Raw genomic sequence first — 54799 nt, forward strand, 5'->3', positions numbered from 1 at the left:
AAAGGACCCCCCCCCCCCCCCCCCCCGGCCGACGCTGGGTTGGTGCGGGTCCGGGTGCGCGCGGGGCCGTGCGATGCGCCTGCGGCGGGCTTTCCCCTGTCCGCCCCTTTCCGAACTGGGGGCAAGCCCCCAGCCTCCAGTCAACACAGACGCCCTACGGGCGTGTCCTCAAACGCCGGACGGGCTGGATTTTGGTTCCTGCGCGGGCGCCTTCCCCGAGGCGACCACGCGGGAGCGGGACGACGCCGGGGCCCGGTCCAGCAGCCCCGCCGTGACCGCGATGCCGAGGCCCGCCGCCGCCAGTACCGCCCCCACCAGCGTCGGGGACATCCAGCCCCAGCCCGCCGTGATCGCCATGCCGCCGAGCCACGCGCCACCCGCGTTGGCGAGGTTGAACGCCGAGTGGTTGGAGGCCGACGCCAGCGTGGGCGCGTCCTTTGCCTTGTTCATGACCAGCATCTGGAGCGGGGTCGTCGTCATGAAGCCCACCGCGCCCAGCACCACCACACTCACCAGCGCCGCCCACTGAACGTGCACCGTGTAGTTGAAGGACAGCAGGACCACCGCCAGCGCGCCCAGTGAGCCGTAGAGGGTGGGACGAAGCGCGCGGTCGGTCAGCGGGCCCGCCGCCAGTGCGCCCAGCGTCATTCCGATGCCGAAGAGGGCCAGGACCACCGTCACCGAGGACTCGCCGAACCCCATGACCTCGGTCGTCATCGAGGCGAGGTAGGAGTACACCGCGAAGACTCCGGCGAAGCCGAAGACCGCGGTGAGCAGGCCGAGCAGGACCTGGCGGTTGCCGAGAGTGCGCAGTTCGCGGCGTACGCTCTGCCGCGAGTCGAGCGGGACGTACGGAACCAGCCGGGCCAGCGCCGCCATCGCGACCAGCCCGATCGCCGCCACCACCAGGAACGTCGCGCGCCAGCCCAGGTGCTGGCCGAGGAGAGTCGCTGCCGGTACGCCGACGATGTTCGCGACCGTAAGGCCCAGGAACATCGTCGCGACCGCCCGCGCCTGCCGCCCGTCCGCCACCAGCCGCGCCGCGACCACCGCGCCGACGCCGAAGAACGCCCCGTGCGGCAGCCCGGCGAGCACCCGGCCCGCCACCAGCCAGCCGAAACCGGGAGCCAGCGCCGAGGCCAGATTGCCGACCGTGAAGAGGGCCATCAGGAGCAGGAGCATGCGCTTGCGCGGGATGCGCGAGCCGAGTGCGGTGAGCAGCGGAGCGCCGATCACCACACCGATGGCGTACGCCGAGACCAGGTGCCCGGCGGTCGGTACCGAGGTGCTCAGATCGTCCGCGACATTGGGCAGCAGGCCCATCATCACGAACTCGGTGGTGCCGATGCCGAAGGCGCTGACGGCGAGGGCGAACAGGGCTACGGGCCGGGGCGGCCGGGGCATGGGAGACCTTTTCCGTGGGCGGGGGGACTACGTGCGAGTGCGCGTGAGTACGTTCCCGTACTGAACAAAGTCTCTCAGGGGAAATGTTCCGCGACGTGAACGCGGGGTTGCCAGAGGGCGTGCGCGCGCTAGAACGCGCGTCAGATTTCCACTCGCGCCGCGATCGGCAGGTGATCGCTGCCCGTCTCCGGCAGTGCCCACGACGACACCGGCTTGATCCCCTTCACCATGATCTGGTCGATCCGCGCCATCGGGAACGACGCCGGCCAGCTGAAGCCGAAGCCGTCGCCCGCCGCGCCCTGCGTGGACCGCATCTGTGAGGTGACGGCGTTCAGGGCGCGGTCGTTCATGGTGCCGTTCAGGTCGCCCAGCAGGGCCACCTTACCGAGCGGCTCACGGGCGATCGCCTCGCCGAGCGCGTCCGCGCTGTCGTCGCGCTGCCCGGCCGTGAAACCGGCGTTGACCTTCACCCGTACCGAGGGGAGGTGGGCGACGTACACCGCGACGTCGCCCGCCGGGGTCGCCACGGTCGAGCGCATCGCGCGCGTCCAGCCCATCTTGATGTCCACGGGGCGGGTGTCGGTCATGGGGTACTTGCTCCACAGTCCGACCGTGCCCTGCACCGAGTGGTACTTGTACGTACCGGACAGGGCGCTCTCGTACGTCGGCACCTCGCTCGCCTTGAGCTCCTGCAGCGCCACCACGTCCGCGCCCGAATCGGCCAGCTCGCGGCCGGTACCCGCGGGGTCGGCGTTGTCGGCCTTGACGTTGTGGGTGGCGACCGTGAGGTTGCCGCCGGGGCCCGTCTTGTCGGTGAGCAGGCCGCCGAAAAGATTCAGCCAGACGACCGCGGGCAGCAGAAGGGCGACCAGCGCGGTCGCCGAGCGGCGCAGCAGGCCGGCGATCAGGAGAAGCGGAATGCCCACGCCGAGCCAGGGGAGGAAGGTCTCGGTGAGGCTGCCGAGGTTGCCGATCGTGTTGGGGATCTCCGCGTGGAAGACCATCAGGAGTGTGAGCAGCACCGCACAGAGCGCCAGGAGGATGCCGCGCCGCCAGATGCCGCGGTCGTGACGCAGGTTTCCGAGGCGGCGCCGGAGCCGGGATCCGGAAGCCTCAGGCCCTGAGCTGCCGTTCCCTGTGTCCGTCATGTACGCCTGCGCCATTCCGCTGCCCTCACTGACTGCCGTGCCGTGCACACCGCCCCGCCGTCTGACCCTAGGGGATGGCCGGTGTCTTTCCCCGCCGCCGAAACACGGCGGCCGTACTGCCACGAGGACGAAGGCGCGGCGAGCGGGGTTCCGGTTCGGGCGCGTCGGACGGTCCCTGTGACGAAACGCGCACAAACCAGCCAGTGTGTGCGGACCGCTGCGAGCCCCCACTTCCCGTGAGCACCGCCGGGATGCCACCATGGACGTGGTCCGGGGACGCCGTCAGGGCGCCTCGAGATTTCGAAGGAGCCGTTGGTCATGACGCTTCAGGCTGCCCACCCGACTTCCGCCGACAGCAGCAAGGCGCTGTACGGCGGCAAGGGCACTCGCCGCATCACCGTCCACGACATCGCCGCCGCCAAGGAGCGGGGCGAGAAGTGGCCCATGCTCACCGCGTACGACGCGATGACCGCGTCCGTTTTCGACGAGGCCGGGATTCCGGTCATGCTCGTCGGTGACTCCATGGGGAACTGCCACCTTGGCTACGAGACCACCGTGCCCGTCACGATGGACGAGATGACCCTGCTGTCCGCCGCTGTCGTACGGGGCACCAAGCGCGCCCTCATCGTCGGCGACCTGCCCTTCGGCTCGTACCAGGAAGGCCCGGTGCAGGCCCTGCGCAACGCGACCCGGCTGATCAAGGACGCGGGCGTGGGAGCGGTGAAGCTGGAGGGCGGCGAGCGCTCGCACGCCCAGACGGAGCTGCTGGTGAAGGCCGGCATCCCGGTCATGTCGCACCTCGGCCTGACGCCGCAGTCCGTCAACACCATGGGTTACCGGGTTCAGGGGCGCAGCGACGAGTCCGCGCACCAGCTGCTCCGGGACGCGAAGGCGGCGCAGGACGCGGGTGCCTTCGCGGTCGTGCTGGAGCTCGTACCGGCCGAGCTGGCCGCCGAGGTGACACGCTCGCTGCACATTCCGACGATTGGCATCGGCGCGGGTCCGGACACGGACGCGCAGGTGCTGGTGTGGACCGACATGGCGGGTCTGACGGGCGGCAAGGTGCCGCGCTTCACGAAGCAGTACGCGAACCTGCGGCAGACGCTCGGGGACGCGGCCAAGGCGTTCGCCGGTGATGTCGTCGGAGGAACGTTCCCGCAGGAGGAGCACACCTTCCACTAGTCGTCACAAGCCACTGCCGCACCACAAGACAGCCCGCCGACATCCCCCATCGGCGGGCTGTCGGCATTCTGTAGGTGCGTTGTCAGTGGCGGCTGCTCTCATGGTCGGCATGACGCGATTCGACAAGAACCCCACAGGCGGCGCGGCCAACGCCGTCGAGGTAAGGGGACTGGTCAAGCACTACGGCGAGACCAAGGCACTGGACGGCGTGGACCTGGACGTACGGGAAGGCACCGTGCTCGGTGTCCTCGGGCCCAACGGCGCCGGCAAGACCACTCTCGTACGCTGCCTGTCCACCCTGGTCCAGCCGGATGCCGGCACGGCCGTCGTGGCCGGGTACGACGTGGTGAAGCAGCCCCGGCAGCTTCGCCGCACCATAGGCCTGACCGGGCAGTACGCCTCGGTCGACGAGAAGCTCGCGGGCTGGGAGAACCTCTACATGATCGGGCGGCTGCTCGATCTGTCCCGCAAGGACGCGCGCCGGCGCGCCGACGAGCTGCTGGAGCGGTTCTCGCTCACCGAGGCCGCGAAGAAGCCGGTGATGCAGTACTCCGGCGGCATGCGCCGGCGCCTGGACCTCGCTGCTTCGATGATCGGGCAGCCCGCGGTGCTCTACCTGGACGAGCCGACGACCGGACTCGACCCGCGTACCCGCAACGAAGTGTGGGACGAGGTGAAGCGGATGGTGGGCGAGGGGGTCACCGTCCTGCTCACCACCCAGTACATGGAGGAGGCCGAGCAGCTGGCGAGCGAGCTGACGGTCATCGACCGCGGCCGTGTCATCGCGGGCGGCAAGGTCGACGAGCTGAAGGCCAAGGTCGGCGGCCGCACCCTCGAGGTCCGTCCGGCCGACCCGGCTCTGCTGCCTGCCATGGCGCAGGCGCTGGGTGAGGCGGGGCTCGACGGCATCGCGGGGTCGAAGGTCGATGCCGGTGAAGGTCTGCTGTACGTACCGATCCTGAGCGACGAGCAACTGACCGCGGTCGTGGGGCTGCTGGGCGCGCGCGGCTTCGGGATCGCGCACATAGGGACCCATCTGCCCAGCCTGGACGAGGTGTTCCTGGCCATCACGGGCGAGAAGACGAGCGATGCGGCGGCCGAGGCCGTCGAATCCCCCGCGGACAACCAGCACGCGGACAACAAGCATGAGGAGGTCGCGGCATGAGCGCGGCTACGACAGTGACTTCGACGCCGGCGCCGGCGCCCGTGCCGCCGCCCGTGAAGGCGCACGACGGCGAAGGGCGGATCGGTCTGCGGGCCAATCTGCGGCACATCGGCGCGCTCGCCCGCCGCAACACCCTGCAGATCAAGCAGGACCCGCAGTCGATGTTCGACGTCCTGCTGATGCCGATCGTCTTCACGCTGCTGTTCACCTTCGTCTTCGGCGGCGCGGTCGCGGGCAATGGCAACCAGGACGAGTACGTCAGCTATCTGGTCCCCGGTCTCATGGCGATGATGGGCCTGAACGTCTCCATGGCGGTCGGCACAGGCATCAACGAGGACTTCCAGAAGGGGGTCATGGACCGGTTCCGTACGATGCCGATCGCCCGGTCCTCCGTCCTCATAGCGAAGATCGTCGTCGAGGTCGGCCGGATGATGGTCGCGTTCGCGATCCTGCTGGCCGTGGGCTTCATGCTGGGTCTGTCGGTCTCGACGTCACCACTGCACATACTGGGCGCGACCGGGCTCTCGCTCCTCTTCGGCGCCTCGCTGATGTGGATCTTCATCCTGATCGGGCTGTCCGTGAAGACGGCGCAGGCCGTGCAGGGGATGGCGATGCTCGTGCTGATGCCGCTGCAGTTCGGCTCCTCGATCTTCACCCCGCCGTCGACGATGCCGGGCTGGCTCCAGACCTTCACCGACTACAACCCGCTGTCGAGCCTCGCCGACGCGGCGCGTGGGCTGTTCATCGGCGGGCCTGTCGCCCGCGATGTGTGGATGGTGGTGGGGTGGGCCGTGGCCATCACGCTGGTGACGGCGCCGCTGGCGATATCGAAGTTCCGCACGAAGAGCTGACGTCGCGACGCTCAGCTCGTGGCCCCTTCAGAGGCCGACGAGGGCGGCGGCCTCCTCCAGAGTGAGGCCGCCGCCTTCAGCGTACGCCGCCTCGTACGCGGTGTCGCCCAGCGCGGCGCGGGCCGCCGCCTCGGCGTCCGCCACGGCTTCGCGCTCCTGGGCCGTGGCGAAGTGGCCGGCCGGCAGCAGCGCCTGAGACCCGCCGATCAGCCGCGCGGCGTCGCGGGCCCGGTCCGGGCTGCCCAGTCCCGCGAGGGCGCGGGCCGCCGTAATCATGTGGACCACGGGCATGTGCGGGGCGACCATCCGGGACAGCGGCTCGCGTGAACGCTCCAGCGCCTGGCGGGCCTGGCCGAGCGCCTCCTCGTAACGGCCGTCCAGGTTGTCCATCCAGGCGAGGAGGCCGACCACGTAGCCTTCGAAGATGGCGAGGTTGGACCGGTTGAAGGAGCGGCGCATCAGCTCCAGTTCCCAGCGCCCCTCGTCGGTACGGCCCGTGCGGGCCAGCCACATCGCCAGATACAGGCGGGCGGCGGGCTCCGACTCGTGCCCCTGCTGTTCGACCTTGGAAAGGATGTCGCGCAGCATCACCTCGGCCTTCTCGCCGTCGCCCGTCTCCACGAGTACGCCCGCGAGCCTGGCCCGCAGCAGCAGCACCTGTGTCTGGGCGCCGAGCAGGTCCGCGTGGCCGATCGCGGCGCGGTAGTCCTCGGCGGCGAGAGCGAATTCGCCCTTGCGCTCACGTGCCTCCGCGCGTGCGGCCAGGGCCTCGGCCGCGCCCCATGCGTCGCCGAGCCGGGTGAAGATCTCCAGGCTCTCGTCGGCGTCACGGCTCGCGTCGCCCGCCCAGTCGCTCCGGTTGGCGAAGATGCTGGCCCGCAGCTGGAGGGCGGAGGCGAGCTCCCAGGTGTAGCCGTACTCCCGGCAGGCGTCGACGGTCTGGTTGACGACCTCGTGCAGTTGCCCGGGGTTACCGGTCAGGATGATCGCGTAGAACCAGAGTGTGCCCGGGGTGCGGCAGGTCTGCGGCAGGCCTGGACTGTAGACGTCGACGACGCGGCGCAGCCATGCCGTCGCCTCGTCCGTGGTCCATTCGTCGAGCTCGTGGTTCATGCTCGCCAGATGGATCAGCCAGGCTCCGCGTCTGGCCTCCAGCAGCTGTTCGGGTGCCATGGGCGGCGGCGCGTCCGTACACCGCTCGTGCAGAGGGGGCGCGGGGACGGCCGGCGGGGCGAAGGGGTCGGGGCCGAGCTCGGCCGCGGCGAGGGACCAGTGGCGTGCTTCGGTGCGCAGGCCGCGGATCGTCCAGTACCAGCCGAGTGAGTGGACGAGGCACAGTGCCTCGTGTTCGTCGCGGGCGGCGACGGCACGGCGCAGGGCGGTGCGCAGGTTCTCGTACTCGACCTCCAGGCGGCCGAACCAGGCGAGCTGTTCGCGGCCGCGCAGCAGGGGTTCGGCGTGGCGGGCCAGTTCGCGGAAGTGGACGAGGTGGCGGCGCTCGGCGGTGGGCCGGCTCCCTGCTTCGTCGAGGCGTTCGGCGGCGTACTCGCCTACGGTCTCGAGGAGTCGGTAGCGCATACCGCCGTTGTTGTCGCCGTCGGCCGAAGGGGCCGCCACTACCAGCGACTTGTCGACCAGTGAGCCGAGCAGTTCCAGCGCGTCGGGGCCGATCACCGCTTCCGCTGCGGCCAGGTCGCAGCCGCCCGCGAAAACGGACAGGGCGCTCAGGGCCGCCCTCTCGTTCTCGTCCAGCAGGTCCCACGACCAGTCGACTACCGCGCGGAGGGTCTGCTGTCTCGGCAGTACGGTGCGGCTGCCGCCGGTCAGGAGCCGGAAGCGGTCGTCGAGGCGGTCCGCGATCTGGCGCGGGGTCAGCATCCGGAGGCGGGCGGCGGCCAGTTCGATGGCGAGGGGCAGTCCGTCGAGGCGTCGGCAGATCTCGGTGGCGGCGGCCGGGTCGTCGTCGACACGGAAGCCGGGTTTCGCGGCCGCGCCGCGTTCTGCGAGCAGGCGCAGGGCCATGGGGTCGGGCAGGGGTTCTACCGGGCGGACTGTCTCGCCGGGTACGCCGAGGGGTTCGCGGCTGGTGGCGAGTACGGTCACGCCGGGGCAGCGGGCCAGCAGTTCCTCGGCGAGGCGGGCGGCGGCGTCGACGACGTGCTCGCAGTTGTCCAGCAGGAGCAGCATCTGGCGGCGGGCGCAGTGCTCGACCAGGCGTATGAGCGGGTCGTCGCCGTGCCGGTCCGCGGCGCGCAACTCCTCGGCGCCGGCGCCGCGCAGGACGGTTTCGCGTGCGCCCAGCGCGACGAGCACGGCTTCGGGGACGGTGCCGGGGTCGTCGACGGGGGCGAGCTCGGCGAGCCAGACGCCGTCCCGCCAGCCGTCGTTGGCGGCCTCGGCCGCCTCTTGCGACAGTCGCGTCTTGCCGGCGCCGCCGGGGCCGAGCAGGGTGACGAGGCGGGCTTGCCCCAGGTCGGCGGTGATGGCAGCGATGTCGCTCTCGCGGCCGACGAAGGACGTCAGACGAGCGCGCAAGTTGCCTTGCGTGGAGACCTTTTCGGGTGCGGGGGTTTTCGGCGCGGGGGTTTTCGGGGCGGCGTTGGGGTCGGTGCCGCGCCGGGGCGTCTCCTCGGGCGTCGAACGTTCGGGTACTGGTATTTGTTCGGAGTGGTTGCGTTCAACGCCCTGCGGGGAGCGCCCCGGCACGTCCCCTCCCGGCACCGTGTCCTGCGAGGCGGCGGGCGGCTCGTCCCGTGCGGCGGTGGGCTTCGTTCGGGGCGGGGTTCGGGGCGGGGTGAGCAGTTCCGTGTGGAGGGCTTGGAGTTCCGGGGACGGGTCCGCGCCCAGGCGGGATGCCAGGTCGCGGCGGAGTTCGTCGTACGCCGCCAGCGCCTGTGCCGTACGGCCCGTGTCGCGCAGGGCGCGCAGGCGGAGCGACTGGAGGTGTTCGTCTATCGGGTGGTCGGCGCAGAGCTCCGCGAGCTCCGGCAGGGTCTCCTGCGCGCGCCCCAGCGTGAGCAGGGCGGTCAGGCGGGCGCGGCGGGCCGTGAGGCGGCGGGTTTCCCAGCGGGCCGCTTCCGCCGTACGGTCCGGGAGGCCGGCCAGCACCGGGCCGCGCCACAGGCCCAGCGCCTCGCCGAGCAGTTCCGCCGACTTGCCCGGGTCGCCGTCGTCCAGGGCCCGCGCGCCCTCCCCCGCGAGCCGCTCGAAGCGGTACAGGTCCACGTCCTCCGGGTCGGCGCGGAGGCAGTAGCCGCCGTCGGTCGAGTCGATCGCGGCGCGGCCCAGGGCCCGGCGCAGACGGGCGACCAGGGCCTGGAGGGCGCCCGTGGCGTCGGCGGGCGGCTCGCCGTTCCACACTTCGTCGGTGAGGGCGCCGGTCGTGACCGTACGCCCGGGCCGCAGCGCCAGCACGGTGAGGAGCGCACGCAGGCGTGCTCCGCCGACGGTTACGGGCGTGCCGTCGTCGCGGAGTGCTTGCGTGGGGCCGAGGATGCGGTAGCGCACCGCTCTATTCTCCGGGACGCGCGGGCGACGCCGGGCCGCCGGGCGTCTCCAACTCGACCAGGACCCCGGTCTCGTCGCGCCGGTAGCCGCGACCCCGGCGGTCTGGCCGCGCCTCGTCGCTGAACCATTTGGGGCAGGTGCCGACCGCCCGCAGCCACCGCTCCCCCGCCACCGGCTCGTACGTGCGCGATCCGGGGCGCGTCTCGGCGTACCCCTCGGTGACGACCTGGATGGAGCGGACCGTACCGACGGTCTCCGGGACGTCGCCCGGTCCCGGTCCGTGCGTCTCCACGGCGAGGAGTCCGACCGGGCGGGTGACCGGCTTCCCGGCGTACAGGGCCGTGACACCGGGGCCACGCAGCAGCCTGCCGTCACCGGCCGCGCGCTCCAGCTCGCTGTAGCTGTCCTCCCACGTCTCGGGCTCCGCCCCGGCGTCCGGGCCGCGCAGCGCCAGCCGCCACCGCACTTCGTCGCCTACGGAGAACGGTTCGCCGCAGCATTCCATCTGCCAGTCGTCGTACTTGATTCTCCAGAGCGCCATGGATCCAGCTTTGCCGGAACTACCGTTGCCGCGCGAGACGTTTTCGTAGTCCTGCTGTCCTCCATCCCTGGAGCCCCGCCCATGACCACCGCCCTCACCCGCCGCGACCGGCGGATCAGTCCCGTCTTCCTGGGGATCGTCGCCGTCATGGCGGTCTCCGGCTGGGCGGTGTGGACGGAGTTCTCGGCGAGCACCGGATTCGCAGTCTTCCTCTTCGTCACGTCCGCGTGGATCGTGTCGCTCTGTCTGCACGAGTACGCGCACGCCCGCACCGCACTGCATAGCGGGGACATTTCAGTCAGCGCGAAGGGGTATTTGACTCTTAATCCGCTCAAATACACGCATGCGCTGCTCAGTATCGTGCTGCCGGTGCTTTTTGTGATCATGGGGGGCATCGGTCTGCCGGGCGGCGCGGTCTTCATCGAGCGGGGCCGCATCCAGGGCCGCTGGAAGCACAGCCTCATCTCGGCGGCGGGGCCGCTGACGAATGTCCTGTTCGCGATCGTGTGCACCGCGCCGTTCTGGCTGGACGCGCTGGCCGGCGTCCCGGACGTGTTCCGTTACGCGCTCGGGTTCCTCGCCCTGCTCCAGGTCACAGCCGCGATCCTGAACTTCCTGCCGGTACCGGGGCTCGACGGTTACGGCGTGATCGAGCCCTGGCTCTCGCACAAGATCCGCCGCCAGGTCGAGCCGCTCGCACCGTTCGGGCTGCTGCTGATCTTCGCCGTGCTGTGGATTCCCGAGGTCGGCGGGCTCTTCTTCGACGCGGTCGACGCCGTGCTGCGCGGCCTGGGGGTCGACGACTGGAGGACGGGCCGGGAGTTCTACCAGTTCTGGGAGGGCGAACCGGAGATCGCGTCGACGGTCAGCCCGTGACGGGCCGGGTCTCGCGGCCGGTCTTCGCCTTGCGCATGTAGTACCAGGCCATGTTGGAGGCGACGCCGGCCAGCAGGATCCAGACGACCCCGAGCCAGTTGCCCTGGACGAAGGACACCACCGCGGCGGCCACGGCGAGGACGCAGACGAGGAGGGCGTACAGAGCGAGGCGGGGCATGGGGGTCGGCTCCTGTCCGGGTGCGAATGCTTGCGGTCCAGTGTCCACCATGCCCCGATCGTGCTTATACGTCGGTCACGCGTAGGCCGGCATGCGCCTTGTAGCGGCGGTTCACCGAGATCAGGTTGGCGACCAGGGACTCCACCTGGTGGGCATTGCGCAGCCGGCCCGCGAAGACGCCGCGCATGCCGGGGATGCGGGCCGCCAGAGCCTGCACGATGTCGGTGTCGGCGCGGACCTCGCCCAGCACCATCACATCCGTGTCGATCTCCTCGACCGACTCGTCCTGGAGGAGGACGGCCGACAGGTGGTGAAAGGCGGCGGTCACCCGCGAGTCCGGCAGCAGGGCGGCGGCCTGTTCGGCGGCGCTGCCCTCCTCCGGCTTCAGGGCGTACGCGCCCTTCTTGTCGAAGCCGAGAGGGTTCACGCAGTCGACGACGAGCTTGCCGCTCAGCTCCTCGCGCAGCGCTTCCAGCGTCTTGGCGTGGCCTTCCCACGGCACGGCGACGATCACGATGTCGCTGCGCCGCGCGCACTCCGCGTTGTCCGCGCCCTCGACGCCGTGGCCCAGCTCGTCGGCGGCGCTCCGCGCGCGGTCGGCGGCGCGCGAGCCGATGATCACCTTCTGCCCGGCCCTGGCCAGGCGGTACGCGAGCCCGCGCCCCTGGTCGCCGGTCCCGCCGAGCACGCCGACGACCAGGCCGGATACGTCGGGGAGGTCCCAGGGATCCTTGGCGGCCGGCTTCGGTGCGCGTGCGCTGCCGGGGCTGTTGTCAGTGGAAGTCATGCGCCGACCCTACTTGCAGGTAGCACGCTCGTACGGGTGAGGCGGGAGCATTCGCCTGCCGGCGGCGCGGGCGTACGGCAGGATGCCGCCGCATGGATGCCGTGCGTGTCGCCCTGCTGCGTGAAGTCCTCGACGGGACCGAGTGGTTGCCGGCCACGCGGCGGTTCGCCGGGGCGCTGCGGTCCTCCGTCGTGCCGCAGGGCGGTGGGCTGCTGCTGGTGGGGACCGAGGTGTACGAGCCGTGGCATCTGGCCGCGCATCTCATCGACGAGGCGGCCTGGTCCGGGCTCGCGGCACTGAACCCCACGCTCGTACGCCACCGGGTGCGGCCAGGGGAGCCGGCGCACCTGTCGGTGGGGCTCGGCAGGATCGAGGCGGCGGGCCGGGGCGAGACGCTGCTCGTGGTGGCTCCGGAGCGGCCGGGCACCGGATTGCTGGAGCGGGTGCATGACGCGCGGCGGGCCGGGGCGACTGTGCTCTCGCTGGACGGCGGGGACCGGGAGATCCGGGGGCTGGCGCACGAGGCGCTGTCCGTGCCGGCGGGTGGGGACGTGGACCTGGATACGGTCCAGCACCTGGTGAGTGCGGCGGCGGGCGAGAACAGCCTGCCGGCGCCGCGCGGGCCCCGCCGGTTCCGTGACCGGCTCTCCCGCCTGGCCGACCAGCTGACGGCGCCGCCGCCGGGGCGGTGGTAGTGCGAGGGGTACGGGCGCACCCGCACCCCCCGCACCGCCGCCGCCGGGCGTAAATCGGTTGTCCGGGGGTGCAGGGGCGCGGACCATGGCCGGTCGTGACCTCCAAGCTCGCCGCCGTACTGCCGGATCTCGCCCCCTGGCACTCCTCGCGCGACTTCCGCCTGCTCTTCGTCCAGGGGCTCGTCACCTACTTCGGCAGCTTCATGGCCATGGTGGCGATGCCGCTCCAGATCAAGGACCTCACCGACTCACCGCTCGCCGTCGGCGCGATGGGCGCCGTCGAGCTGGTGCCGCTGGTCGTGTTCGGGCTGTACGGCGGGGCGCTGGCCGACTCCGCGGACCGGCGCAAGGTCATCCTGCTCAGCGAGGCCGGGCTCGGCGTGCTGGCCGTCCTGCTGCTCGTCAATTCGCTGCTGCCGGAGCCGCTGCTCTGGCCGCTGTACGTCGTCGCCGCCGGAGTCTCCGCCCTCGCCGGGCTGCAGCGCCCCGCGCTGGACTCCCTCATGGCGCGCATCGTGCCGCACGACCAGCTCACCGCCGCCGCCGCGCTCAACTCCCTGAGGTGGCAGACCGGCGCGGTCGTCGGACCGGCCCTGGCGGGCCTGGTCGTCGCGTACGCCGGTCACCCCAGTGCGTACGCCGTCACAGTCGTCGGCTTCGCCGCCTCCGTGATCATGTGTACGCGGCTCGCGGCCGCACCGCCCTCCCCCGGCGCGCCCAAGCCCTCCCTGCGCGGCATCGCGGAAGGCGCGCGCTACGCGTGGAGCAGGCCCGTACTGCTCGGGACGTACGCCATCGACATGGCCGCGATGTTCTTCGCGTTCCCCAACGCGCTCTTCCCGTTCCTCGCGGACGACCTCGACGCCGAGTGGGCGCTCGGGCTGATGTACGCCGCCGGGTCCGTCGGGTCGGTCCTCGTGAGCCTGACCAGCGGCTGGGCCTCGCGCGTCAAGCGGCACGGGCAGCTGGTCGTGTACGGCGCGGCGGGCTGGGGGCTCGCGATCGCCGCCGCCGGGTGGTTCAGCAGTGTGTGGGCGGTGCTGGTGTGCCTGGTGTTCGCGGGCGCGGGCGACATGCTCAGCGGGCTCGGGCGGTCGACCATCTGGAACCAGACCGTCCCGGAGGAGCTGCGCGGCCGTCTCGCGGGCATCGAGGTGCTGTCGTACAGCGTCGGCCCGCAGCTCGGTCAGGTGCGGGCCGGCGCCATGGCGGGCTGGTCCGGGACCCGGCCCGCCATCTGGAGCGGCGGCCTGGCCTGCCTCGCCTCCGTCGGTCTGCTCGCCGCGGCCCTGCCCAAGCTCATGACGTACGACGCCGATACGGACGCGGACGCCCAGCGTCGCCGGGCTCAGAAGGGCGAGAAGAACGCCGAAGCGGTGGGGTGAGGCGGGGATGCCTGCTCAGGCGTCTTCCTCCCCCGACCGCGCGCCGTTCTTGTCGTGCCACTTCGGGTCCGTCTCCCACTGAAGGTTGCGCTCGGCCGCGGTCTCCATCGCGCGCTGCGCCTCCTGACGCGTCGGGTAGGGACCGAAACGGTCCTTCGCCGGGCACTCCGGGCCCTCCTCGACCTTCTTGTGCTCCAGGCAGTAGAACCATTCGCCCGGTTTTCCGACCGTGCGCTTCTTGAACAGGGCCATCGTCGGCTCCTTCCTCTGCCGCCATGTTGCCCGATCCCGCTGGATACACTCGCTTGCATGTCTGGCCAGTCGCTGCTCGTACCAGGGGAGCTCTCTCCCGCCCGTTCCGTTCCCGGCAATATCCGGCGTCCCGAGTACGTCGGGAAGCCGGCGCCCACGCCGTACACCGGCCCGGAGATCCAGGATTCCGACACCATCGAGCGGATGCGCATCGCGGGCCGCATCGCCGCGCAGGCGATGGAGGAGGCCGCCAAGCACATCTCGCCCGGTGTGACCACGGACGAGCTGGACCGGGTCGCCCACGACTTCATGATCGACCACGGTGCGTACCCGTCGACGCTCGGATACCGCGGTTATCCGAAGTCGCTGTGCAGTTCCGTCAACGAGGTCATCTGTCACGGCATCCCGGACTCCACGGTCCTGCGGGACGGCGACATCGTGAACCTCGACGTCACGGCGTACATCAACGGTGTCCACGGCGACAACAACGCGACGTACCTGTGCGGTGACGTCGACGAGGAGTCGCGGCTGCTCGTCGAGCGCACCCGCGAGTCGCTCGCCCGCGCCATCAAGGCGGTCAGGCCGGGGCGCCAGATCAACGTCATCGGGCGGGTCATCGAGTCGTACGCCAAGCGCTTCGGTTATGGAGTGGTGCGGGACTTCACCGGGCACGGCATCAACTCGTCGTTCCACTCCGGGCTGATCATTCCGCACTACGACAGCCCGCACGCGACGACCGTGATGCGGCCCGGCATGACCTTCACCATCGAGCCGATGCTCACGCTCGGTACGCACGAGTACGACATGTGGGACGACGGCTGGACGGTCGTGACCAAGGACCGCAGGCGTACGGCGCAGTTCGAGCACACGCTCGTGGTGACGGAGACGGGCGCGGAAATTCTCACGCTGCCGTAACGGGATGGTCGGCGTAGCGTTTTACCGACAGGTCGTCGGGAACTGATTGACTTAGGCCTAAGTAGGAAGATCGGCGGTGGCGGCTGCGCGTCTGCCGTCACCGCAGGCTCTTCCCTTTCCCGCACCCTCGGTCCCCGGAGGCCCGCCTTGGACGCAACCGCCACAGCCGCCGATACGCCGTTCTCGACACTCATCCGTGTCGCCTCGCACGAACAGCACACCGAGGCGGAGACCTCCACCTTCATGAGCGACCTGCTCGGCGGGAAGCTGTCGGTGGACGCGTACGCGCGCTACACGGAGCAGCTGTGGTTCGTGTACCGGGCGCTGGAGGACGCGGCCGATTCACTCGCGGACGACCCGGTCGCCGGCCCGTTCATCCAGCCCGAGCTGATGCGCACGGCCGAACTGGAGCGCGACCTGGCGCACCTGCGGGGTGAGAGCTGGCGCGATGGCGTACGGCCGCTGCCCGCCACGGCGGCGTACGCCGATCGCGTCGCCGAATGCGCGCGCGACTGGCCGGCCGGGTACGTGGCGCACCACTACACGCGCTATCTCGGTGACCTGTCGGGCGGCCAGATCATCCGCGACAAGGCGGAGAAGACGTGGGGCTTCGCGCGCAAGGGCGACGGTGTGCGCTTCTACGTCTTCGAGGCCATCTCGAACCCGGCCGCTTTCAAGCGGGGGTACCGGGAGCTGCTGGACCAGGTGAACGCGGACGACCTGGAGAAGCAGCGCATCATCGACGAGTGCAAGCGCGCCTTCGACTTCAACGGGGCGGTCTTCCGCGAGCTGGGCGGCGAGTTCCCGCTCAGCGCCTAGCGCCTAGCGCTGGGGCGCGTGCGGGGCGAAGCGGACGCGGCCGCCGATCTCGATCGTGTCGTCGTCCGGCCCCGGCGCCGTCAGGATCTGCGAGCCGCGGCCCTGCGTGATGTTCAGGGCGCGGCCCAGTTCGGCCGTGAGCAGCAGCGCGGCGGCGCCGGTCGCCTCGTCCTCCGTAATGCCGTCGTCGCGGCGCGGGAACGCGCGGGCGCGGACCCGGCCCGCGGCCTCGTCCTCCCAGGCCCAGGCGTACAGCCACCCCTCGCCCGGCGGGGGCGCGGGCAGTGCGTCGACCTCGGCGGCGGACGCGTACCGCTGGAGGCGGCGCGGCGGGGCCCACTCGGCGCGCGCCGTGATCCAGGTGAACTCGCCGTCGTGGCGGGCCCACACCTCCCCCGCGGGCGGGTTGAGGACTTCCAGGTCGAGCAGCCAGGCGGTGCCGACGAGGGGATGCCCGGCGAAGGGCAGGCGCAGACCGGGCGTGTAGATGTCGACGATGCCGCGCTCGGGGTCGTCGACGAACACGGTCTCGCTGAAGCCGAGTTCGGCGGCGAGTGCCTGCCGCGACGCCTCGTCGGGGTACGCGCGTCCGTCGCGTACGACGCCGAGGGCGTTGCCGTGGTGGCCGTCGGGGCCACTGAAGACGCGGAGTACGTCGAGTTCGTTCATCCCGGAATTGAAGCACTGGCTCAGGTCACGGTGTGGCCGCTGTACCTGATCCCCGCGCTCGCGCTTTTCCTGTCCCCGGTAGGGTTCCGGAAGTCGGTGGGGACGAAGACACAGAAGGCAGCGCATGAGCAGGCTGGGCAGGCGGAGCACGCTGAGGCGGCTGGGAACGAGTCTCGCGACAGCGACGGCGATGTCGATGACGGCGAGTGGCTGCGTGACCGTGCACGGCGAGCTGGAAGTCGTACGGTCGGCGACGAAGTCCGAGGCCGCACAGGCCCTGAAGGACTTCACGGCGGCGTACAACAAGGCGGACAAGGCGTACGATCCGGCCCTCGACGCGGGCCGGGTCACCGGCCCGCTCGGCGCGATCAACCAGGCCGGGCTCAGGGCGCGCCAGGTGCAGAGCCCGGAGGGGAATCCGCGCCACGTGCCGCTGGAGCTGACGGACGCGAAGTACGCCATCCCCAAGAAGCAGGGCTGGCCCCGGTGGTTCGTCGCGGACACCGACAGCAACCGCGACCAGGACAGCGGCCGGCTCGACACGCGCTGGCTGCTGGTGTTCGTACGCGGCAGCGCCGACCAGCTGTGGGAGGTCTCGCACCTGGCGGTGCTGACGCCCAATCAGGTCCCGGACTTCAAGAAGGACAAGGACGGCTGGGCCGAGCCGGTCAGGCCGGACGCGCCCGACCTCGCGGTGCCGCCGAAGGATCTGAGCGAGCAGTACGCGTCGTACATGCAAAACGGTGAGCCCGAGAACTTCGCGCCGGGGCCGCACACTTCCGCCGTACGCCAGGCGCGCCAGAAGTCGGCGCGGCAGGTCGGGCGCACGGTCCAGTACCTCGATCAGCGGCTGGACACGGGGGCGTTCGCGCCGCTGGGGCTGGTCACGGCGGACGGCGGGGCGACGGTGTTCTTCGCGACCCGCCAGTTCGAGCAGCAGACCGTGGCGCAGGGGGTCCGGCTGGATGTCAACGCCGACGTACGGGCGCTGATGACCGGCACCGCGAAGACCAGGCTCACCAAGGAGCGGGTCTCCAGCCAGGTCGTGCAGGTGCCGGTGAAGGGCAAGCAGGTGACGGTGCTGGCCCGGATTCAGGGGCTTACGGCCGCCAAGGGGTCGTAAGCCGGTCTTCTGGTACGTCGGCTCAGCGGCCCAGGGGCCAGGCCACCGCGTGGTGGTCGTCCGGGTCGTCCTCGCCGACGTACCGCGCGCAGGCGTCGGTCAGCGTCTCCAGGAGGGTCAGCGGGTCGGGCAGTGGGTATTCGAGGCCGCGGACCCAGCTGACCTCGTGCTCACCGGGGAGTTTCGCCGGCGGTACGAGGACGTAGCTGCCCCGGCAGTGCCAGCGCAGCCCCGGATGCTCGTCCATGGTCTCGGGGTGGCAGTCCAGCTCGCAGGGCCACCACTCGTCCTCGTCGTCCGGGGTGCCGCGGGTGGCGGTGAAGAACAGCAGGCGCGCGTCGTCGCCGTTGCTGGCACCGAACTCGGCCACCGGGCCGACGTCGACTCCGGCTTCGAGCAGCCGCTCAAGGGCACTGCGGCCCACTTCGAGCGGTACGTCGAGTACGTCGTGGACCATGCCGGTGGCGGTGATGAAGTTGGCCTTCGGCTGACCCTGGGCCCAGCGTTTGATCTGCGCCGGGTCGGTGGTCGACTGGGTCTGCCAGGCGAACGAGACGGGGTGCCTGGCGGGGGTGGGACAGCCGACCCGTTCGCACGAACATCGGTATCCCGCGGGGTACGCGGCGGGGGCGAGCGGCAGCCCCGCGGCGGCGGCGGCCAGGAGGAGAGCCTCGCGGCCCTCGGCCAGTTCGTCCGCGTCGGAGGCCTTCGGGCGGCGGCGCAACCACTGGGGCAGTCGGCTTTCCACTGTCTGCCTGCTCTCTGTGCCGCGATAGCGGCCGAAATCGGCGCCCATTCAACCCCTCACCTCAGCGTTGTGCTGTCCATGCTGCCACCATCCTGCGCCCGGGGTGGCCGCAGTCCCCATCCGGGGTACGTGGGCCGATACCACAGAGGTGGCGTGATTGGCGCCTTTGCCCCGATAAGTGGCGTCGGGGTGAACGTACGGCGAACTCCGTGAGCGAACTCACCTCAGCCACCTCAGCGCGGCGTGAGGCCGCCCAGTGCGTAGTCGACGACGGCGTCCGCGTACTCGTGCGTGAGGGGGAGCGTGCGCAGCAGCCAGCGGTGGGCGAGCGGGGCGACGAGGAGTTCGAGGGCGATGCGCGGGTCGATTCCGGCTCGTACGTCGCCGGCTTCCTGCGCGGCGCGCAGTCGCTTCACGTACAGCTGGAGCTGCGGTTCGAGCAGCTTCTCGACAAACTCGGCGCCCACCTTCGGGTCGACGACGCCTGCGGCGGCGAGGGCGCGGGAGGGGACTTCGTATTTCGGATCGACGAGTTCGTCGACGGTGGCCCGCAGGACGGTCCTGAGGTCGGCCGCGAGGTCGCCGGTGTCCGGGATCTCGTACTCGCTCCCGTCGGCTCCCGCCGCTTCCGCCGCCTGTTCGCCGAGGTCGACGAAGGCTTCGAGCAGGACGGCGGCCTTCGACGGCCACCAGCGGTAGATGGTCTGCTTGCCCACGCCGGCGCGGGCGGCGATGCCCTCGATCGTCGTCTTGGTGTAGCCCACCTCGCCGACGAGGGAGAGGGCCGCGTCGTAGATGGCGCGGCGGGAGCGCTCGCTGCGGCGCGTGGAGTCGGGGGTTTTGGGGGTCTCAGCCATGAGGTCAAACTACCAGTGAGGCGAGACGCGACGTCTCGCCGGGTAGTGGGTGAACGCGGGTTGACCACTCGGGAACCACCCGATCGGTTCACTGCGCGACGGCTCCGTACGGCGGACCATGGCTGCACACGTACACACACACTTACACGCACACACCCGTGCCCCATGCCGCCGCTCGTGAGGAGCCCTCATTGCCTCGTGACGCCTCACCCCGCCGCTACCTGATGTGCCCCCCGGAGCACTTCAGGGTGACGTACTCCATCAATCCCTGGATGGACCCCGGAAAGCCGGTCGACCTGCCGCTCGCCCTCACTCAGTGGGAGGACCTGCGCGACCGCTACCGGAGCCTCGGCCACACCGTCGAACTCCTCACGCCCAGGCCGGGGCTGCCCGACATGGTGTACGCCGCCAACGGCGCCACCGTCATCGACGGGCGGGTGCTCGGCGCCCGGTTCGCGTACGCGGAGCGGGCGCGGGAGGCCGAGGCGCACCTGGAGTGGTTCCGCGCCCACGGCTTCACCGAGATCGGGGAGCCCGCGCACATCAACGAGGGCGAGGGCGACTTCGCCGTCACCTCGTCGTGGATCCTCGCCGGGCGCGGCTTCCGCTCCAGCCCCCTCGCGCACGACGAGGCGCAGGAGTTCTTCGGCCGGCCGGTCATCGGCCTGGACCTCGTCGACCCGCGCTACTACCACCTGGACACGGCGCTGGCCGTCCTGGACGACCGTACGGACGAGGTCATGTACTACCCGGGCGCCTTCTCCCCCGGCAGCCGGGCCGTCCTGGCCCGGCTCTTCCCGGACGCGGTCATCGCGGAGGAGGCGGACGCGGCGGCGCTCGGGCTCAACGCGGTGAGCGACGGGCGGCATGTACTGCTGCCGCAGACGGCGCTGGGGCTGTTCGAACCGCTGCGGGCGCGGGGGTTCGAGCCGGTCGGGATGGACCTCGGGGAGCTGCTCAAGGGCGGCGGCAGCGTGAAGTGCTGTACGCAGGAGCTGCGCGGGGAGCCGGGGAGCTGACCGGGGCGCCGCGCGGCGTTGCCCCGCGTCCGGCTCCCGCAGGCCGAGCGGCCTGCGGGAGCCGGGGCCGGTACTCACGGGCAAATCGAGTTCGAGCCACTGCTAGGGCTGGGGCGCGTCCGACGGGGGCGGCGGCGGCCACGCATCCCCCCAGTCGATGTCGCGGGCGGCCCGGTAGAGGTCGCCGTGGCGCTTCTTGGTGACCGTCTCGCGGGTGAGCTCTTCCGGCTTGGTGCACAGCTCCAGCAGGACCATGCCCTTGCGGATCTGCGGCCTGCGGATCACGCGGTTGGCGGCCGGATCGGCTTCCACGTCGTCGCGGACGGCCGCCACGTAGCTGAACTTCTCGTCCTCGTACGGCAGCGAGCCGCCCTTGACCTGGCGGTGGAGGGAGGAGCGGCTGACCCGCGCCGAGAAGTGGCACCAGTCGGTGCCGGGCTCGATGGGGCAGGCGCCGCTGTGCGGGCAGGGGGCGGCGACGCTCATGCCGGCGTCGATCAGCTGCTGCCTGGCCTCGATGATGCGGAGGTAGCCGTCGGGGGTGCCGGGTTCGACGATCACGACAGCCTGGGCGGCGCGGGCGGCTTCCGTGACGAGGCTGGCGCGGTCGGCAGCGGTGAGCTCCTTCAGCACGTACGAGATCGTAACGAGATCAGTGCTCTCGATCTGGAGCGCCGATCCGATACGAGAGCGCTGCCACGTCGCGGCACGCAGCGCGGGTGACCCGGAGGCCTCGGCGAGTTCCCGGCCGAGCGCGAGGGCGGGCTCAGCCCAGTCGATGACCGTACTGGCCGCCTTCTCCTGCCACGCCTCCGCCACGGCCCAGGTCGCGGCGCCGGTACCCCCACCGATGTCCGTGTGCGTCGCCGGGGCCCACTCCGGGGCCGCGTCGCGCAGTGCGGCGAGTGCGGACCGTACCGCCTCGAAGGTCGCGGGCATCCGGTACGCGGCGTACGCGGCGACGTCGGAGCGGTCGCGGAGCACGGGGGCGCCGGTGGGGGTGGTCCCCCGGTAGTTCGCGATCAGCCGCTCGACGGCCTGCGCGGCCTGCTTGGGCGGCAGCCCGTCGAGAAGTCCGGCGAGTGCGCTGCGCAGGGCTTCTGCGGTGGGGAGGGTGGAGTTCACTGTCGAATTTTAGGCACTTTTGGAGTGCGCCAGGGCCGCCCGCACGAGGGCCGGGGGCCATGCGGCAGAACTGATCTGCCACTACGCGCAGTTGCTACGCTGACGCCCGTTGACTTGACCGTCGGGGGGACCATGGGACAGCGGGTCGTACGGGTGGCTCTGGTGGCCGGTGTGGTCGTCCTGGCACTGCTGCTCCTGCTGGCCACGTGCGGCGGCGGCAGCGAGGGCGAGAAAGGGAAGAAGCCCGAGCCTTCTTCGAAACCCGCGAAGAAGAGCGCGGCCGCCGGGCCCGCGACCCGCTTGGCCGTTCCATCGGCGTACGCCAGCAAACAAGGCTGGCAGATCACCAACGTTTCGCCGGACTACGCGATCGCCCCGAGCGCGGGGCGGGTCGGGTACCTGGAGCGGGTGTCCGCCACGCGCTTCCGGCTGCGGACGGTAGACGCGGCGAGCGGCAGGAGGGCGTGGGCGGGCGACGCCTGGCAGCCCTTGTCCGACCCCGCGTACTTTCCCCGGCTGCTGGCCGTGGCCAAGGACGGCCGCGAGCACTTCGTCGCCTGGTCGTACGGCAAGGTCGGCGAGGACGCGCTGACGTCGGCCGACATGATCGTCGCGCTGGACGTGTACGACGTCGAGACCGGTGCCCAGCGCCGGGTCGAGCTGCCCTGGCCCGACGCCCCGAGCGTGAACGGCGCCGGCCCCGGCATCCTCGTCAGCGACGGCGGCGCGGAAAGCGCGGTGGTGGACCCGGTGACGGGCCGGGTCACTCACACCGCCGCTTCGGACCTCCGCTACCCGAAGGGGTGCGGGGACTGCCGGGTCCAGACGCAGGTGCGGGCGGTGACGGAGAAGGGCCTGCTGGTGAGTGGCCGCCGTGAGTTCTGGGTCCGGGGCGGCTGGCACAGCCGAAAGACCGCGCCGGCCGGCACGGACGCGGCCTCGGGCGTACCGACGTCAGTGACGGACGGCCGGATCCTGGCCAGATGGCAGAAGAAGCGGGCGGCGAAGGGCGCGGCCGACTACGACGTATGGGCAGTCCACGACACGACCACGGGCAAGGTACTGGCGAAGACGGAGTGCCGGAAGCCGGCCATAGAGCCAGGAACACACCCGCAGGCGGCGGTGGCCCCGGAGGGCCGCTACCTCGTGGCGGGCAGCCTGGGCTTCGACCTGGAGACGGCCACCGGCCACTGCTTCGAGGAAGCGGACGGCACGAAGCCACTGTCGCTGACGATGGTCACGGACACAGGCCTGGCCTACGGCACGACGACCACAAACACCCCAGTAGAGGCCGACCTCACCACATCCCGCCCAACAGCCCTCCTACCGAACGTGCACATCCCAACGGCAGAGGTAGCCGGCACGGCCCTATTCCCCTGGACCGACCGCAAGGACCGCCCCCACCTGCTCGCATACGCGCGCCGGGGCTGACGAGCGAGCAGTCCGAGCAGCAATCCGCGCCGTCGGATGAGCCGTCATGGGGGAAGCCCCACACTCGCCGGGTCCTGTACTGCACACGGTGTAGGGCCGCCCAGGACAGCCCCCTTGAAAGCCCCCGTGGCAGCGATGTCCATCTCCGGTTCATGCCTCGCACCGTCCCAGTGGCTCACATTGTGGCGCCCCCTGGCGAACCCTGGCGGTTGGCCGCGGTCGCCCAATACGGCGGTTGGCGCGAGGTAGGTTGCGTGGAGTTCGGCTCTATCTCTCCCTGAGCGCTCTGCTCGCCGTGAGCAGGGACCCGACTTTGGTCGGGGGAATGAGAGGGGAGAGCTGAATCTGATGGTGCAACCGAAGAAATTGAGGTTCGGGTGCCGGGGGCGCCAGCCACGAGGCTGGCTTCAGGCAACCGTTGCGGCCCTCACCGCGGTTACCGCCATCGCGGGGTGTATCGAGCGGTTCATCCACTGACGAGGTGGTGAACCACTAGTGAACCGGACGCTTGGTCGGGCAGAAGTGAGCCCGGCCGCCTGTTAGTCGGCCGGGCTCACGGTCCCCTCGCGCGAGGCCCGATTTCGGATACCGCCGAAGTCGGGCCTTTGTGCACGCGGGAGTTTCGGAGACTCCGAGCGGTCGCGGAGTTCGTTCAACAACTGGCGCTCGTCGTTGCACTCACTTTACAGATGGGCTGAGTGACCGCCGGGCGGCCCGTTCACGTTTTCCCAGGTCATGGGGTGGCGCGAGTCCACTGCGCCCCATGGCGGCGCGTAGCGAATTCAGTGCCTCTTCGAGATTTTCTGCAGGTCAGAGCGATGTGAGGGTGGCGCGTAAGTACGGCGATGAGTGGCGAAGGGTGGCGCGCCAAAAGGGCAGTCCGGCAAGTCCGTCACGGCTGCCCGATCTCTGACCACAACCCACCGAAGGCCGCGCCGGCATTGGTCACGCGGGCCTGCGTGGCGCCCCCTGAGTACGCCGACGGCCCAGCCAAACTGCGGCAGTCCCGGCCGCGTTGACCTCGATCCAAGCCGATTTCTTGGCGAGGTCGTACGCCAGTCTCACGCAAAGGAACGCACAACGGTGAGCGATGACAGTTGATCGCGAAGGGCCCACCCGCCGAGAGCGGAAAGGGGCGCCTCCGCCGCCTTGCCGCATGAGGAGGTGGTTCAGGTGGGAACTGGGGCCGCGTCAGCACGACTACGACCTGGGCTGACTCCGCCCCGTGCCCACGTCACGCCTGGTCACTAACCGGCTGTGCGGTTGAAGCTGGTGATGTTGAGCTTGACTCCCTCCGTGCTCTTAAGCGTCGTGGGGTACTCGCCCTTCGCGGTCTGGCCAGGCTGCACGTTGGTCTCCAACTGAGATCCGTTCGTCAACCGGGTGCCGCTGGCGTCGACCGCCTCCCAGTCCCACGAGTAGTTGGACTTCTCGCTGCTGTTGTTCTTAATCGTCCATACGAGCCAGATGTTGGTGATTCCGGCCTGTGAGCGGTCGTCGAGCTGGAAGCTGACGAGGTCCGCTCGTTCGCTCTTGCCCTGCGGTTCCTGCTTCTCCTCCGGCGGTGTCCTTTCGGTGGTGGTCTCGCCGTTCGGCGCAGGCGTGCTGCTCTCATCGCTGCCGCATGCGGTACCAAGAGTGAGTCCTGCGGCCGCGACCACCGAGATGAGGGCTGACGAGATTCGGCGGCGGTGCTTGCTCATGGCTGATCCCTCCTCGCCAATCCCATTTTGCGCACCATTTGACCAAATTTGCGAGCAAAGCTCCACGGAAGGGATCGATCACTCCTGGTTGCCTTCACCCTGGTCCATGCGCCGTAGGCACCCCTTTGTAGACGTCAAGAGCAGGCACGCCACATCGATGCGTACAACATGCCCGAAGTTCGAACAAGTGGCCTAATTGGAGCTATAGCGCAATCCACGCTCCCTGACGCGAGGAGGAGCAAGAGGGCCTTGCCACTGAACTGAACACCAAGCTCCGCACGGGCAATGAGCGCAGCCACGGCGGCTGACCGTGAAGTCAACACCATGTACCGGAGATGGGTGTTCCCCTCCGGGGGCGAGGCCCAGGACGTGATCCGGCGGCGTGTTTTGTTCCCGCGGGAGCTGGAGCGTTACGCGGCAGCCGCAGGGTTTGAGGTCGTGGAGATGGTCGGTGAGTCCGGGGGTACCGGGCTCACCGGGGCGACTGCGTACACCGTGGCCCGGTACACGCGCTGACGCGCCCTGCGCCCGGCCGTCACACCGAGGCGGGCGAGCGTCGCCACGGGCGGCACAGGGCCGCGAAGCACGTCAGTGATGCCAGGGCACACGTCAGTTGGACCACTGCCATCGGGACCGCCGTCGACTCGCCCGCGATGCCGACCAGGGGCGACGCGATCGCGCCGATCAGGAACGACGACGTACCGAGCAGCGCGGACGCCGAGCCCGCCGCGTGCGGGGTGCGCATCAGGGCCAGGGCGTTGGTGTTGGGGAGGGCCAGGCCCATCGACGACATCAGTACGAAGAGGCCGGCCGCGACCGGCACGAGGCCGACCCTGCCGAATACGCCCGTAGTCATCAGGAGCAGGGCCAGGGACGCCAGCGCGATGAGGATCAGCCCCGTTGCCAGCACCTTGTCCATGCTGACCCGGCCCACCAGCAGCTTGCCGTTGATCTGGCCGACCACGATCAGGCCGACCGAGTTGATGCCGAAGAGCAGGCTGAACGTCTGGGGCGACGCGCCGTAGATCTCCTGGACGACGAAGGGGGACGCGGCTATGTACGCGAAGAGCGCCGCGAAAGCGAGGCCGCCGGCCAGCACGTAGCCGGTGAACACGCGGTCCGCGAACAAGGCGCGCATCGTACGGAGAGCCTCGCCCACGCCCCCCTCGTGCCGCCGCTCCACCGGCAGCGTCTCGTGCAGCCACTTCCACACCACGAGGGTGAGGACGAGGCCGACGCCGGTGAGGACTACGAAGATGCCGCGCCAGTCCGTGAGGCGGAGTACCTGGCCGCCTATGACAGGCGCGATGACCGGCGCGACCCCGGAGATCAGCATGAGGGTGGAGAAGAAGCGCGCCATCTCCACGCCGTCGTAGAGGTCACGGACCACCGCCCGCGCGATCACGATGCCCGCCGCCCCCGCGAGCCCCTGGAGCAGGCGGAAGGCGATCAGGAGCTCGGTGGAGGGCGCGAAGGCGCAGATCGCGGTGGCTACGACGTACACCAGCATGCCGAGGAGAAGCGGCTTCCGGCGGCCGAACCTGTCGCTCATCGGGCCGACCACCAGCTGCCCCAGCGCCATGCCGGCCAGGCACGCGGTCAGCGTGAGCTGCACCGTCGCGGCAGGCGAGCGCAGGGATCGCGTGACCTCGGGGAGGGCCGGGAGGTACATGTCCATGGAGAGCGGGGGCAGTGCGGTCAGTCCGCCGAGCACCAGGGTGACCAGGAGGCTTGTGCGCCGGGCCGTGCGGGCGGAAGCGGCTGGGGCTGCGCTTTCCGCCCCCGTGCCGGATATGTGACCTTGCGTGGACTGGCCTGTCTCCGGCATTCGCATCTCCATTTCGTTGAATCTGCACCTATGCTCTCAGCTCGTCCAGAGTGGTCGAGACCTTTTTCCTGGGGGCTGGGATGAGCAAGGAAACCGTACGGTGGGGCGTGCTGGCGACAGGCGGTATCGCCTCGTCGTTCACCACGGACCTGATGGCGATGCGCGAGACCGACGGCGCGGAGGTCGTCGCGGTCGCGTCCCGTACGACGGAGAAGGCGAAGGCGTTCGCCGACCGGTTCGGGATACCGCGGGCGTACGGAAGCTGGGCGGAGCTCGCCGCGGACGAGGACATCGACGTCGTGTACGTCGCCGGCCCGCACTCCGCGCACCGGGAGGCCGCCGCCCTGTGTCTGGAGGCGGGACGGGCGGTGCTGTGCGAGAAGGCGTTCACGCTCAACTCGCGCGAGGCGCAGGAGCTGGTCGCCGTGGCCCGGCGCCAGGACCGCTTCCTGATGGAGGCGATGTGGATGTACTGCAACCCCGTCGTCCGGCGGCTGGCGGAGCTGGTGCGGGACGGTGCGATCGGTGAAGTACGGACCGTACACGCCGACTTCGGGCTCGCCGGGCCGTTCGACGCCGAGCACCGGCTGCGAGACCCCGCGCTCGGCGGCGGGGCACTCCTTGACCTCGGCGTGTACCCGGTGTCGTTCGCGCATCTGCTGCTGGGCGAGCCCGACCGCGTACAGGCGGACGCACTCCTGTCGCCGGAGGGCGTCGACCTGAACACCGGCATGCTGCTCGGGTGGGATTCGGGTGCGACGGCGCTGCTGAGTTGTTCCATCACCGCCGACACCCCTATCACGGCGGCCGTGACGGGGACGAAGGGCCGGATCGAGCTCGGGCGCGGCTTCTTCTACCCCGACCGGTTTGTGCTGCACCGGAACGGGGCTCAGGACCCGGAGGAGTTCACCGCCGGGATCGACAGCCGTCACAGCCTCCAGTACGAAGCCGCCGAGGTCATGCGCTGCCTGCGCGCGGGCGAGAAGGAGTCGCCGCTCGTGCCGCTGGACGGCAGCCTCGCCGTCATGCGGACACTCGACGCGGTACGCGACCGCATCGGCGTCCGGTACCCGGGCGACGAACGCTAAGCGGGCTTCAGGCCCGGGTTCCCCGCCTCCGTCACCAGCGACGCCGCCGTCGTCACCGGCGCGCCGGGCGTCGTCACCGCGGACACCGTCCGGAAGTCCGCGCGCGCCACGTCCTCGCCGAGCGTGACCGTCGTGTAGCCGCGCCTGCCGTTGTAGAACTTCAGGTGGGCGTTGCCCTGCATCAGCCGGTCGTAGTTGGCGGGCCGCTCCGCGCCGTCCTTGCCGCTGGATATGGAGGTGGTGACGAACTCCGTGCCGACGGTGCGTGAGTCCGCTCCCTCGAAGTCCTTCTTCAGGTCGAAGGCGTACGAGACATGGACGTCGCCGGTGAGCACCATGAGGTTGTCGACGCCCGCCGCCTCCGCCCCGTCGAGCACCCGCTTGCGCGAGGCCGGATAGCCGTCCCACGCGTCCATGCTGACCTTCGGGTCGCCCACGCTGCGCCGCCGGGCGAAGGTGACCTGCTGCGGTACGACGTTCCACAGCGCCCGCGACTCGCGCCAGCCGTCGATCAGCCACCGCTCCTGCTCCGCACCCAGCATGGTGCGCGAAGGGTCCTCGGACTCGGGACCCGGCAGCTGCCAGCCGTCGCCGTACGCCTGGTTGGAGCGGTACTGGCGGGTGTCGAGGATGTCGAACTGCGCGAGCCGCCCGAAGCGCAGCCGCCGGTAGAGCCGCATGTCGGCGCCGTCGGGCCGCTGCGGGGCGCGCAGCGGCTGGTTCTCCCAGTAGGCGCGGTACGCCGCCGCCCTACGCAGCAGGAATTCCTCGGGCGGTACGTCGTTCTCGGGGGTTCCGCCCGCGTAGTTGTTCTCGGTCTCGTGGTCGTCCCAGGTGACGACGAAGGGGTGCGCGGCGTGCGCGGCCATCAGGTCCGGGTCGGACTTGTAGAGGGCGTACCGCAGCCGGTAGTCCTCCAGCGTGACCGTCTCGCGGTTGAAGTGCGCGGGCAGCCGCCGGTCGGTGTAGGCGCGGGCGCCGCCGACGCCGTTCACCGCGTACTCGTACAGATAGTCGCCGAGGTGGAAGACGACGTCGAGGTCCTCGTCCGCGAGGTGCTTGTACGGGGTGAAGTAGCCGTCGTGGTACGCCTGGCAGGAGACGGCGGCGAGCCGCAGCTCGCCGATGTGCGCGTCGCGGGCGGGAGCCGTGCGCGTACGCCCCACGGGGCTGATCCAGTCGCCCGCGCGGAAGCGGTAGTAGTAGACACGGCCGGGTTCGAGCCCGCCCGCCTCGACCCGCACGCTGTGGTCGAACTCGGGGTGCGCGGTGACGTGGCCGCGCCGGACGGTGCGGCTGAAGCGGGCGTCGTGCGCGAGTTCCCAGCGCACCTGGACGCGGGCCTGCGGCAGGCCACCGTCCGGTTCGTACGGCTTCGGGGCGAGTCTCGTCCACAGGAGTACGGAGCCGGGAAGGGGGTCCCCGGACGCGACGCCGAGGGTGAAGGGGTCGTCAGCGATCTTCTTGGCGTCGAACTCCGCGGCCTGGGCGGTCCCCGGGAGATTCGTCGCGAAGGCGAGCGCGGCGGCCGCTCCGGTGACGGTGAGGAACCTGCGGCGGTGGATGTGCCGTGCGGCGGCCCGCATTTCGTGGCCGTGACCCGATGTGGCCGATGCGCCCAGTACGACCGGTGTGATTGTCATCTGCCCCTCCCCTGACGGCTGTTGTCAGAGGTATTGGAGTGGCACGGGGCGTCGCCGCGCTTTCATGTACGTGTCACGTACGCTGCTGGGCCATGAACCCTCAGACGAAGACCGCCGTCGTGACCGGAGCGGGCTCGGGCATCGGCCGGGCCGTCGCGATCGCCCTGGCCGGGGCGGGCTGGTCGGTGGCGCTGGCAGGACGGCGTACCGCGACCCTCGAAGAGACCGCGCAGGAAGCGGGCGGCGAGACCTTGTGCGTACAGGCGGACGTGTCGATTCCGGACGACGTGAACGCCCTCTTCGCCGCCGTACGCGAGCAATACGGACGCCTGGACCTGCTCTTCAACAACGCGGGTACGTTCGGGCCTCGCGGTGTGCCGCTGGAGGACATCAGGTACGAGGAGTGGCGCGCGGTCGTCGACGTGAACGTCACGGGCGCGTTCCTGTGCGCGCAGGCGGCGTACCGGCAGATGAAGGATCAGGACCCGCAGGGCGGGCGGATCATCAACAACGGCTCGATCTCGGCGCACTCGCCCCGGCCGCACTCCATCGCGTACACGACCACCAAACACGCCATGACGGGCCTGACCAAGTCCCTGTCCCTCGACGGCCGGCCGTACCGGATCGCGTGCGGCCAGATCGACATCGGCAACGCGGCGACGGACATGACGGAGCGCATGCAGGCCGGAATCCTCCAGGCGAGCGGTGAGCTGATGGCGGAGCCGGTGATGGATGTACGGGACGTGGCGCGCACGGTGCTGCACATGGCGGAGCTCCCGCTAGAGGCGAATGTGCAGTTCGCGACGGTGCTGGCGACGACGATGCCGTACGTCGGGCGAGGCTGAACGATCACGGGAACACCTGAGCGGCTTCCGCCGTTGGGCGCGATATGAAGTCATCCACTCACACCGACGTCCTTCGCTACACCGCCTTCTCCACCGACCCGGAGGGCGGCAATCCGGCGGGCGTCGTCCTGGACGCGGCCGGGCTCGACGAGGCGGGCATGCTCGCCGTGGCGGCCGAGCTGGGTTACAGCGAGACCGCGTTCCTCACGGAGGAACTGGAGCCCGGACGCGCCTTCACCGTCCGCTACTTCAGCCCGAAGGCCGAGGTCCCGTTCTGCGGCCATGCCACGGTCGCGACGGCTCTCGCGCTCGCCGAGCACCAGGGGCGCCCCGGCGACCTGGTCTTCGAGACGCAGGCCGGTACGGTCCCGGTGAAGGTGACGGAGAGCGCCGACGGTACGTACCGCGCCACCCTCACCAGCGTCGAGCCGCGCGTCGAGGACGTGGCGGAGGGTGATGTGGCGGAGGCGCTGGCCGCGCTGGACTGGCCGGCCGCCGACCTGGACCCGGCGTTCCCGCCGCGCATCGCGTACGCGGGTGCCCGGCACCTGATCCTGGCGGCGGCGACCCGCGAGCGGCTGGCGCGGCTGGCGTACGACTTCGAGGGGCTGGCCGCGCTGATGCGCCGCCTGGACCTGACGACGGTGCAGCTGGTGTGGCGGGAGGACGCGACGACGTTCCACGTCCGCGACCCGTTCCCGGTGGGCGGTGTCGTCGAGGACCCGGCAACGGGCGCGGCGGCGGCGGCTTTCGGGGCGTACGTACGCGAACTGGGCCTGGTCCCGGCGGATTCGACGCTCACCCTGCACCAGGGCGTCGACATGGGACGCCCCGGCGTCCTGACGGTCGAACTCCGCGCGGACGACGCGCGGATCAGGGTCGGCGGCGCGGGCGCACGCATCCCGGAAAAGGTGTCCGGCGGCCCGAACGCGTAAACCCCTGACCGGACCGGGTCGTTGCGCAGGGTGCGCCCCTATACTCCTACTCCTCTTCACAATTCACACACACGGAGTGCACCTTGCGCATACATGTTGCCGCTCTCGCCGCCGCAGCGGCGTCCCTGCTCGTCGTCGCCACCCCCGCTCAGGCGGCCGCGCACCAGGGCGGACTGCACCTCGGGAAGATCCAGTACAACAGCCCGGGCAGCGACAACCGCAGCAACACCTCGCTGAACGCCGAGTGGGTCGAGATCCACAACAACACGGGCTCGGCGATCCAGCTCAGCGGCTACAAGCTGAAGGACAACGCGAACCACACGTACACCTTCGGCACGTACCGGATCGGCGCCTACAAGACGGTCCGCGTCCACACGGGCAAGGGCACGAACACGGCGGCCGACCGCTACTGGGGCCGCGGCTCGTACGTCTGGAACAACACCAGCGACAAGGCCCGCCTGATCAAGCCCAGCGGCACGCAGCTGGACTCATGCTCCTGGACGACGAGCAACAACGGCACGAAGTACTGCCACTGACGAACCGCAGCGGCGGCAATCCCCCGGAAGAGGGGCATTGCCGCCGCCGCTGGTCAGGGTGGAAAATGACGGTCACGGGCCCTGCGCGCACGGAAGAAGATGCGGGCCATGAACCGCAGGCCGCTCACCACCGCCGTCCTCGCCCTCACGCTGACCACGGGCACCGCCCTTGCCGCATGCGGCGGCGGAAACGACGTGGGCCAGAAGAACGACGACAGCGGTGCCGTCACGTCGCAAGAGACCAGACCGCGCGAAGACACCCCGCCGCCACGCGAAGACACCGCCCCTGCAAGCGAGGACACGCCGCCGCCACGCGAGGGCACCACCTCACCCCGCGAAGAGCCTCCCCCCAAGCCACCTCCTGAGCCACCTCCCCCCCAAGCCACGCCCTGAGCCGCCTCCCAAGCGCTCTCCAGAGCCCTCTCCTCCAAATGAGCCCGCCCCTCACGGCGAAAGAGAGGAGAGGGAGGAAGAAACGGAGAGTAAGCCTCCCGAACCACCCGTCACCGAGAGCCGATCGACCGTGGTCGAGCGAATAGTTGACGGCGACACAATCGAGGTCAGCGGCGACGGCGAAATCCTCCCTAGGGAGTCAGCACTGCGCGTACGCCTTCTGGCGATCGACGCCCCTGAGGAAGGAGCCTGCTACAGCGACGAAGCAACCGCACGCACAGAGCAGCTGTTGCCCGTGGGCTCGACGGTTCGTATCGAACGGGACAAGGACCTCAAGGACAGGTACGACCGCTACCTGCTGTACGTCTGGAATGAACAAGGCGAGTTCGTCAACGAATCCCTGGTGCGTACGGGGCACGCCGAGGCGGTTCTCTTCGAACCCAATGACAAGCACTGGCCGACCGTCTCGCAGGCCGGCGACGCCGCCGAGCTGAATGACTCAGGCCTCTGGTCCGCCTGCGGCACGGAAGCAGAAACTCCCACACCCCCCGACACTCCCCCACCGGCCGACACCACGCCCCCCGCCGACATCCCGGAGCCGACCGTCCCCGAGGGCGCCTATCCCCCCGGCCCACCGCCCGGCCCGGACCTCGATTGTTCGGACCTCCCGGGCCCCGTCATGGTCGGCTCCGACGACCCCCACCGCCTCGACCGTGACGGAGACGGCATCGGTTGCGAATGAGCTGAACTGATCCCAGTCTCCGGAAATCCTGGAGGACCGAACTATGCGTGGTTCCGGTGTCCCAGCCGGGAAGATGAGCCCCACCGGGAGCGTCCTATGGGCGCTCATACCCCTCTTCACGCTCGGGCTGGGCACATTGTTCGTACTCGGGTGGGCGGTGCACCGGCTGAGGTCGCTCGGTCTCGCTCTCAGCGCTTTCGTAGCGCTGATCATGACGGTCATCGCGCTTTCGCTCGTTGACTCGCCCGATGGCTCAACCTCGAGCACTGTGGCCACGTGGATTATTGTCGCGCTGATAGGCGGCGGCCTCACAGCCACGTTCGTGACTCGGCCACGGCTGGTTGACCCGGCCCACAGCTATCGCACGAGCAAGAGAGACCCGGTCGCGGAGCCCACGTGGTCGCCCCGCCCCACTCAGTCAGCGCCTGGAGCTGTGGATCCTGCCATTGACGACGCTCTCGAACGTCGGCGGCGACGGGCCGAAGCCCGGCGCCTCCTCGAACGTGATCCCGCCCTCGCACGAGAACTGCTGATCGGCCGACCAGATCTCCCCCGGCGATACGACGACGGCGGCCTCGTGGATGTCAACCACGCACCGGTCGCGGTTCTTGCCGCGCTGCCGGGCTTCACACCGGAAATGGCCGAACGGGTGGCCGAAGCCCGCGTCGAGCACCATGGCTTCGACTTCGTCGAGGAGCTGGAGGCCTATGCCGACTTGCCGCAGGGGCTCGCGGACGAACTCGCGGAACGGTTCGTCTTCCTCCGAATAGCCTCGGACCCGCCTAGGCCTGCCCCGTCTCGAAGCGGGCGATCTTTCCGCCGTCGATGATGAAGTCCCAGGCAGTGCGCATCTCGCCCAAGGCCTCATTGCGGTAGCGGACCAGCAAGGAACGGCCGCCCGCCCTCTCCGACTCGACGTCCATGTGCCCGGCCGAGGAGAAGATCTCCCGCTCCGTCCACTCAGCCAGGTCCCTCTCGGTCCCGTCGTCAGACATGGTGGCCGCGGGGGCCAGAGCGTCCTGGAAGGCCGCGCGGTCGTTGGCGTTGACCGCTGCGACGAACGCGCGCACGGCCGGCTCCGAAAGCTGATCGACAGACATGACCACGGGGAGTCTCCTCATTCGTTTCGGCGCCGTCGTCAAGGATGCGCACACTCACCGGCCCGCGCACCTGCGGCGGCTGCGACCAGGTCGTCGGCGCCCTGGGATGTGCCCCGTTGCGGCATTACGCTCAACTGGCCGTGCGGTCCTCTCCCGCCGGCCGACGACAAATGGCGAGCGCCTGCCCTGACCTGGGGCAGGTCAAGGGCGGCAGACGAGTCGGGCTGTACGCCGGGTTCTGTCGCCCGGTCGCCTCGCGGCGGCCGGGGAGACGGCCATCCATCTAGGACCGGCGTTGCCGCCGGCCTCGTGCGGTCTACCCGCGGACTCGGGCGGGCAGCCCTCGATCGTCCGCGCAAGGCCGTCTTGCGACGGCCTCTCTTGACCTTGCTCCAGGTGGGGTTTACCTAGCCGCCTGAGTCACCTCAGGCGCTGGTGGTCTCTTACACCACCGTTTCACCCTTACCGAGGCCCGTACGGATACGGCCCCCGGCGGTCTGTTTTCTGTGGCACTGTCCCGCGGGTCACCCCGGGTGGCCGTTAGCCACCACCTTGCCCTGTGGAGCCCGGACGTTCCTCGGGAAGATCCGAAGATCTCCACGCGGCCGTCCGCCCGGCTCGTCTGCCGTGCCGACCATGCTACCCGCCAGGTCGGCCGGGTTGACCTTGCCGCAGCGTCAGGGTTTCTACTGGCCCCATGCGGATCGGAAAAATCGCCGCCCTCGCCGGGGTCACCACCCGGGCCGTGCGGCACTACCACCACCAGGGCCTGCTGCCCGAGCCCCCGCGGCTGGCCAACGGTTACCGGGTGTACGGGGTACGGCACGCCGTCGTCCTGGCCCGGATCAGGCGGCTGACCGAGCTCGGGCTCGGACTCGACGAGGTGCGGGACGTTCTCGCCGACGACGCGGGGGCCGAACTCGCCGTTGTACTGCGCGAACTCGACGCGGACCTCGCCCGGCAGGAGGCGGAGATCCAGCGGCGGCGCGAGCGGCTGGCCGGGCTGCTGGCACAGGCCGAGGCCGGGACGCTGCCCGCCGAGGGGCCCGTCTCGCCCGCGCTGGCGGAGCTGCTGGGCGGGCTGCCGGTCACCGATTCGCCGTCGGCGGCGAAGGACCGGGAGCATCTGACGCTGCTGGCCGGCGGTGAGGGGAGCGAGCGGGTCCTGGAGGCGATGGCTCCGCTGACCCGGGACCCGCAGGTGGTCGCGTTGTACGAGCGGCTCGACGAGCTTGCCGAAGCCCCGCGCGACGACCCCCGGATCGGACCGCTCGCCGACGCGCTCGCGGCAGCCGTCCCGGACACGGTGGTCGCGGCGATCCCGGCGGAAGGGCCCGCCGCCGCTGCGGGTGCGTACGGCGAAGCCATGCTCGCGGACTTCGCTCCTGCCCAGGCCGCGGTCGTACGACGAGTGATGGAGCTGCTCGCGGACAGGATGCGGCGGTGAGGGGGCGGGCTGCCGCGGTCTTTGTCGTGGCGGCCGAATTCGCCCTGGTTGCCTGCCTGCTGAGCGGCATTGACGTACCCCGTGCGGTGGTCTTCGCGGCCGAGGTGGTGTTGCTTGCCGCGCTGGTGTGGCAGGCGGTTCGCGTGTGGCGGTTGTACGTCGGTGGGGGCTGGGCCGCGGTGCGGGCCGCCGCCCCGGTGCGGGTGGTGCGGCTCGTCGGGCACGAGCTGCGGGCGCTGCACAGCCTCGCGCTGTGGGTGGCGCGCCGGCGGCACGGGGTCGGGCCGGGGGCGTACGCGGCGCCCTACACCGGGCCGCAGACGGCGATGATGTACGGGCTCGTCTTCGTCGCCGTCGTCGAGACCGTGATGCTGGCGCTGCTCATTCCGTGGCCGCTGGTGCACCAGATCGTGTTGTTCCTGGACGTCTACACGATCGTCCAGATCCTCGGGCTGCACGCCGGCTGCGTGACCCGGCCGCATGTCGTCGGCGCGGACGGGTCGCTGCGGATCCGGTACGGCGGGTTCTACGACGTCCGCGTGCCGACTTCCGCGATAGGGACCGTACGCGTCGAACGCCGCTACACCGACGCCAAGGAGACCGGCGTCCTAGGCCTTGGCGTGGGCGGGCAGACGACCGTGCGGCTGGAGCTGACCCGGCCCATCGCCTACTTCCGGCCGCTTGGGGCGCGCCGCGAGGCGCGGGTCGTGCGCTTCCACGCCGACGACCCGGGCGCGCTCGTCGCCGCCGTCACGCGGGGGCGAACACCACCTTCGCCGATCCCGGGTCCGCCTGCGTGAGCCGTACCCTGATCCGCTCCCCCAGCGGGAGGTCCCCGTCGCCGCCCTCCACGCGGCCGACGACCGCCACGTCCTCCAGGTGGACGACGCCGACGGCCCGGTCGCGCTCCTGCACATCGACCACACGCGCGTTGAACAGCTCGCCCACTCGGTCCTTGAGCAGCGCCGCCTCGACGATGTCGACGCACTCGCGCTCGACGGCGCTCGCCCGCCGCGTCCCCAGCTCCATCTCCGCCGGGAGGCCGGGCAGCGCCTCCCGTACCCACTGCGGCGGCGGCTCACCCGCGACGGCGGCGACGCACAGCTCGCCCGCGTAACGGTCGACGAGGCGGCGCAGCGGGGCCGTGGAGTGCGTGTACGGGGCGGCTACCGCCGCGTGGACGGCGGGGACGGGCACCTCGCCGTTCGTGAAGACGGTGTAGCCCGCGCCGCGCAGCAGCGTCGTGCACTCCTGGAGGAACGCGGCGTGCGCGGCCTTCGTCGGGTCCAGGGAGCGGACGATCTCGGCGTACGACGTGTGATGCGGCCACTCGATGCGCAGCGCCTTCGCGGACCGGCGCAGGCGCGCCACCTCGCCGAAGGGGGCTGCGGGCAGGGTGCGCAGGATGCCGGTGCCGGTGGCGGTCATCAGGTCGGCGGCGGCCATGCCGGTGAGGAGGGAGATCTGGGCGTTCCAGCCGTCGGCGGGCAGCGGGGCGCGGAAGCCGAGGATGTACGAGTCGCCGTGCTCGACGATCTCCTGCTCCGGTACGTTCAGCGAGATCCCGCCGCGCTCGCGCTCCAGCTTCTCCCGCAGCAGCCCGATGTCGCGGAGCAGCGCCACCGGCTCCTCTGCGGTGCCCGCGTCGATCTGCTGCTGGACGCCGGAGTAGTCGAGCCTGGCCCGGCTGCGGACGAGCGCGCGGCGGACGTCGACCGCCTCGGTGCGGCCGTGCGTGTCGAGGTCGATGCGCCACAGGAGGGCGGGGCACGTCTGGTCGGGAAGCAGGCTCGCCGCGCCCTCTGACAGTTGCGGCGGGTGCAGCGGAACCTTCCCGTCCGGGAAGTACAGGGTCATCACCCTGCGGTGCGCCTCGGCGTCGATCGCACCGCCCGGTGCGACGAAGGCGGCCACGTCCGCGATCGCGTAGTGCACGCGATAGCCACCGCCCTCGCGGCGGGCCAGGTGCATGGCCTGGTCGAGGTCGACGGAGCCCGGCGGGTCGATGGTGAACAGGGGGATGCCGGTCGCGTCGTACGCGGGCAGCCGCGGCGCCTTCGCGGCCTGTTCCGCTTCCGCGAGGACCTCGGCCGGGAACTCGTCCGATACATCGAGCGTGGTCCGCAGCGCGCGCAGGGCTGCCCGGAGCGGAGCCTCCGGTGCACCGGTCACATGGATATGGCGGCGGGGCATGGTCCGAGCGTAGGCCGGGTGGGGCCGGGCGGCACGGCGGGATCCGCTTACCCTGGCGTTTTGGGTTTTGGTGTGTACGTATCCCGCTCCGAAGGAGTTCCGCTGTGCTCGTGCTCTTGCCGCCGTCCGAAGGAAAGGCCGCCAGCGGGTCCGGCGCGCCCCTGAAGCCGGAGTCCCTCTCCCTGCCGGAGCTGGCCGGGGCGCGGGCCGCGGTGCTGGACGAGCTGGTGGAGCTGTGCGCCGCCGACGAGGAGAAGGCCCGGGTCGTCCTCGGGCTGAGCGAAGGGCTGCGCGGCGAGATCGCCAAGAACGTCGAGCTGCGGACCGCCGGGGCGCGGCCGGCCGGGGAGATCTACACGGGCGTGCTGTACGACGCGCTGGGCCTCGCCACCCTGGACGCGGCCGCGCTGGGGCGGGCCCGGCAGTCGCTGCTGGTGTTCTCCGGGCTCTGGGGCGCGGTGGGAATCGGCGACCGGATCCCGTCGTACCGCTGCTCCATGGGTGTGAAGCTGCCGGGGCTGGGGGCGCTGGGGGCGTACTGGCGCGAGCCGATGGCCGCCGCGATGCCGGCGGCCGCCGGTGACGGGCTGGTGCTGGACCTGCGGTCGTCGGCGTACACGGCGGCCTGGAAGCCGAAGGGGGACGTGGCGGGCCGGACGGCCACGGTGCGGGTGCTGCACTCGCAGATCGACGCGGCGGGGGTCGAGAAGCGGTCCGTGGTCAGCCACTTCAACAAGGCGACGAAGGGGCGGATCGTACGGGACCTGCTGGTGGCGGGAGCGGCGCCCGCCGACCCGGCGGAGCTGGTGTCGGTGCTGCGGGATCTGGGGTACGTCGTGGAGGCGTCGGAGCCGGCGAAGGCGGGGAAGGCGTGGGGGCTGGACGTGGTGGTCAGCCAGATCCACTGAGGTGTCGTTGCATGATGCGCAACGCTCGTTGCGTGTCATGCCTGGCGGCGGCAGGATGGCGCGCATGACTTCCGTGCTCGACCTCGCGCCCGTCGTCCCCGTCGTTGTCCTGGAGGGCGCCGCCGACGCCGTGCCGCTCGCGCGGGCGCTCGTCGCGGGCGGATTGCCGGCGATCGAGGTGACGCTGCGGACGCCCGCCGCGCTCGACTCGATCCGCGCCATCGCGGCGGAGGTGCCGGACGCGGTGGTCGGGGCCGGCACGGTGATTTCCCCGGCGGGCGTCGACGACGCTGTCGCGGCCGGGGCACGGTTCCTGGTGAGCCCCGGATGGACGGATGCGCTGCTGGGCGCGATGAAGGCGTCCGGGGTGCCGTTCCTGCCGGGGGTTTCGACGGCTTCGGAGGTCGTGGCGCTGCTGGAGCGGGGCGTGACGGAGATGAAGTTCTTCCCGGCGGAGGCGGCGGGCGGCACGCCGTACCTGAAGTCCCTGGGCGCCCCACTCCCCCAGGCCCGCTTCTGCCCGACGGGCGGCATCACGCTTGCCTCTGCGCCGTCGTATCTGGCGCTGGGGAATGTGGGCTGCGTGGGCGGTACGTGGATGCTCCCGGCGGATGCGCTGGCCGCGAAGGACTGGGGGCGGGTGGAGGCTCTGGCGCGGGAGGCGGCGGGGCTGCGGGCGGGCTGAAGACCCCGGGGGTGGGCAACTGGGGCTCCGCCCCAGTTGCCCACCCCCGGTCCTCAAACGCCGGACGGGCTGAATTTGCCGGGGCGAGGCAGCAGAGGGTGGGCTGGGTGAGCTCAGCCGAACGACAGCGGGAGGGGGTCGGGACCGTAGGGAGCGGTGTTCGGGACGTAAAGCGTGATGTGTGGGCAGGACGCCGGGGAGGCTTTCAGGCGCCCCCGCAGCGCGCCTAAATCGTGCAGTCCCGAATGCCGTTCCCGTAGGGCCCGGCACCCGGAACCACACCACCAACCTCAGCGCAAATGCGACGTGTCGTTCAGCAGGCGCAGCGACGCGTTGCCGTCCGCGTAGTACGCCACCGCCGACAGCGACGCCGCCGACAGTTCCATGCGGAACAGGGACTCCGGCGGTGCGCCCAGCGCCAGCCGTACCAGCGTCTTGACCGGCGTCACGTGGCTGACCACCAGGACCGTGCGGCCCGCGTAACGGGCGATCAGCTTGTCCCGCGTCGTCGACACCCGCCGCGCCACCGTCGCGAAGCTCTCGCCGCCGCCCGTCGGCGCCGCCTTCGGGGACGCCAGCCACGCGTCCAGGTCAGCCGGGTACCGCTCCCGGACCTCGCCGAACGTCAGGCCTTCCCACGCCCCGAAGTCCGTCTCGCGCAGGCCCTCCTCGATGCGTACGTCCAGCCCGAGCCGCGCCGCCACCACGTCCGCCGTCTCACGGCACCGCCGCAGTGGGGAGCTGACGATCTCCTGGACCGTGCCGCGCGCGGCCAGCGAAGTGGCGACCGCCTCGGCCTGGCGGCGGCCTAACGCCGACAGCTCGGGATCCGAACCCCCGCTCCCGGAGAACCGCTTCTCAGGGGTGAGCGCGGTCTCGCCGTGGCGCAGGAGCACGAAGGTCGCGGGCGCACCGAGGTCGGCGGAGGCGCCCCAGCCCACCGTGGGGGTGGGGGCGGTGGCAGGCTCGGGCTCCGAGGCGACCGGGAGGGTCAGCGGCTCGGCCACCGCCGCTCCGCCCGCCGCTCCCCCGGCGAGCGCCGCCCGGGCTTTCGCCGCGCCCGCCGCCGCGTCGCCCACCACACGGGGAGGGACGGAGGCGGAGGCGGAGGCCAGGTCCGCCATGGAAGCCGACGGCTCCCACACCTTGCCCTTCTTGCCCGCGTCCATCGCCTCGTTGGCGAGCCGGTCGGCGTGCTTGTTCTTCTCCCGGGGGATCCACTCGTAGGTGACGCGGACGCGCGGGAAGACCGTCGCGGCCTCGGCCGCCAGCGGCTTCATGTCCGGGTGCTTGATCTTCCAGCGGCCGGACATCTGCTCGACGACGAGCTTGGAGTCCATCCGTACGTGGACAGAGGCATCCGGGGCGAGCGCGTGCGCCGCGCGCAGGCCGGCGATCAGGCCCTTGTACTCGGCGACGTTGTTCGTGGCGACGCCGATGTACTCGGCGGCTTCGGCCAGCGTCTCCCCCGTCTCCGGGTCCAGGACGACCGCGCCGTAGCCGGCGGGTCCCGGGTTGCCCCTGGAGCCGCCGTCGGCCTCGATGAGGAGGCTGCGTCCCATGGCTACAGGCCGGACTCGGACGTACGGACAAGGATGCGGCGGCAGTTCTCGCACCGCAGCACCGTGTCGGGGGCGGCGGCCCGCACCTCGTTGACCTCGGTGATGTTGAGCTCCAGCTGGCAGCCCTCGCAGCGGCGCTGGAAGAGGCGGGCCGCGCCGACGCCACCGGACTGGACGCGGATCTTCTCGTACAGCTTGAGGAGGTCGGCGGGGATGGTGGCGGAGGCGACCTCGCGCTGCTTGGTGGCCGTGGCGATCTCGCCGTCGATCTGCTGGGTCGCGGCGTCGCGGCGCGCGGTCGCGTCGTCGAGCTTGGCCTGGACGGACGAGACGCGCTCGGTCAGCTCGGCGACGCGCTCCTGGACGGACTCGCGGCGCTCCATGACTTCGAGGACGACGTCCTCCAGGTCACCCTGGCGCTTGGCGAGCGAGACGATCTCGCGCTGGAGGTTCTCCAGGTCCTTCGGGGAGGAAACGGCGCCGGAGTCGAGGCGCTGCTGGTCGCGCGTGGCGCGCTGGCGGACCTGGTCGACGTCCTGCTCGGCCTTGGTCTGCTCGCGGGCGGTGTCGCTCTCCTCGGTCTGCGCGGCGACCAGCAGGTCGCGCAGCTGCGCCAGGTCCTTGGTGAGCGTTTCGATCTCGGCGTGCTCCGGGAGGGAGTTGCGCCGGTGGGCGAGCTGGGACAGGCGGAGGTCGAGGGCCTGGACGTCAAGGAGACGGATCTGGTCGGCGGGCGCGGCGTTCAGTTGGGGGCTCCAGAAGAGTGGTGGGTGGTCCAGGGGTCGGTGACCGTCTTCGAGACGTGGACGCGCAGGTCCCATCCGTGACGGTCGGAAATCTCGTCGAGCTGTGCGGCGGCCTGCTCGCACCAGGGCCATTCGGTGGCCCAGTGCGCGGCGTCGATCAGCGCGAGGGGAGTGTGTTCGCGGGCCTCGGAGGCCGGGTGGTGGCGCAGGTCGGCCGTAACGAAGGCGTCGACTCCTGCTGCCCGTACGTCGGCGAAGAGGCTGTCGCCGGAGCCACCGCTGACGGCGACCCGGGTGATGAGCGCGTCGGGGTCGCCGGCGACGCGGATGCCCTGCGCGGTGGCGGGCAGCCGGGCGGCGACGCGGGCGGCGAAGTGGCCGAGGGTGGCCGGGGGGTCGAGCTCGCAGACGCGGCCGAGGCCGCGGCGGCCGGAGGGGTCGGTGGGGTCGGGGACGAGGGGCCCGGTGACCCGCAGGTCCAGCGCTCCGGCGAGGGCGTCGGAGACGCCGGGGTCGGCGCTGTCGGCGTTGGTGTGGGCGACGTGCAGCGCGATGTCGTTCTTGATCAGGGTGTGCACGGCGCGGCCCTTGAAGGTGGTCGCCGCGACCGTCGTCGTACCGCGCAGGTAGAGCGGGTGGTGGGTGACGATGAGGTTCGCGCCGAGCTTCACGGCTTCGTCGACCGTCTCCTGGACGGGGTCGACGGCGAACAGGACCCGGGTCACTTCTGCGTCGGGTTCGCCGCAGACCGTACCGACCGCGTCCCAGCTTTCGGCCCGCTCGGGGGGCCAGAGGGCGTCGAGTGCGGCGATGACTTCAGACAGACGGGGCACGCAGACAGGTTACCTGCGCTGCGTGCCCCGCCGGCCATGGCGTACGCGGCCTGCTTCCACCAGGACCGCTAGCCGGTCAAAGCGTCCTTCGGCTGCCCCTTCTTCACGGCGCCGAGCTTCTTCCAGAGGGCGTTGTCCTCGGCCTTGTCCCGGCTGATGGCCTTGGGGTCGCCGTAGACGCCGGTGAAGATCCAGTCGCCGTCGGCCTCGTCGATCTTCTCGGGGCTGATCTCGGCGGCGAGGTCGTTGATCCGCTGGTTCGCCGGTCGCGGCAGGCCGGCGTCTTCAAGGATGGTGCCGATGAAGGAGGCCTTCGCGTACAGGCGGATCTTGCCGGGGAGGTAGCGGACCATCGAGACGGTGGGCTTCTTGCCGCTTTCGCCGACGTCCGTGCCGAGCTGCTTCGCCTTCTTCTCGTACACGGCGAGCCTGGTCTTCGCGTCGGCGCTCTTGTCGAGGGCGGCGGCGTCGAGGACGACGACGCGCTGGGGCGCGGCCTTCTTGTCGCCGCTGCCAGTTTTCTCCTGGCTCTTGGTGCCGGCGTCGCCGCCCGCGCAGGCGGCGAGGGCAAGGGCCGCGGCCACGGCGAGGGAGACTGCGGCGGCACCGCGGCGTCGTACGGACATCAAGAGCTCCTGAGGGGCGGGTTAGGTCCGCCCTGCTTTATCGCCACGGGTGTACCGCCCAGCACACCCGCCCCCGTCATCTCAGCCGAATCAGGCGATGGCCACCCTTATGTGTGAAGTGCGCGGTCTCGTGTTGTTCGGCAGGAAGTGCGAAAACTAGCTTCGGTCGCCGGAGGTGATGGCCTGATGACGGCCTGTGCCATCGAGACCGCGGCCGACGGCGACGCGGTGCGCGAGGCGGCGTTCACGATCGCCGCTGACGGTTCCTACGCGGCGCGGCTCGCGGGTGAGGGAGACGCCCGGTTCCCCGAGCGGTGGACGCTCGACGGACCCGAGCCCTACGCCGTGCCACTGCCGGCCGACCAGCCCGAGGAGCCGGACACCGGACTGCTGCCGATGACGGACGGCCGGGTGCTGATCCACCGGCGGGAGGGAGGCGCCTCGCACGCCTTCGGCAGCGGCGGGGGCCGGCACTGCTTCTCGCTGCTGTATCCGACGGGGCCGCGGACCGGGGAGCTGCCGGTGGGCGCGGTCGAGTGCGAGCGGCTGGAGCTGCTGCCGCCGGCCCCGGACGGCTCACGTGCGTACGCCCTGTCCGTGGGCGCACTGTCCACCACCGTATGGCAGGTGGCGGGTGGCGCCTTCGGGCCGGAGTACGTCGCCGAGGTCGCGGGGCGCTGCTCGGGCGGCGTATGGCTCGACCGTACGGGACGGATGCTCGCCCTGGACCGGGAGACCGACGGGGTGACGAAAGCGGTGGCGGTCGACCTGGAGCGGGGCGGGGAGGTGACGCCGCTGCTGCAGATCGCGGAGGGCAGCAACGACCGGCTGCTGCTCGCGGATCCGGACAGCGGGCTGTTGCTGATCCGGTCGGACGCGCCGGGGCGCGACCGGCTGGGGTGGGGTGTGCTGGGGAGCATGCTGCCGGTGCGCTTCCCGGAGTGCCTGGCTCCGGCCGACTGCGCGGTGACGCCGTTCGCGGTGCAGCCGGGGCAGGTACTGACGCCGGAGAGCTGCGCGGTGGCGCTGCGGGTGGACGGGGTGGCGGGGAGGAGCTGGGTCGGGGTGTGGCGGCCCGCCGGGCGGAGGCTGCATCACCTCGCGGCGCCGGAGGGATGGTTGGCGGGGGCGGGGCTCTGGACGCGGGACGCGGTGCTGCGACTGCCGTACGTGACGGGGGCGGTGCCGTGCGGGGTGGCACGTGTCGGCGCCCCGGAAGACGCGGTGATCACTGAACCCCCACAAGTCGAACCCGCAGGTGGGGAACCATTCCGGGTTCCGGACACTCCTGTGGTGTGCAAGCCCGTACCGCTCCAGCAGGCGCCTCTCACGGGGCGCGGGGCACGTGATTGACTCGGTCCCGGGCTACGCGGTCGTTGCGGCTGAACGCCGACGGTGACGGCGGAAGCGGGCCTTGCACCACTGAAAGTGATCGCAGCGATTCCAGGGGATTTCCCAACATGTCTGAAACCCGAACCGACACGACCCACACGCGGCCGCAGCCTTCGGCCGCCGAACGGGACGACGCCGGCCACCGCTCCGGCAGGCACCGCGGGGGTGCGGCCGCGACGGAGGATTCCAACACTCCGGCGCACGGGCGCCACCGCCGGTCGTAGGGGCCTACCCGTAACTGGGGTGCTCGTAACTGGGGCGCTGCCCCGCAGACCCCGCTCCTTCAAACGCCGGAGAGGCTGGATGGTGCGGCCGAATCCAGCCCGTCCGGCGTTTGAGGGCGGGCAGGGGAACAGCGCCGCAGGCAACCCCGCGTCACCCCCGCTTCAGGCCCAGCACCTCCGCCGCCGCGAACGTCTCGCTCGCCGGCCGCCCCTCGAAGTGCGGCGACAACCGCTCCGCCAGCTCCTCGTACGAGAAGACCTCCTTCGCCGTATCGAACTTGGCCGCCACCTTCGGCCTTTCCATGACCGCGACCATCCCGCCATGCACGACGAGCAACTGCCCGTTGACCCTCCCCGCGGCCGGGGACGCGAGATAACCGACCAGCGGCGACACATGCTCCGGGGCCAGCGCGTCCAGCTCACCCCCCGCCGGCTCCGCGAAGCCCGCGAACACGTCCTCCGTCATCCGCGTACGCGCACGCGGGCAGATCGCGTTCGCCGTAACGCCGTACTTCCCCAGCGCCAGCGCCGTAGACGTCGTCAGCCCGACGATCCCGCCCTTCGCCGCCGCGTAGTTCGGCTGCCCGGCCGACCCCGCCAGGTACGCCTCCGACGACGTGTTGACGATCCGGCCGTAGACCGGGCCGCCCGCCGCCTTGGACCGCGCGCGCCAGTGCGCCGCCGCGAAATGCGTGGTGTTGAAGTGGCCCTTGAGGTGGACGCGGATGACCGAGTCCCACTCGTCCTCGGTCATCGAGAAGATCATCCGGTCCCGGAGAATCCCCGCATTGTTGACCAGGATGTCCAGCTTTCCGTACGTATCGACGGCCAACTGAACCAGCGCGCCAGCCTGTTCATGGTCCGATACGTCGCCGAGGTGGGCCACGGCCCGCCCGCCCGCTGCCAGGATCTCCGCGGCGACCTCCTCCGCCGGGGCCGCCGACGCCTCGCCCGAGCCGTCGCGCCCCGGCTGCCCGTAGTCGTTGACGACGACGCTCGCGCCGAGCCGGGCCAGTTCCAGGGCCTCCGCGCGGCCGAGGCCGCGCCCCGCGCCCGTGACGATCGCGGACAGGCCGACGAGTGGCAGTGACATCGAAGACATCCAAGCCCCCTCAGATCTCGATGCACGTGCGCAGGGCCTCGCCCGTACGCATCTGGTCCAGGGCGTCGTTGATCCCGTCCAGCCGCACCCGGTGGGTGATCAGGCCGGCCAGATCGATCCGGCCCGCGCGCCAGAGCGCGATGGCCCGCTCGTACGAACGGAGCACGCCGCCGCCCCCGTACATCGACGGCAGAATCCGCTTCTCGTCGAAGAACAGCTCGAACATGTTGACCTGGAAGAAGTCGTCCATGGCCCCCGCGCCGACAACGCACAGCGTGCCGCCGCGCCGCGTCGTCTCGTACGCGGTCCGGGCCGTGGCGGACTTGCCGACGACCTCGAAGACGTAGTCGAAGCCCTCGCCCGCGGTAACACGCTGCTTGGCGTCGGCGAGCTCGTCCGGTGACACGGCCTCCGTCGCGCCGAACCTCAGCGCCGCCTCACGCCGCGACGCGACCGGGTCGACGGCGACGATCTGCGCCGCGCCCTGTACGCGCGCGCCCTGGACCGCCGAAATCCCGACGCCACCACACCCGATGACGGCGACCGACGAACCGGCTTCCACCTGCGCCGTGTTGATGGCCGCCCCGAGCCCCGTCGTCACTCCGCAGCCGATGAGCGCGGCGATCTCGTACGGCAGGTCGTCCGGAATCGGTACGGCGCAGCCCGCGTCCACCACGACCTCCTCCGTGAAGGTGCCGGTCCCGGCGAAGCCGAAGACGTCACCGCCGGGGCGCTTGAAGTTGGGCGTACCCGCGTTCATGAGCCCGGCCAGGCACAGGTGTGTCTGGCCGCGCTTGCAGGACGGGCAGGCGCCGCAGGCGGGCAGCCAGCAGACCAGCACCCGGTCCCCCTGGCTGAGGCCCGTGACGCCGTCACCCACGTCGATGACCTCGCCCGCGCCCTCGTGCCCCGGGATGAAGGGGGCCGGCTGGGGCAGTACGCCGCTCATCGCGGAGACGTCGGAGTGGCACAGCCCGGTCGCCCGGACGCGGAGCTTGACCTTGCCGGGCCCGAAGCCCACCGCCTCGACGTCGTCGAGTACTTCGAGCTTGTCCTGCCCTATCTCGTGCAGTACGGCTGCGCGCACGGTACGGCTCCCTTCACATCAGTCAGGTGTGTACGACGGTGGTGTCGGCCAGTACCGGCGCGTCGTCCCTCTCGACGGCGGTGACCGACACCTGGACGCGCCCCGGCGACTTCCACATCCGCAGGCGCAGGGTCTCGCCGGGGAAGACGACCCCGGCGAAGCGGGTGCTGTACGCGCTCACGCGCGCGACGTCGCCGCCGAGCACGGTGTCGACGACGGCCTTGAGCGTCATGCCGTACGAGCACAGGCCGTGCAGGATCGGCCGGTCGAAACCGGCCAGCTTGGCGAATTCGGGGTCGGCGTGCAGCGGATTCCAGTCGCCGGAGAGGCGGTAGAGCAGCGCCTGGTCCTCGCGCACATGCCGCTCGACCTCCGCGTCCGGCGCGTGGGTGGGCTGCTCGGTGCGGGCGGAGGGGCCGCGCTCGCCGCCGAAGCCGCCTTCGCCGCGTACGAAGATCTGGGTGTCGCTGGTCCACAGCGGTCCGTCGTCGTCGGCGGTCTCGGAGCGCAGCACGATCACCGCCGCCTTGCCCTTGTCGTACACCGCCTGGACCTTGGAGGTCTGTACCGCGTGGCCCGTGACGGGGATCGGGCGGTGCAGCTCGATGCTCTGGCCGCCGTGCAGGACGTGGGCGAGGTTTACCTCGATGCCGGGCGCCGACAGTCCGCCGACGACGGCCATGCCGGCGCCCGCGACGGTGGCGAAGCTCGGCAGGACGTGCAGCCGGGATTCGAGGGTGTAGCGCAGCTCGTCGGGGTCGGTGGCGGGCGTGCCGGCACCGAGGCCGAGGTGGTAGAGCTGGACGTCCTTGTGATCCCAGGCGATCTCGGCGCTGCGGGGTTCGGCTGCGACGGCCTTTGCGGCATCGATGGGCATGGGGATGCTGCTCCTTGATGGATGGAAGACCTCGGTGCGGCCGTCCGCACCGTCGGTCGCACCGAGGTCGTACGGGACCGGCCGCCACCCGCCAGTTCTAGAACGCGTTCTAGGCCGATGGGGCCTATGTATAACGCACCCCCCGGCAGTTGTGAAGACAGCTCGCTGACGCAGCGTCAGATTGCTGACCACTCGGCGCCAGTACATTTGTCCCGGCCGAGTCCGTACAAGCACCCGCAACCGCATGGAGGCGGTACGGGCGGCGCGGCAGCAGGGCTGGCTCCGACCTCCTCGCGCTACGCCTGCGCTTTACGGTGGCGCGGCAGCCAGACCAGCATCAGGACCACCCCCGCGAGCAGCGCCCCGGTCCCCACCCGGAACGCCAGGGCGTACCCGGCCGTCAGGGCCTCCGCGCTCAGCTCGCCACCCGTCCTGGACGCCGCGACCGTCGACAGCACCGCGAGACCCAGCGCGCCGCCCATCGTGCGCGAGGTGTTGATGAGGCCCGACAGGAGCCCGGCGTCGCCCGGTTCGCCGCTCGATGTCGCGAGCGAGGCCAGCGGGGTCGACGCGAGGCCCGCGCCGGCCATCATCACGATGCCCGGGCCGAGGATGGCCGTGAGGTACGCCCCGTCGGCGCTCAGCGTGGACTGCCACGCCATGCCGCCGGCCGCCACCAGGGTGCCGCTGATCGCGACCCGGCGCGCACCGAACCTGGCCATGAAGCGCGGGGCCAGCTTGGAGCCGATGACGATGCTCAGGGAGCTGGGGACGAGGGCGAGCCCGGCACCGAGCGGGGTGTAACCCAGGACGTTCTGGGCGTACAGCGTCATGAAGAACCACATGCAGAACATCGCGGAGCCGTTCACGAACATCGCCGCGTTCGCCGCCGAGACCGCCCGCACCCGGAAGAACTTCAATGGCATCAGCGGCGCCTTGGTCCGCGCCTCCACCGCCACGAACGCGCCGAGGAGCACGAGTCCCGCCGCCAGCGGCAGCAGGGTGGCCGCCGCCGCCCAGCCTTCCGCCTCGGTCTGCACAATCCCGTACGCGAGAGTCGCCAGCCCGGCGGTGACCAGCAGTGCGCCGGGGAGGTCGAGCCGCCGCCCGTCCCTGGCGTGGCTCTCGACGAGCCACAGGGCGGCGCCCGCGAGGACCAGCGCGCCGACCGGCACATTGATGAGCAGCACCCAGCGCCAGGACAGCGCGTCCGTCAGCAGGCCGCCGACGAGCCCGCCCGCGGCGCCGCCGCCCGCACCGACCGCCGACCACGTTCCGATGGCCCGCGTTCTGGCGGGGCCTTCGGGGACGGCGGAGGTGAGGATGGTGAGCGTCGCGGGCGCCAGTACGGCCGCGCCGAGGCCCTGGGCCGCGCGGGCGGCCAGCAGATGCCAGTCGTCCTGGGCGAGCCCGCCGGCCAGGGACGCGGCGGTGAACAGCCCGAGCCCGGTCAGGAAGGTCCGCTTCCGGCCGAAGAGGTCCGCCGCACGGCCGCCGAGGAGCATGAATCCGGCGAAGGCGATCGAGTAGGCGTTGACCACCCATTGCAGACCGATCGCGCTCAGTCCGAGGTCGGCGCGCATCGACGGCAGCGCGACGTTCACGACGGACACGTCGAGGACGACGAGGAACTGGCCCGCGCAGGCGGCGAGTACGACCACCCAGGTGCGTGATGCCTTACGGGCGGCCGGTATTCGGGTTTCGGAGTCCGAAGGGGAGGAAGAGGAAGCTTGGACCATGGGCGTCATGCTCGCAGCATTGGTCTGCCCCGTACATCCGCGTTCCGGCGAACGCCTCAGTCCACCGGACTGATCTCGCTCACCCTGCACTCCTCGACCAGCCTCGCGCGCTCCGGCTTGAGCATGGCGACATCGAACCACCTCACGCCCCCCGCAGCACCGTCACCACCGCCGCCCCGCCCAGCCCGATGTTGTGCGCCAGCCCGACCTGCGCCCCCGTCACCTGCCGCGCCCCCGCCTCTCCCCTCAACTGCCACGTCAGTTCCGCCGCCTGCGCCAGCCCCGTCGCGCCCAGTGGGTGGCCCTTGGAGATCAGCCCGCCCGACGGATTGACGACCCACCGGCCCCCGTACGTCGTCGCCCCGCTCTCCACCAGCTTCCCCGACTCGCCCTCCCCGCACATGCCCAGCGCCTCGTACGTCAGCAACTCATTGACGGAGAAGCAGTCGTGCAGCTCGACGACGTCGACGTCCTCGATGCCGAGCCCGGACGCCTCGTACACCTGCCGCGCGGCGGCCCGCGACATCGGTTTGCCGACGACGTCGATGCAGGAACCGGACGCGAAGGACTGCTCCGTGTCCGTCGTCATCGCCTGGGCGACGATCTCGACGGCCTTGCCGTGCAGGCCGTGCTCGACCAGGAAGCGCTCGGAGACGACCACCGCGGCCGCCGCTCCGTCAGAGGTCGGGGAGCACTGGAGCTTGGTGAGCGGTCGGTGGATGGTCTTCGCGGCGAGGATCTCGTCGACCGTCCACACGTCCTGGAACTGGGCGTTGGGGTTGTCCGCCGAGTGCTTGTGGTTCTTGGCGGCGACGGCCGCGAGCTGCGCCTGCGTCGTGCCGTACCGCTCCATGTGCTCGCGCGCCGCGTTGCCGAAGATCTGCGCGGTGGGCGGGGTCATCTCGAAGCCGTGGGCTGCCGCCATGACGCCGTAGTGGCGCGCGACGGGTGAGGTGGCGAAATCACCGCCGTCCGAACCGCCCCCCAGCGCCCCCCGCTTCATCTTCTCGAAGCCGAGCGCGAGCACGCAGTCGCTGATGCCGCCCTCGACGAACTGCCGAGCCATCATCAGCGCCGTGGAGCCGGTGGCGCAGTTGTTGTTGACGTTGTAGACGGGGACACCGGTCAGGCCTAGTTCGTACGCCGCCCGCTGCCCGGCCGTCGAAGCCTGGAAGCAGTAGCCGGCGACGACCTGCTGCACCTTGTCGTACGAGATCCCGGCGTCTGCCAGCGAGCTGGTACCGGCCTCCTTCGCCATGTCCCAGTACGGCCAGTCGTCCCGGCTCTCCGGCTTCTCGAACTTCGTCATCCCTACACCGACGATGTATGCCTTCATGAGGCGCAGACTAGAACACGTTCCATCCAGGCGGAAGGCCCCAGCGGATTCACCGCGGGGGGCCTTCTCGTGGCCTACCGAAAGCCTGGACCTGACCTCGGGGCTTCACTCCTTGGGAACGGTGCCCACGCATTCAGAGAATGGCTTGGTCCCCACGCATTCAAACAGCGGACCCCACTTGCCGCCTTCGCTGGCGCCCGCAGTTACCGTATCGGCGCACGACGGGTCAGAAAGACCCCAGAGGGATCCCTCCGGCCAACCCGTCTCATTCGTTCGGCTCTCGATCTTCTCGACACAGGACCCGGGCGCCCCGAGGCGCTTTACTTCTTGCAGGAATTCCTGGTACGAGGAATTCTGAGAAGCGCCGTCCAGCTGGTCCACCGTTGCCTGTGCTTCCTTCCGCTCTTCCTCCGGCGCGTCCGGGTTCTGGACTGTCACCAGCGCCTTGGTGCTCTTCTCCACGACCTGCTGGATCACCTTTTGATCCTTCGGATCCTTCGGCTTCGTCTTCGGGTTCTGGATTGCCTTCATCGCCTCGACGGTCTTCTTCACGCCCGTCTCGATCTTCTTCTGCTCCGCCGGAGGCTTCGGCGGACCCTTCGGCTTCGAGAGTGCGACCAGCGCGTCACTGATCAATTCCAGGTTCGCCCTGAAGAACGCCTTGCTCTCCGGCGACGCTTTGGGGTCCTGGACAACGGCCGAGAAGAATGCGAGGTTCTGCGCGATGCCTCTGTGCGCTGCCCGATCAACCGCCGTCCTCTTCGGGTCCTGGGCTATCTTCAACGCTTCGGCCATCCCCGCCACGGCCTTCGTGTAGGTGGCCTTGTCCTCCGCCGACGTATTCACGTCTTCGATCTTGTTCAGCGTTACGCTGAGCTGGTTCAGGACAGTTGTGTACGCGGCCTTGTCCTCGGGCGACGTTGCCGGGTTGTTGATTATCTTCAGCGTCTCGGACACCACCGCATCCAGCTCGGCCTTTACCTGCGCCGGCGCTTTCTCTACCTGCTCCTCCATCTCCTGCTGCTGCTGCGGGTTCACGAACTGCTTCTGGCCGTCCTGCTGCTGCTCCTGCTGCTCCTGCTGCTCCTGCTCCTGCTGCTGCTCCTGCTCCTGCTCCTGCTCTTGCTCCTGCTGCTGCTCCTGCTCCTGCTCCTGCTGGTCCGGTTGCTGCTGCTCCTGCTCCTGCTGATCCGGCTGCTGCTGCTCCTGCTCATCCGGCGGCGGAGGCGGCGGAGGCGGCGGAGGCGGCGGATCAGGTGGCCCCGCCGCCGTAATTTGAGTGACGTCCTCAGGCGCTGCCACAGCAGTGCCCATACCTATCGGCACTGTCAGCGCGGCAGCCAGGCAGACGCGCCAACCATGCGGGAGATCTGTCGCCGGGCGTTTTTGGCCATGAGGAATCCAAGTGCGCTTGCGGTGTGCGGGTATGCCCTTGTGGACTTGGCCCTTAGCGGCCAAGGTCATCGGAGTTCCATAGCTCACCGGTGCACTGGCACTACAAGAACAAGTCTTCGCCTCCTCGCCGCACCTCGCAACTGGGCGCCGTTCCTGATAATCGGCGAGCTCACGCGTCACGCGGCAGGCCCAGGATGCGCTCCGCGACGACATTGAGCTGAACCTGTGTCGTGCCGCCCGCGATCGTCAGGCAACGCGACATCAACAAGCCGTGCACGGCCCGTTCCCCGGCTCCCTCGCGCACCGCGCCCTGCGGGCCGAGCAGACTAGAACACGTTGCAACCTGACGGAAGGTCAGATGGGGCTCGACGAATCGATACAGCTACACCCGATCGAGTGGGACGGACATCGTGGGACATCGGCATGGGCAACGGAGAGAGGGCATCGAAGCCCTCAACGAAACGAACGGAAACCCATGCGTCTTCGCAACACCCTCGTCACCGCCGTCGGCGCCTTCGCGCTCGCACTGACACTGCCCGCCGCCTCGGCCAGTGCGGCCACGGGGCAGTCCCGCTACACCTACGTCAACGAGGAAGGCTATGAGCTTGTCGGCTTCATGAACGCCCCGGAGAGCGAGAGGTGCATCAATCTCGCGGGGCTGAACGATGCGCTCCCGCCCGCGCACTCACCCAAGAACCGCACGGACGCGACCGCGACGGTCTTCCTGAACGCGGACTGCGAGGGTGAGGACTTCTTCACCCTCCGCCCCCACACGGGAGGCGGCAGCGAGCGGCTAAAGGTGCGCTCGGTGGTCTTCTCCTGAGCTTGCCCACGTCCGCCCCCGGCACGACGCGTACCGGGGGCGGACAGATAGCGTCGGCCGACAGAGACGTACTACGCGTACTACACTGAGGCCATGACCCGCTCCGTACCGATAAGAGAACTTAATCAGGACACGGCAGGCGTGATCGCTCGCGTCGAAGCGGGCGAGACGATCACGATCACCCGTAACGGCCGGCCCATTGCCACCCTGGTTCCCCAAGGCGCCGAAGCGGACATTCCGACCTACCCTTTCCGCACCGATCCCATGGGTGAGCTCGATGACCTCCCCGTTTTCCAGGGCCCGGACCTCAGCGATGACGAGATCGAGGACACCTTGAGCGGCATGGGCGGCAGCGTTGACTGATCACGCCATTCCGGTGGCCGTCGCCGACACCAACGCCCTGTTCCGACTGTTCACCACGTCCAGCAAACAGCACAAGGAACACCGCGAGGCGCTCAGCAGGATCGGCCACCTCATCGTCTCGCCGATGGTGCTCGCCGAACTCGACTACCTACTGACCCAGAAGATCAACGCGTCCACGGCCGCGACCGCGCTCGAGTTCATCGCCAAGCGCGCCGACGCGCAGCGCTTCGAAGTGCCTGCCGTGCAGCCTCACCTGCACACAGCCCTCGCCGTCATGAACGGGTACCGGGACCTTGACGGTGGCAGCGGAATCGGCCTGGCGGACGCGATGAATGTGGCCCTGGCGGCGCACTACCGGACGGCGGCCCTCTTCACCTCGGACATCCACTTCCGGATCGTGCGCCCCCTGGACGCGCACGAGTCGTTCCGACTCCTTCCGGAAGATCTCTAGCCCATGCGACCCTCGGCGGCGGCCGTGACGAACGCCGCGAAGGCGGCGGGGGCGACGGCGAAGGCGGGGCCTTCGGGGTTCTTGGAGTCGCGGACGGCGATACGGCAGGGCTGAGCGGCGATCTCGACGCACTCGCCGCCGGTGTCGCCGCTGTACGACGACTTGCGCCAGGCGGCGGCGCCGAGGGGGGCGCACTCGACGCAGTCGCCGCCGGTGTCACCGCTGTACGACGACTTACGCCACCGCGCGCCCGTCAGGTTCTGGATGGTGTCCATAGCGCTCCTCCATTACGCGGGCGATCAGTGCCGCCGAATCCTCCACGGAGAGCGCGGCGGCCTGCAAGTGATCGTAACGGAGCGAACCCTCCCTGAGAGCTTGCGGATTGGCCGTCATGTGGCCCTGGACGAAGTCCTCGGTGTAGACGAGGTCCGGGTCGCCCTCGAACCGAAGGAGGTTGAACGAGCCCATCAGCCCCGCATGGGCGCCCGCCTCGAAAGGCAGGATCTGCACCTTCACCCACTCCCGCCCGCGCAGCCCCAACAAGTGGGCGAGTTGGTTCCGCATGACTCCTGTGCCGCCGATCTCCTGATGCAGGACGGCCTCGCTCAGCACCACCCACATCAGTGGCGGATTGTCGCGGTCCAGAATGCGCTGCCGCTCCATTCGGGCGGCCGTACGAGCATCGAGGTTCTCGCCGGTCCGGGATCCCAGCACCGCCCGCGCGTACGCCTCCGTCTGAAGCAAGCCGTACACCAACTGCGCCTGGAACGTGGAGATGTACGTCGCCCGCGCCTCCATCTCCGCATACGGCTGGAACCAGTGCGGCAACTGACTCCGCAGCACCAGCCCCACCAACCGCGAAAACGTCCCGCCCGTCCCCAGCGCCGCGTCGATCCTTTCCGAGAAGTCGCGCGTCGGCACCTTCCGTGCCGTTTCCACCTGGCCGATGAGCGAGCCCGTACAGAAGACGATGTCCCCGAGCTGCCCCTGCTTGAGCCCTGCCGCCTCTCTCAGGCGGCGCAGTTCGGAGCCGTAGTAGTCCAGCGGCGATGCGCTGGGATCGAGGTCGCGGATATTGACCATGGGACGGTCACCCCCAAGTTCACGCCGTGCGGCGTTCGCTTCGGCCAGTAGCCGAGCGTAATCGCGCCACGCCATCCTGGTGACATGAATCACGTAACTGCCCACTCACCGGCGCAAATTGACGCCAGCTACCGCATGGGCTTCACCGTCGGTGAACACTCAGCGCGACACATGCGGCGCATCGTGCGGACGTTTCTGGCCCGCTGGGACATGGCCGAGCTGAGCGACGCCGCCGAGCTCGCGCTCACCGAGCTCGTCGCCAACGTCGTACGGCACGTGCCCGGCCGCCACTGCACGCTCCTCATCCTGCGGCAGCCGGGCGGACTGCGGGTGGAGGTCACGGACAGGTGCCCCCGCCCGGTGCGCACGATGGGTGGCGGAGGCGACGAGCTCGCCGAGGGCGGGCGGGGGCTGGTGCTGGTGCTGGTGCTGGTGCT

At 70.5% G+C, this 54799-nt stretch carries 57 protein-coding genes, 1 other RNA gene and 1 pseudogene (1 of these 59 cut by a window edge); 28 read left to right on the forward strand and 31 right to left on the reverse strand.

What is annotated here, in order from left to right:
• Window positions 1-168: 168 nt before the first annotated feature.
• On the reverse strand, window positions 169-1404 hold the full coding sequence (locus J7E96_RS33550; protein ID WP_215137107.1) for an MFS transporter: 1236 nt from the start codon (window positions 1402-1404) through the stop codon (window positions 169-171).
• Between the two features lie 140 nt (window positions 1405-1544).
• Window positions 1545-2567 carry an endonuclease/exonuclease/phosphatase family protein gene (locus J7E96_RS33555; protein WP_215137240.1) on the reverse strand — a complete coding sequence of 341 codons (1023 nt, stop codon included), beginning with the start codon at window positions 2565-2567 and terminating at the stop codon, window positions 1545-1547.
• A gap of 303 nt (window positions 2568-2870) precedes the next feature.
• Here J7E96_RS33555 and panB point away from each other — a divergent pair, with 303 nt between their 5' ends.
• The 3 genes from panB to J7E96_RS33570 all read left to right on the forward strand — a co-directional run bounded on the left by panB (window position 2871) and on the right by J7E96_RS33570 (window position 5750).
• Window positions 2871-3734 carry a 3-methyl-2-oxobutanoate hydroxymethyltransferase gene (gene panB / locus J7E96_RS33560; protein WP_215137109.1) on the forward strand — a complete coding sequence of 288 codons (864 nt, stop codon included), beginning with the start codon at window positions 2871-2873 and terminating at the stop codon, window positions 3732-3734.
• A gap of 100 nt (window positions 3735-3834) precedes the next feature.
• Complete coding sequence (locus J7E96_RS33565) at window positions 3835-4899, forward strand: ATP-binding cassette domain-containing protein (protein WP_374196751.1); 1065 nt, start codon at window positions 3835-3837, stop codon at window positions 4897-4899.
• The gene (locus J7E96_RS33570; RefSeq protein WP_215137113.1) at window positions 4896-5750 is read left to right on the forward strand and encodes an ABC transporter permease; all 855 of its coding nucleotides are present in this window, start codon (window positions 4896-4898) and stop codon (window positions 5748-5750) included. The genes J7E96_RS33565 and J7E96_RS33570 overlap by 4 nt, the downstream gene beginning before the upstream one ends.
• Window positions 5751-5777: 27 nt before the next feature.
• On the opposite strand, the gene J7E96_RS33575 is transcribed toward J7E96_RS33570, so the two are convergent.
• Together J7E96_RS33575 and J7E96_RS33580 are read right to left on the reverse strand one after the other, a co-directional pair.
• The gene (locus tag J7E96_RS33575; RefSeq protein WP_215137115.1) at window positions 5778-9257 is read right to left on the reverse strand and encodes a BTAD domain-containing putative transcriptional regulator; all 3480 of its coding nucleotides are present in this window, start codon (window positions 9255-9257) and stop codon (window positions 5778-5780) included.
• 4 nt (window positions 9258-9261) lie between these two features.
• On the reverse strand, window positions 9262-9798 hold the full coding sequence (locus tag J7E96_RS33580) for a DUF6578 domain-containing protein (protein WP_215137117.1): 537 nt from the start codon (window positions 9796-9798) through the stop codon (window positions 9262-9264).
• 81 nt (window positions 9799-9879) lie between these two features.
• Here J7E96_RS33580 and J7E96_RS33585 point away from each other — a divergent pair, with 81 nt between their 5' ends.
• Complete coding sequence (locus J7E96_RS33585; RefSeq protein WP_215137119.1) at window positions 9880-10674, forward strand: site-2 protease family protein; 795 nt, start codon at window positions 9880-9882, stop codon at window positions 10672-10674.
• On the opposite strand, the gene J7E96_RS33590 is transcribed toward J7E96_RS33585, so the two are convergent.
• Together J7E96_RS33590 and npdG are read right to left on the reverse strand one after the other, a co-directional pair.
• The gene (locus J7E96_RS33590) at window positions 10664-10903 is read right to left on the reverse strand and encodes a hypothetical protein (protein WP_215137121.1); all 240 of its coding nucleotides are present in this window, start codon (window positions 10901-10903) and stop codon (window positions 10664-10666) included. The genes J7E96_RS33585 and J7E96_RS33590 overlap by 11 nt on opposite strands.
• Before the next feature lie 13 nt (window positions 10904-10916).
• Window positions 10917-11639, reverse strand: a complete 723-nt coding sequence (gene npdG, locus J7E96_RS33595; RefSeq protein ID WP_215137123.1) for an NADPH-dependent F420 reductase — start codon at window positions 11637-11639, stop codon at window positions 10917-10919.
• Window positions 11640-11731: 92 nt separating this feature from the next.
• Here npdG and J7E96_RS33600 point away from each other — a divergent pair, with 92 nt between their 5' ends.
• Together J7E96_RS33600 and J7E96_RS33605 are read left to right on the forward strand one after the other, a co-directional pair.
• Window positions 11732-12334, forward strand: coding sequence for a hypothetical protein (locus tag J7E96_RS33600; RefSeq protein WP_215137125.1), 603 nt, complete (start codon window positions 11732-11734; stop codon window positions 12332-12334).
• A gap of 95 nt (window positions 12335-12429) precedes the next feature.
• Complete coding sequence (locus J7E96_RS33605) at window positions 12430-13719, forward strand: MFS transporter (protein ID WP_215137127.1); 1290 nt, start codon at window positions 12430-12432, stop codon at window positions 13717-13719.
• A gap of 15 nt (window positions 13720-13734) precedes the next feature.
• On the opposite strand, the gene J7E96_RS33610 is transcribed toward J7E96_RS33605, so the two are convergent.
• Complete coding sequence (locus J7E96_RS33610) at window positions 13735-13971, reverse strand: hypothetical protein (RefSeq protein ID WP_215137129.1); 237 nt, start codon at window positions 13969-13971, stop codon at window positions 13735-13737.
• Between the two features lie 57 nt (window positions 13972-14028).
• Between J7E96_RS33610 and map the strand changes: the two genes are divergently transcribed.
• Together map and J7E96_RS33620 are read left to right on the forward strand one after the other, a co-directional pair.
• Entirely contained in the window at window positions 14029-14886 is an 858-nt protein-coding gene (gene map / locus J7E96_RS33615) for a type I methionyl aminopeptidase (RefSeq protein WP_215137131.1), read from the forward strand.
• 147 nt (window positions 14887-15033) lie between these two features.
• Window positions 15034-15705, forward strand: coding sequence for a heme oxygenase (biliverdin-producing) (locus J7E96_RS33620; protein WP_215137135.1), 672 nt, complete (start codon window positions 15034-15036; stop codon window positions 15703-15705).
• 3 nt (window positions 15706-15708) lie between these two features.
• Here the strand turns inward: J7E96_RS33620 and J7E96_RS33625 are convergent, their stop codons facing one another.
• Window positions 15709-16374: a PhzF family phenazine biosynthesis protein gene (locus tag J7E96_RS33625; RefSeq protein WP_215137137.1), complete on the reverse strand. Its 666-nt coding sequence runs from the start codon at window positions 16372-16374 to the stop codon at window positions 15709-15711.
• 124 nt (window positions 16375-16498) lie between these two features.
• Between J7E96_RS33625 and J7E96_RS33630 the strand changes: the two genes are divergently transcribed.
• Window positions 16499-17497 (forward strand): hypothetical protein, encoded by a 999-nt coding sequence (locus J7E96_RS33630; RefSeq protein WP_215137138.1) that lies wholly within the window; start codon window positions 16499-16501, stop codon window positions 17495-17497.
• Window positions 17498-17519: 22 nt separating this feature from the next.
• Here the strand turns inward: J7E96_RS33630 and J7E96_RS33635 are convergent, their stop codons facing one another.
• Together J7E96_RS33635 and J7E96_RS33640 are read right to left on the reverse strand one after the other, a co-directional pair.
• Window positions 17520-18293 (reverse strand): bifunctional DNA primase/polymerase, encoded by a 774-nt coding sequence (locus J7E96_RS33635; protein ID WP_215137141.1) that lies wholly within the window; start codon window positions 18291-18293, stop codon window positions 17520-17522.
• A gap of 185 nt (window positions 18294-18478) precedes the next feature.
• On the reverse strand, window positions 18479-19102 hold the full coding sequence (locus tag J7E96_RS33640; RefSeq protein ID WP_215137143.1) for a TetR/AcrR family transcriptional regulator: 624 nt from the start codon (window positions 19100-19102) through the stop codon (window positions 18479-18481).
• A gap of 158 nt (window positions 19103-19260) precedes the next feature.
• Between J7E96_RS33640 and ddaH the strand changes: the two genes are divergently transcribed.
• Window positions 19261-20121, forward strand: coding sequence for a dimethylargininase (ddaH, locus tag J7E96_RS33645; protein WP_374196748.1), 861 nt, complete (start codon window positions 19261-19263; stop codon window positions 20119-20121).
• Between the two features lie 102 nt (window positions 20122-20223).
• Here ddaH and J7E96_RS33650 read toward each other — a convergent pair whose 3' ends face one another.
• Window positions 20224-21246: a small ribosomal subunit Rsm22 family protein gene (locus tag J7E96_RS33650; protein ID WP_215137145.1), complete on the reverse strand. Its 1023-nt coding sequence runs from the start codon at window positions 21244-21246 to the stop codon at window positions 20224-20226.
• Window positions 21247-21360: 114 nt separating this feature from the next.
• On the opposite strand from J7E96_RS33650, the gene J7E96_RS33655 reads away from it, so the two are divergent.
• Window positions 21361-22677, forward strand: a complete 1317-nt coding sequence (locus tag J7E96_RS33655) for a hypothetical protein (protein ID WP_308296257.1) — start codon at window positions 21361-21363, stop codon at window positions 22675-22677.
• Window positions 22678-23924: 1247 nt separating this feature from the next.
• On the opposite strand, the gene J7E96_RS33660 is transcribed toward J7E96_RS33655, so the two are convergent.
• Window positions 23925-24380 (reverse strand): hypothetical protein, encoded by a 456-nt coding sequence (locus J7E96_RS33660; protein ID WP_251070815.1) that lies wholly within the window; start codon window positions 24378-24380, stop codon window positions 23925-23927.
• 285 nt (window positions 24381-24665) lie between these two features.
• Here J7E96_RS33660 and J7E96_RS33665 point away from each other — a divergent pair, with 285 nt between their 5' ends.
• Window positions 24666-24896, forward strand: a complete 231-nt coding sequence (locus tag J7E96_RS33665) for a hypothetical protein (protein ID WP_251070816.1) — start codon at window positions 24666-24668, stop codon at window positions 24894-24896.
• Window positions 24897-24915: 19 nt separating this feature from the next.
• On the opposite strand, the gene J7E96_RS33670 is transcribed toward J7E96_RS33665, so the two are convergent.
• Window positions 24916-26208: a Bcr/CflA family multidrug efflux MFS transporter gene (locus tag J7E96_RS33670; protein ID WP_215137147.1), complete on the reverse strand. Its 1293-nt coding sequence runs from the start codon at window positions 26206-26208 to the stop codon at window positions 24916-24918.
• 80 nt (window positions 26209-26288) lie between these two features.
• Here J7E96_RS33670 and J7E96_RS33675 point away from each other — a divergent pair, with 80 nt between their 5' ends.
• Window positions 26289-27296: a Gfo/Idh/MocA family protein gene (locus tag J7E96_RS33675; RefSeq protein WP_215137150.1), complete on the forward strand. Its 1008-nt coding sequence runs from the start codon at window positions 26289-26291 to the stop codon at window positions 27294-27296.
• Here J7E96_RS33675 and J7E96_RS33680 read toward each other — a convergent pair.
• A complete protein-coding gene (locus J7E96_RS33680; RefSeq protein WP_374196749.1) occupies window positions 27293-28939 on the reverse strand; it encodes an alkaline phosphatase in 1647 nt (548 codons plus the stop codon). The two genes, J7E96_RS33675 and J7E96_RS33680, sit on opposite strands and share 4 nt — an antisense overlap.
• A 92-nt stretch (window positions 28940-29031) precedes the next feature.
• Between J7E96_RS33680 and J7E96_RS33685 the strand changes: the two genes are divergently transcribed.
• The 4 genes from J7E96_RS33685 to J7E96_RS38610 all read left to right on the forward strand — a co-directional run bounded on the left by J7E96_RS33685 (window position 29032) and on the right by J7E96_RS38610 (window position 32390).
• A complete protein-coding gene (locus tag J7E96_RS33685) occupies window positions 29032-29784 on the forward strand; it encodes an SDR family oxidoreductase (protein ID WP_215137152.1) in 753 nt (250 codons plus the stop codon).
• A 44-nt stretch (window positions 29785-29828) separates the two neighbouring features.
• A complete protein-coding gene (locus J7E96_RS33690) occupies window positions 29829-30719 on the forward strand; it encodes a PhzF family phenazine biosynthesis protein (RefSeq protein WP_215137153.1) in 891 nt (296 codons plus the stop codon).
• Window positions 30720-30802: 83 nt separating this feature from the next.
• On the forward strand, window positions 30803-31255 hold the full coding sequence (locus tag J7E96_RS33695) for a lamin tail domain-containing protein (RefSeq protein ID WP_215137155.1): 453 nt from the start codon (window positions 30803-30805) through the stop codon (window positions 31253-31255).
• 523 nt (window positions 31256-31778) lie between these two features.
• A complete protein-coding gene (locus J7E96_RS38610) occupies window positions 31779-32390 on the forward strand; it encodes a thermonuclease family protein (RefSeq protein WP_215137157.1) in 612 nt (203 codons plus the stop codon).
• A 418-nt stretch (window positions 32391-32808) separates the two neighbouring features.
• Here J7E96_RS38610 and J7E96_RS37935 read toward each other — a convergent pair whose 3' ends face one another.
• Window positions 32809-33066, reverse strand: coding sequence for a hypothetical protein (locus tag J7E96_RS37935; protein WP_251070817.1), 258 nt, complete (start codon window positions 33064-33066; stop codon window positions 32809-32811).
• Here J7E96_RS37935 and J7E96_RS38960 point away from each other — a divergent pair.
• Window positions 32968-33219, forward strand: coding sequence for a ComEA family DNA-binding protein (locus J7E96_RS38960; protein WP_374196752.1), 252 nt, complete (start codon window positions 32968-32970; stop codon window positions 33217-33219). The two genes, J7E96_RS37935 and J7E96_RS38960, sit on opposite strands and share 99 nt — an antisense overlap.
• On the opposite strand, the gene J7E96_RS33710 is transcribed toward J7E96_RS38960, so the two are convergent.
• On the reverse strand, window positions 33173-33490 hold the full coding sequence (locus tag J7E96_RS33710) for a nuclear transport factor 2 family protein (protein WP_251070818.1): 318 nt from the start codon (window positions 33488-33490) through the stop codon (window positions 33173-33175). The two genes, J7E96_RS38960 and J7E96_RS33710, sit on opposite strands and share 47 nt — an antisense overlap.
• A gap of 211 nt (window positions 33491-33701) precedes the next feature.
• Window positions 33702-34111, reverse strand: an RNA gene (gene rnpB / locus J7E96_RS33715) — RNase P RNA component class A.
• Window positions 34112-34187: 76 nt separating this feature from the next.
• Here rnpB and J7E96_RS33720 point away from each other — a divergent pair.
• Complete coding sequence (locus tag J7E96_RS33720; RefSeq protein WP_215137164.1) at window positions 34188-34937, forward strand: MerR family transcriptional regulator; 750 nt, start codon at window positions 34188-34190, stop codon at window positions 34935-34937.
• Complete coding sequence (locus J7E96_RS33725) at window positions 34934-35737, forward strand: hypothetical protein (RefSeq protein WP_215137166.1); 804 nt, start codon at window positions 34934-34936, stop codon at window positions 35735-35737. The genes J7E96_RS33720 and J7E96_RS33725 overlap by 4 nt, the downstream gene beginning before the upstream one ends.
• On the opposite strand, the gene J7E96_RS33730 is transcribed toward J7E96_RS33725, so the two are convergent.
• Window positions 35688-37130 carry an RNB domain-containing ribonuclease gene (locus tag J7E96_RS33730; protein WP_215137168.1) on the reverse strand — a complete coding sequence of 481 codons (1443 nt, stop codon included), beginning with the start codon at window positions 37128-37130 and terminating at the stop codon, window positions 35688-35690. The genes J7E96_RS33725 and J7E96_RS33730 overlap by 50 nt on opposite strands.
• 104 nt (window positions 37131-37234) lie before the next feature.
• Here J7E96_RS33730 and yaaA point away from each other — a divergent pair, with 104 nt between their 5' ends.
• Together yaaA and eda are read left to right on the forward strand one after the other, a co-directional pair.
• Complete coding sequence (gene yaaA / locus J7E96_RS33735; protein WP_215137170.1) at window positions 37235-38038, forward strand: peroxide stress protein YaaA; 804 nt, start codon at window positions 37235-37237, stop codon at window positions 38036-38038.
• Window positions 38039-38102: 64 nt separating this feature from the next.
• The gene (gene eda / locus J7E96_RS33740; protein ID WP_215137172.1) at window positions 38103-38723 is read left to right on the forward strand and encodes a bifunctional 4-hydroxy-2-oxoglutarate aldolase/2-dehydro-3-deoxy-phosphogluconate aldolase; all 621 of its coding nucleotides are present in this window, start codon (window positions 38103-38105) and stop codon (window positions 38721-38723) included.
• A gap of 290 nt (window positions 38724-39013) precedes the next feature.
• Here eda and J7E96_RS33745 read toward each other — a convergent pair whose 3' ends face one another.
• From J7E96_RS33745 to J7E96_RS33760, 4 genes and pseudogenes are all read right to left on the reverse strand, one after another.
• Window positions 39014-40285 (reverse strand): bifunctional RNase H/acid phosphatase, encoded by a 1272-nt coding sequence (locus tag J7E96_RS33745; RefSeq protein WP_215137174.1) that lies wholly within the window; start codon window positions 40283-40285, stop codon window positions 39014-39016.
• Window positions 40286-40287: 2 nt separating this feature from the next.
• The gene (locus J7E96_RS33750) at window positions 40288-41031 is read right to left on the reverse strand and encodes a zinc ribbon domain-containing protein (protein WP_215137250.1); all 744 of its coding nucleotides are present in this window, start codon (window positions 41029-41031) and stop codon (window positions 40288-40290) included.
• The gene (locus tag J7E96_RS33755; protein ID WP_215137176.1) at window positions 41028-41864 is read right to left on the reverse strand and encodes a Nif3-like dinuclear metal center hexameric protein; all 837 of its coding nucleotides are present in this window, start codon (window positions 41862-41864) and stop codon (window positions 41028-41030) included. The genes J7E96_RS33750 and J7E96_RS33755 overlap by 4 nt, the downstream gene beginning before the upstream one ends.
• Window positions 41865-41947: 83 nt before the next feature.
• Window positions 41948-42340: pseudogene (locus J7E96_RS33760) on the reverse strand (ABC transporter substrate-binding protein); the annotation flags it as partial.
• 336 nt (window positions 42341-42676) lie between these two features.
• Here J7E96_RS33760 and J7E96_RS33765 point away from each other — a divergent pair.
• Together J7E96_RS33765 and J7E96_RS33770 are read left to right on the forward strand one after the other, a co-directional pair.
• A complete protein-coding gene (locus J7E96_RS33765; RefSeq protein ID WP_215137181.1) occupies window positions 42677-43843 on the forward strand; it encodes a hypothetical protein in 1167 nt (388 codons plus the stop codon).
• 107 nt (window positions 43844-43950) lie between these two features.
• On the forward strand, window positions 43951-44106 hold the full coding sequence (locus J7E96_RS33770) for a hypothetical protein (protein ID WP_215137183.1): 156 nt from the start codon (window positions 43951-43953) through the stop codon (window positions 44104-44106).
• A 151-nt stretch (window positions 44107-44257) separates the two neighbouring features.
• On the opposite strand, the gene J7E96_RS33775 is transcribed toward J7E96_RS33770, so the two are convergent.
• The 7 genes from J7E96_RS33775 to J7E96_RS33805 all read right to left on the reverse strand — a co-directional run bounded on the left by J7E96_RS33775 (window position 44258) and on the right by J7E96_RS33805 (window position 52024).
• On the reverse strand, window positions 44258-45199 hold the full coding sequence (locus J7E96_RS33775) for a 3-oxoacyl-ACP reductase (protein WP_215137252.1): 942 nt from the start codon (window positions 45197-45199) through the stop codon (window positions 44258-44260).
• Window positions 45200-45218: 19 nt separating this feature from the next.
• Window positions 45219-46295, reverse strand: a complete 1077-nt coding sequence (locus tag J7E96_RS33780) for a Zn-dependent alcohol dehydrogenase (protein ID WP_215137184.1) — start codon at window positions 46293-46295, stop codon at window positions 45219-45221.
• A gap of 22 nt (window positions 46296-46317) precedes the next feature.
• Window positions 46318-47172, reverse strand: a complete 855-nt coding sequence (locus J7E96_RS33785) for a MaoC/PaaZ C-terminal domain-containing protein (RefSeq protein WP_215137186.1) — start codon at window positions 47170-47172, stop codon at window positions 46318-46320.
• Window positions 47173-47468: 296 nt separating this feature from the next.
• Window positions 47469-48920 (reverse strand): MFS transporter, encoded by a 1452-nt coding sequence (locus J7E96_RS33790; protein WP_215137188.1) that lies wholly within the window; start codon window positions 48918-48920, stop codon window positions 47469-47471.
• Between the two features lie 133 nt (window positions 48921-49053).
• The gene (locus J7E96_RS33795) at window positions 49054-50247 is read right to left on the reverse strand and encodes a lipid-transfer protein (protein WP_215137190.1); all 1194 of its coding nucleotides are present in this window, start codon (window positions 50245-50247) and stop codon (window positions 49054-49056) included.
• A gap of 105 nt (window positions 50248-50352) precedes the next feature.
• On the reverse strand, window positions 50353-51561 hold the full coding sequence (locus J7E96_RS33800; RefSeq protein WP_215137192.1) for a hypothetical protein: 1209 nt from the start codon (window positions 51559-51561) through the stop codon (window positions 50353-50355).
• A 250-nt stretch (window positions 51562-51811) separates the two neighbouring features.
• Window positions 51812-52024: an acyl-CoA dehydrogenase family protein gene (locus tag J7E96_RS33805; protein ID WP_308296262.1), complete on the reverse strand. Its 213-nt coding sequence runs from the start codon at window positions 52022-52024 to the stop codon at window positions 51812-51814.
• A gap of 93 nt (window positions 52025-52117) precedes the next feature.
• Between J7E96_RS33805 and J7E96_RS33810 the strand changes: the two genes are divergently transcribed.
• The 3 genes from J7E96_RS33810 (at window position 52118) to J7E96_RS33820 (ending at window position 53279) form a co-directional block, all read left to right on the forward strand.
• Window positions 52118-52465: a hypothetical protein gene (locus tag J7E96_RS33810; RefSeq protein ID WP_215137194.1), complete on the forward strand. Its 348-nt coding sequence runs from the start codon at window positions 52118-52120 to the stop codon at window positions 52463-52465.
• A gap of 93 nt (window positions 52466-52558) precedes the next feature.
• Window positions 52559-52828 carry a type II toxin-antitoxin system Phd/YefM family antitoxin gene (locus J7E96_RS33815; RefSeq protein WP_215137196.1) on the forward strand — a complete coding sequence of 90 codons (270 nt, stop codon included), beginning with the start codon at window positions 52559-52561 and terminating at the stop codon, window positions 52826-52828.
• Window positions 52821-53279 (forward strand): PIN domain-containing protein, encoded by a 459-nt coding sequence (locus J7E96_RS33820; RefSeq protein WP_215137197.1) that lies wholly within the window; start codon window positions 52821-52823, stop codon window positions 53277-53279. The genes J7E96_RS33815 and J7E96_RS33820 overlap by 8 nt, the downstream gene beginning before the upstream one ends.
• Here J7E96_RS33820 and J7E96_RS33825 read toward each other — a convergent pair.
• On the reverse strand, window positions 53276-53554 hold the full coding sequence (locus J7E96_RS33825) for a DUF397 domain-containing protein (RefSeq protein ID WP_215137199.1): 279 nt from the start codon (window positions 53552-53554) through the stop codon (window positions 53276-53278). The two genes, J7E96_RS33820 and J7E96_RS33825, sit on opposite strands and share 4 nt — an antisense overlap.
• Window positions 53514-54362 (reverse strand): helix-turn-helix transcriptional regulator, encoded by an 849-nt coding sequence (locus tag J7E96_RS33830; RefSeq protein WP_215137201.1) that lies wholly within the window; start codon window positions 54360-54362, stop codon window positions 53514-53516. The genes J7E96_RS33825 and J7E96_RS33830 overlap by 41 nt, the downstream gene beginning before the upstream one ends.
• 84 nt (window positions 54363-54446) lie before the next feature.
• On the opposite strand from J7E96_RS33830, the gene J7E96_RS33835 reads away from it, so the two are divergent.
• Window positions 54447-54799, forward strand: partial view of an ATP-binding protein gene (locus J7E96_RS33835; RefSeq protein WP_251070819.1) — the 5' portion only. The gene runs 85 nt beyond the window's last position; the window shows 353 of its 438 coding nt (coding positions 1-353); it begins with the start codon at window positions 54447-54449; its stop codon lies off the right edge, out of view.

The organism is Streptomyces sp. ISL-96 (genome assembly GCF_018614035.1).
Taxonomy (GTDB): domain Bacteria; phylum Actinomycetota; class Actinomycetes; order Streptomycetales; family Streptomycetaceae; genus Streptomyces.

Bases quoted from the DNA above. Each gene is read 5' to 3' on its own strand.
- J7E96_RS33720 (WP_215137164.1), top strand. From the start codon at position 34,188: ATGCGGATCGGAAAAATCGCCGCCCTCGCCGGGGTCACCACCCGGGCC.
- J7E96_RS33600 (WP_215137125.1), top strand. From the start codon at position 11,732: ATGGATGCCGTGCGTGTCGCCCTGCTGCGTGAAGTCCTCGACGGGACC.
- J7E96_RS33730 (WP_215137168.1), bottom strand. From the start codon at position 37,130: ATGCCCCGCCGCCATATCCATGTGACCGGTGCACCGGAGGCTCCGCTC.
- J7E96_RS33555 (WP_215137240.1), bottom strand. From the start codon at position 2,567: ATGGCGCAGGCGTACATGACGGACACAGGGAACGGCAGCTCAGGGCCT.
- J7E96_RS33580 (WP_215137117.1), bottom strand. From the start codon at position 9,798: ATGGCGCTCTGGAGAATCAAGTACGACGACTGGCAGATGGAATGCTGC.
- npdG (WP_215137123.1), bottom strand. From the start codon at position 11,639: ATGACTTCCACTGACAACAGCCCCGGCAGCGCACGCGCACCGAAGCCG.
- J7E96_RS33565 (WP_374196751.1), top strand. From the start codon at position 3,835: ATGGTCGGCATGACGCGATTCGACAAGAACCCCACAGGCGGCGCGGCC.
- J7E96_RS33550 (WP_215137107.1), bottom strand. From the start codon at position 1,404: ATGCCCCGGCCGCCCCGGCCCGTAGCCCTGTTCGCCCTCGCCGTCAGC.
- J7E96_RS33660 (WP_251070815.1), bottom strand. From the start codon at position 24,380: ATGAGCAAGCACCGCCGCCGAATCTCGTCAGCCCTCATCTCGGTGGTC.
- J7E96_RS33635 (WP_215137141.1), bottom strand. From the start codon at position 18,293: ATGGGCGCCGATTTCGGCCGCTATCGCGGCACAGAGAGCAGGCAGACA.
- J7E96_RS33710 (WP_251070818.1), bottom strand. From the start codon at position 33,490: ATGTCTGTCGATCAGCTTTCGGAGCCGGCCGTGCGCGCGTTCGTCGCA.
- J7E96_RS33765 (WP_215137181.1), top strand. From the start codon at position 42,677: ATGACGGCCTGTGCCATCGAGACCGCGGCCGACGGCGACGCGGTGCGC.
- eda (WP_215137172.1), top strand. From the start codon at position 38,103: ATGACTTCCGTGCTCGACCTCGCGCCCGTCGTCCCCGTCGTTGTCCTG.
- J7E96_RS33685 (WP_215137152.1), top strand. From the start codon at position 29,032: ATGAACCCTCAGACGAAGACCGCCGTCGTGACCGGAGCGGGCTCGGGC.
- J7E96_RS33795 (WP_215137190.1), bottom strand. From the start codon at position 50,247: ATGAAGGCATACATCGTCGGTGTAGGGATGACGAAGTTCGAGAAGCCG.
- panB (WP_215137109.1), top strand. From the start codon at position 2,871: ATGACGCTTCAGGCTGCCCACCCGACTTCCGCCGACAGCAGCAAGGCG.
- J7E96_RS33810 (WP_215137194.1), top strand. From the start codon at position 52,118: ATGCGTCTTCGCAACACCCTCGTCACCGCCGTCGGCGCCTTCGCGCTC.
- J7E96_RS33570 (WP_215137113.1), top strand. From the start codon at position 4,896: ATGAGCGCGGCTACGACAGTGACTTCGACGCCGGCGCCGGCGCCCGTG.
- J7E96_RS33770 (WP_215137183.1), top strand. From the start codon at position 43,951: ATGTCTGAAACCCGAACCGACACGACCCACACGCGGCCGCAGCCTTCG.
- J7E96_RS33590 (WP_215137121.1), bottom strand. From the start codon at position 10,903: ATGGTGGACACTGGACCGCAAGCATTCGCACCCGGACAGGAGCCGACC.
- J7E96_RS33675 (WP_215137150.1), top strand. From the start codon at position 26,289: ATGAGCAAGGAAACCGTACGGTGGGGCGTGCTGGCGACAGGCGGTATC.
- J7E96_RS33585 (WP_215137119.1), top strand. From the start codon at position 9,880: ATGACCACCGCCCTCACCCGCCGCGACCGGCGGATCAGTCCCGTCTTC.
- J7E96_RS33800 (WP_215137192.1), bottom strand. From the start codon at position 51,561: ATGGGCACTGCTGTGGCAGCGCCTGAGGACGTCACTCAAATTACGGCG.
- J7E96_RS33745 (WP_215137174.1), bottom strand. From the start codon at position 40,285: ATGGGACGCAGCCTCCTCATCGAGGCCGACGGCGGCTCCAGGGGCAAC.
- J7E96_RS33825 (WP_215137199.1), bottom strand. From the start codon at position 53,554: ATGGACACCATCCAGAACCTGACGGGCGCGCGGTGGCGTAAGTCGTCG.
- J7E96_RS33775 (WP_215137252.1), bottom strand. From the start codon at position 45,199: ATGTCACTGCCACTCGTCGGCCTGTCCGCGATCGTCACGGGCGCGGGG.
- map (WP_215137131.1), top strand. From the start codon at position 14,029: ATGTCTGGCCAGTCGCTGCTCGTACCAGGGGAGCTCTCTCCCGCCCGT.
- J7E96_RS33785 (WP_215137186.1), bottom strand. From the start codon at position 47,172: ATGCCCATCGATGCCGCAAAGGCCGTCGCAGCCGAACCCCGCAGCGCC.
- J7E96_RS33625 (WP_215137137.1), bottom strand. From the start codon at position 16,374: ATGAACGAACTCGACGTACTCCGCGTCTTCAGTGGCCCCGACGGCCAC.
- J7E96_RS37935 (WP_251070817.1), bottom strand. From the start codon at position 33,066: ATGGTGCTCGACGCGGGCTTCGGCCACCCGTTCGGCCATTTCCGGTGT.
- J7E96_RS33790 (WP_215137188.1), bottom strand. From the start codon at position 48,920: ATGACGCCCATGGTCCAAGCTTCCTCTTCCTCCCCTTCGGACTCCGAA.
- J7E96_RS33610 (WP_215137129.1), bottom strand. From the start codon at position 13,971: ATGGCCCTGTTCAAGAAGCGCACGGTCGGAAAACCGGGCGAATGGTTC.
- J7E96_RS33670 (WP_215137147.1), bottom strand. From the start codon at position 26,208: ATGCCGGAGACAGGCCAGTCCACGCAAGGTCACATATCCGGCACGGGG.
- J7E96_RS33630 (WP_215137138.1), top strand. From the start codon at position 16,499: ATGAGCAGGCTGGGCAGGCGGAGCACGCTGAGGCGGCTGGGAACGAGT.
- J7E96_RS33830 (WP_215137201.1), bottom strand. From the start codon at position 54,362: ATGGTCAATATCCGCGACCTCGATCCCAGCGCATCGCCGCTGGACTAC.
- J7E96_RS33815 (WP_215137196.1), top strand. From the start codon at position 52,559: ATGACCCGCTCCGTACCGATAAGAGAACTTAATCAGGACACGGCAGGC.
- J7E96_RS33690 (WP_215137153.1), top strand. From the start codon at position 29,829: ATGAAGTCATCCACTCACACCGACGTCCTTCGCTACACCGCCTTCTCC.
- J7E96_RS33640 (WP_215137143.1), bottom strand. From the start codon at position 19,102: ATGGCTGAGACCCCCAAAACCCCCGACTCCACGCGCCGCAGCGAGCGC.
- J7E96_RS33680 (WP_374196749.1), bottom strand. From the start codon at position 28,939: ATGACAATCACACCGGTCGTACTGGGCGCATCGGCCACATCGGGTCAC.
- J7E96_RS33665 (WP_251070816.1), top strand. From the start codon at position 24,666: ATGAGCGCAGCCACGGCGGCTGACCGTGAAGTCAACACCATGTACCGG.